Genomic DNA, 57,671 nt, shown 5'->3' on the forward strand with positions numbered 1-57,671 from the left:
ATGCCATGCAGGCGCTGGAACTCATAGTGTCGGTCGCCTGCCATATCAATAATGCTGGCAACACTTTGGGCATTGTGACTGGCAAACTGAGGGAAGATGGCACCTTTGGTGGCGTCGCTCAGCAAATAGCGGGCACAGGCCAGATAAGAGACATCGGTACCGGCTTTACGGGTGAACAATGGATAACCGCCTTCACCACCTACCTGCGACCATTTAATCTCGCTGTCCCAGTAAGCGCCTTTTACCAGACGAACCGGGATCTCATCGCCCTGCTCTTTGGCCAGTCGGGTCAGCCAGGTCAGTACCGGCAGGCAGCGCTTGGAGTATGCCTGTACGACAATACCCAGCAAGCTCCAACCTTTTGCTTCTTCAGAGTTGTACAGCTTCTGGAACAGTTTCAGAGACAGCTCAAGTCTGTCAGCCTCTTCCGCATCAATAGAGATTCCTATATCTACTGAGCGCGCCAGTTGGATCAGTTTGATGACAGTGTCATACAGCTCTGTCAGTACTCTGTCCTCATTGGCGACTTCATAGCGCGGATGCAGGGCAGAAAGCTTGATAGAGATGGTTGGGCGGGGAGCATAGTTAGTGTCGTAGCTATAGCTGCCCAGCTCTCTAATGGCATTGGCATAGTCATTGAAATACTTGTCGGCGTCAGCCTTGGTCAGGGCCGCTTCACCCAGCATATCGTAGCTATGGGTATACCCCAGCTCACGGTTGTCTTCGCTGTTTTTCAACGCTTCCTGAATATCCCGGCCCAGTACAAACTGTTTACCCATAATGGTCATGGCAGCGTACATGGCCTGGCGAATCACAGGCTCACCCATCTTGTTGACCAGACGGTTCAACATATTACTTGGTGTGCCGTCGACCTTTCTGTCCAGCTTAACCACTTTTCCTGTAAGCATCAGCCCCCAGGTCGAAGCATTAACCAGCATGGAATCGCTCTTTTTAAGGTGCTTATCCCACTGGGCGCCTGAGAGCTTATCTTCGATCAGCGCATCGGCGGTTGCAGAGTCGGGGATCCGCAACAAAGCCTCGGCCAGACACATAAGGATAATACCTTCCTGGGTCTCCAGACTATATTGCTGTAGGAAAGCATCAATCCCTACCATCAGGCCTTTCTTCTCAAACTGGCGAACCTTGGTCACCATTTGATGGGCATTGGCAGTGACTCGACGAATATCATCATCACTTGAAGGAACCATAGTCAGAAGCTCTTTCAGATAGGCTTCTTCGTCCACTATGTAGTTATTGGTTATTGCTGTGAACAGCTCATCCAGAGTGGCACCGTCATAACGACCACTCAATACCTCGCTTGCTTTAAACATAGGAAAGTATCCATCGCCAAAAAAAATCTATAAAAACAGCAATGTAGCCAATGTGTTTTATTTTTGTATACAATATTTAATCGTACGCAAAAAATTATACTATGAAAATGTGAGCTGTGGCACACCTTGTGTTTCGGATTTGAGGTTGGGCAGTGGAGGATTTGTAAATTTTTGGATACAGACAAGGATATGACTGCTATTGAAGTCTAATGCCGACAATCTGCCGTGTATTAAACAGAATTCACTGAAACTCAGGTTTGACGGGCGTAACATGAAGCTTCTTTAGTCGCAGAAAAGAGGTTTATATGCTGCGCTTTAAGCCCTTTATTCGTACCCCTTTAATGCTGATCTGGTTGATGTTTTGCTATGCGATGACGGCTGTCGGTCTGGTGCTTGCATTGCCAAAGACGCTGTCCAAAGGCATGACTCTGAAAAATTTGAGAGTGGCCATGACAGGCTGCTATCTGCAGTACCTGGATGCCAACGAGTTTGTCAGCACGGGAAAATATGGCAATCGCCTGATGACAGCATTTAAGGAATTCAAAAAATAAAAAAACCACCCGCGGGTGGTTTTTTTATTGAGTGACTGATCAATCAGTTCATCCAGCGGCTCTTGTTACGACGCTGAGGACGTGGCAGGTAGGCTATCAGCAGACCCAGCAACAGACCTACGCCGGCAATCATGCCGCCCTGACGCCACATTTCATAATCCTGATCTTCAAGCAGTGAGTTCAGTTCTGCCTTGGCGCTGTCTCGCTCTGCTGTGGCCTGTGCCAGCTGTGCTTTCAGCTCGCTGATTTCACGGGCGGCACTGCTCAGCTGGTTGCTTTGCTGCTTGTTGCCGGATTGAACCTGACTCAGCTGTTTTTGAGTATCAGCCAGTTTGGTTTCCAGCTGCGGAACGACAACACGGAAAGAAGGAGAAGATTGGATCTGGTCAGTACGTACCCAGCCTTCTCTGTCTTTATGGTCTTTGATTTTACTGTAATCGCCGTCGGTTTCACCCAGCAGAGTGACAGGTTGACCGGCTTCTACGCTGCCCAGAATGCGATACTGGGTACCCGGACCACCATGGATGAATATGTAAACATCTTCAGAAATATAGCCGGATTGAGTCGCAGCCAACAGATTTGGTGAGGCAATCAGCATGGTCACCAAAGCAAGGATTCGTAACACTAAAGTATTCTCTTTAAAGATGGAACTGCCCCACATGCTAGGGATTCAGGGGCACTAATGCAAGAGGGAAGTCATATGACTTCCCTCTGTATAACTGCGTAATAAACTTTAGTTTATTCGAATGCTGATTTGATCATGTAGAAGAAGATGATCGACAGGCCAGCACCGGCAGGCAGGGTAACTACCCAGGATACTACGATGTTACGAACTACACCGATGTTGATAGCGGCAATACCACGAGCCATACCTACACCCAGTACTGCACCAACCAGAGTCTGAGTGGTAGAGATTGGCAGACCGGTACCGGATGCAATTACTACGGTAGAGGCCGCTGCCAACTCAGCAGCGAAACCGCGGCTTGGAGTCAGGTGGGTAATGTTCTTACCAATGGTTTCCATTACGCGCTTACCGAAGATAGCCAGACCGAATACGATACCGAAGGCACCCAGAGGCAGAATCCACCAGGCCAGAGCAGCCTTGGAAGAGATTTCACCGCCAGCTTCAACTACAGATACTACTGCAGCCAGAGGGCCAATCGCGTTGGCTACGTCGTTAGAGCCGTGAGCAAATGCCATACAACACGCGGTTACAACCATCAGGATGGCGAACACTTTTTCAACATCGCCAAACTGAGTGTCGGTGCCAGTACCGGTAACGCCAGACATCTTCAGGCGGCCAATAGCCACTTTACCCAGGAAGCCAACAGCAACAGCGATAGCCAGCGACAGCAGGTAAGCTTCATTGGTGCTCAGGTGCAGACCAACGTGCTTCAGACCTTTGGTAATAGTTACCAGAGACATGATGAAGCCAGCCAGACCCATATAGAAAGGTACATAGCGCTTGGCGTTTGCCAGAGGGTCAGAGGTGTTGAAGATCAACTTCTGAACGCTCTGGAAGATGACAAAAGCGATGAAACCAGAGATTGCCGGGGTGACAACCCAGGAACCAACGATGCCACCTACTTTACCCCAGGCTACAGCGTCAGGACCCACACCTACAGCGGCGAAACCAATGATGGCGCCAATGATAGAGTGAGTGGTAGATACAGGCCAGCCCAGTGCTGAGGCGACAATCAACCAGATACCGGCTGCCAGCAGAGCAGAAATCATACCGTACACCAGCAGTTCTGGGTGTGGTACGAAGTAAGCTGAATCGATAATACCTTTACGGATAGTGGAGGTTACTTCACCACCAGCCAGATAGGCACCGGCAAATTCGAAGATCATCGCAATGATGATCGCTTGTTTGATGGTAATGGCGTTGGAACCTACAGAGGTACCCATGGCGTTAGCCACGTCGTTGGCACCGATACCCCAAGCCATCAAAAATCCAAACAGGGCCGCCATCCCAATTAACAGCGTGCCATGGGTTACTAATACATCAACCATGTTGTTACCTTGAAAACCTTGTTATTAGACGCGAGCCAGCATCAGCTCCAGGCGGGAACCTACACGCTCGGCCAAATCAGCCAGGTCGCCTACCCACTCAATAATCTTGTAAAGGAACATCACATCGACAGGGTTGAGTTCAGCTTCCATGGCAAACAGCTGACGACGTACCTGAATTTGCAGATCATCAGTATCTTCCTCGATAGCATCGAGTTGACTGATCATCTTTTCTACCAATTCAACTTCACGACCACGGAAACCTGTTTCCAACAGATCATCCAGTTCGTTGATGGCTTGTTTCGCCAGTTCAACGGCGTCAAGACAGCGGGTTAAATAGGCAATGAAGGGACCTTGGATGGCTACCGGAATAAGCAATTCACGACCGATAACGCGACCAGAGATATCTTTTGCTTTATTGGCGATTTTATCCTGTTGGGTCACCAGTTCCAGCAAGTCAGTGCGTTCAACAGGCATGAACAGACCGCCAGGCAGATTCAGACGAATCTCCCGCTTCAGCGCGTCGGCTTCACGTTCCAGTTGACTGATTTGTTTTCTCTGTGCGACGGCACTATCCCAGTCACCTGCGATAGTCGCTTCGAAAAATGGGACAAGTATAGATGCGCAATCGTATACTTTGTCGATGTGCTCTTGCAGAGGCTTGATTGGCGATTTTGCAAACACGCCCAAAATAGAGTTTACTGGCATAGCCGTGTACCTATTAAGGTTATTCCCTTAGTGGAAAAAGCGGGCGAATGTTACCCCATGCGTCCGCTTAATGAAACTGTGTTTTTTATATCGAAGCACAGTTTTAATACTATTGAGTCATAAATCTACTCTGGAAGCGAATCCTAAAGACCTTTTATGACAGCAATATTACATTATGAATAAATAATGACGTTTTGATGAATCTTTGATTACTAACTGACCCTTCTACTTCATGGCCGCAGAAATCGAACTCAAGCTCTTCCTTGACCTGGCAGACCTTCAAACTCTGACTAAAAATCTCTCCAATCTGGAGCATTCAGAGCTATTGCCGACCAAACAACTCACCAACCGCTACTTTGATACCCGGGATCTGCAGCTGCGTCGCTGGGATATGGGGCTCAGAGTGAGGGGCGAAGGTGACCACAGAGAACAAACCATAAAAACTGCTGGTCGTGTTGCCGGCGGCATTCACTCCCGTCCAGAGTACAACATAGATATAGAAGCGGATACTCCGACTTTGAGTCTGTTTCCCGATGAAATCTGGCCTGTGGATGCAGATATTGCCGCGGTGCAGGATGAGCTGTATTGCCTGTTTGACACAAACTTCACCCGTCAGCTCTGGCATGTCTATGTAGGCAACAGCATGGTGGAGATTGCGCTGGATACTGGCACCATAGTGGCCTCCGGCCAGCAGGAAGATATTTGCGAGCTGGAATTTGAGCTGCTGGCAGGTGAGGTGTCAGCCTTGATTGAGTTGGCAACGACAGTGTCTGGCTGGATACCGGTTCGCCTGGGAAAAGCCAGCAAGGCTCAACGGGGTTACCGACTGGCGTCCCAGTCCAGCCCTTTGTCTTTGGAAGCCCTTAAGTATGTTGAACTCACCAGAGACAGCGATATCAACATAGCCGTGCAAACTTTACTGGAAACCTGTGTGGAGCGGTGGCAATTGCTCGAGCAGATGATTGCCGAGAGTGCTCATGTGCCGCTGCAGTGCGTCGAGCTATGGCAGCGCCTGCGAAGCATTATCCGACTGCAACGTTTGACATTGCAGCAGTTTGGTTTGTGGGAAGAGGGCTATGATTCAGGTTTCGAGTTACTTGAAGCCAATCTGGGCTTTGTTGATAAGGCGCAGTACGCCGCCGGTATTATTGAAGAGTGCCTCGCCACAAAACACGAGCAATCCGAGGCTTTCGAAGCAAAAGCAGCAGCTGAGCTGAATGGTTTCGACTTTGCCGCTAAATTGCACGCGCTGCAGCAGATGCCACAGTATGGTCAACTGCAACTGGCCATGGTGCGCCTGCTGCTGGATTTGCAGAAAGGTTTGGTTGTACTGCCTCAGGTATCATTGAAGGCGATGGCGGATAAGATGCAGGAAGCCTCCTGGCAGAGCATTCTGGAACTGATGCCTCCTACCCACTCCCTGTCTGACACTGATTACCTGAGTGCGGTTGAGCAGCTGGATGAAGCTATTTTGGTTGGCTTTGCCTATGGTGAACTGTATGACGCCCAGAGCCGGGATAGTTTTCGGGCTCCCTGGAGTGATTTGGTTAATGGTATACGAACCCTCGGCAGTTATAACCTCTTGGGTGAATACAGTAATCAGCTGGAGCTGGATCTCAGCGATTGGCTGGCCAATAAAAAGGACAGCTTGCTGCTGGCACTGGACTTCTCCCGGAAGTCGGCACAGGCCATGACGCCCTACTGGCGATAAGCTTTCATTGAGTGATCAAAAAAGAGCCTGCGGGCTCTTTTTTGTTCTGACGTTGGATATTCGAATCCATTTTGCCCCTGTTTCGTCACTGGCAGAACCTTTTGCCTGAACTAAAGTTATAGGTACGGCAAAGGCCTGCCTGATAACTTTCACTCATGATAGGGATGTCTGGGATGGAGAGACTGAATGTCGCACCTCAGGCAGCTATTCTGCTTATTTATTCTCACGCTGTTGTTGAGCGCATGTGGGCACGGAAGTGACGTATATATCAACGTGCAAACTGAAGCGGCTCCTTCGGTAGTAGAGTCTGATCCCCCCCGTATTGAAGTATTAATCGCTCAGATGCAGCCTGGTCGCTCCCAAACCCTGGACCTTTCGCCCCAGATCACGACTGATTCGGACTGGCAAATAACAGAGCTCAGCACTGTAGATGGGCCTGTGAGTGCCAACTTGATTAGTCCAACTCAAGTCTCTGTATCTGCTGATGCCGTTGGTCTTGGTGAAGTGAGCTATAAGGTGGAGAGTGATGGCGAAACCTATCAAGGATACTTTGCGGTGATCGTCTCTACCTGGCAAAACAATCCTCCAACGGCGTTAAATATCGAACTCAGTTCTGACGGAACCCAGGTTGTTGAAGTCGATATCTCTGACTTCATAACAGACCCGGATGGCGATCCTCTAAGTGTTGCGTCTTTATTGCAAAGTGAGCAACGACTGTCATTGATTGATGGCGTATTGAGCTATGACCCGGGTGGCAGCGATTCCGATTATGTAGCTGTTTACATCCTTAGTGATGGTATGGGGGGATGGACTGCGGGTCTGATTCTGGTCAATCTTGATAAGAATGCAGCTCCTGGAGACAGTCTGAGTGCTCCTCCTTTGATAAAGGACATCTATGTTGGTCAAACTCTGATTGTTGATCTCAATGAACAGGTTTCCGCTGAAGAGTTATGGGAGTTGATACAGGCTGAATCACTCAGTGACTATATTCGCCTTGAAGTGCTTGAAGAGAACAAAATAAAAATTACTGCGCTGGAGGAGGGGATTGCACAGGTTGATTATTTGCTGCGCAGCACTGATTCAGGCTCTGACACATCATCTATTGTGGTGTTGGCCATCAGTGAAGTAGATAACCAACCTCCTTATGCCAATGGGGTTTCTGCGGAGACCGATAGTGAAACTTCAATCACTATGACGCTGGAAGGAGCTTATGGAGACCCGGACGGTGATCCTGTCTCCGTCACTTCGTTATTGCAGACCGATGACCGGTTTTCTCTTAACGGTGATCAGGTCGAATATTCGCCCAATGGCTTTGTTGGCGTTGATTCCGCAACCTATTTAGTCACCGATGAATGGGGCGCAATCGCAGCAGGACTAATCGTCGTTCAGGTCAGTGAGGCGGTAATCGAGCCCGATAACAATCCTCCCGTCGCCACAGATCTGAGTATCACTACTGACAGTGATACTTCACTGACTATTGATTTGGTCTCTCTCGGACTCATCAGCGACCCAGACGGTGATCCTATGACACTGGCTGTCTATGGTGGCGATGCCAGAGTCACAGTGAATGGCCTGATCCTGACCTATTCACCCAATGGCTATGTTGGTGCTGATGAGTTTGTTTATCAGGTCTCGGATGGTCGCGGAGGCAGTGCACTTGGGCATATAGGTGTGACCGTATCCGATGCGACTCCGGCCAATCAGGCTCCGGTCGCATCAGCCACATCAAAGAGTTTTACCCTTCAGCAAATAGCAGCTTCGCCCAACCAGACAATCGACCTTTCCTCAGTAGTGACAGATGCGGATGGTGATGGCCTTGCTATCACTCAGATTTATGGTGCATTGGCTAGCGTCAGCATCTCAGGTGCTTTGGAACTGACCTATACCGCTTCGGCCTCAATTCCTGAGGATAGCTTTAGCTATGTGGTGTCAGACGGCAAGGGAGGCTTTGCTCAGGGAACGGTCAATGTGTCCATTGATAATCAAGCGCCGGTCGCGCAGCCCATCACGCTGGCGATAGACCCTTATGCCGGTGGCAGCCTGAGTATTGACCTGAGCCTGTACACTTCAGACGCAGATGGGGATTCACTCATCCTGAGTGAGCTGGGCAGTGCGACTGCTCCGGCGACCATCAGCAGCACTGGTCTTCAATTGGAATACACGCCCAATGGCTTTACCGGCACTGATTCCATCAGCTACAGCGTGTCAGATGGACTGGCCACGACGTCCAGTGTTATTCAAATCACCTCCAGTTCACAGGCGGTGTTAACGGCAAATAATGTTTCACTGGGGTCTTTTCCATTAAGCCTTGGGTTGCTGGTGATTGATATGACGCCCTTTGTTTCCAACAGCTCTGGTCGAAGCATAATCTTTTCCAACGTTTACGGAGCCAACCTGGGGACAACATCATTCAATAACAGTGACCTTCTATTAAGGTATACACCGGATAACATCAGCTATGGGACTGACACTATCTTCTATGAAGTCACTGACGGCGAGGGAAATACCGCAACGGCAACTGTCACACTTACCCTCAGCGCACCTGCAGCGCCGGTTATTACTTCGTTGACACTGGACTACCAGGGGGATGTTACGGCTTCTCTTACCTGCAGCGGCTGTGATCATCCCGCCCGTACTGAGTTCCATTTTGAGGTAGCCGGAGTGCCGGTCAGTGGCAGTGGTGCAATCTATTCACCAACTGGAGATGACAAGGAGAAAACCATCTCTGTACGGGCAAGGGTGAAAAACCAATACTGCAATGCCGATGACTCAGGTGTAAATGGCAGTAATGCTTGTCTGATAACAGAAGGGCAGGTGGTGATACAGCCCAAATATGTTGCTGATGTGATAAGCGGTGAGTACAGTCACGCAGCTTTGATGACAGACGGTACAGTCGTGAGCTGGGGCGATGCAGCCAAGGGGGCGGATAGCAGTGCTGTACAGGCGCAGTTAACCGGTGTTGTGTCCATTGCCAACACCGACTGGGCTTATGCTGCGATTAAAGGTGATGGCACTGTGGTCGCCTGGGGTAATAGCTTATACGGTGGAGATGCCAGTGCAGTACAGGCGGATTTAACTGATGTCACCAGAGTATTTGCCAATACCGTGGCCTTTGCCGCGCTTAAGTCCGATGGCAGCCTGGTAACCTGGGGCTCTGGCGGTAGTGGTGGTAATAGCAGTGGGGTCCAGGCTCAACTGACTAATGTTGTTGAAGTTTTTGGAACAGACACCGCATTTGCCGCACTCAAGTCTGATGGCAGTGTGGTCACTTGGGGCGATAGCAGTAGTGGCGGTGACTCCAGCGCTGTGGCGGCTGACCTGATTAATGTGGAAACCATCTCCTCTACCCGATTTGCATTCGCTGCGTTAAAGGAGGATGGCAGTGTGGTCGCCTGGGGGGATTCAGTACAGGGAGGAGATGCCAGCTCTGTCCAGGCCAGTTTGGTCAATGTTGCCAGAGTCTATGGTAATTGGCGGGCATTCGCTGCAGTGAAGGATGATGGCAGTGTTGTTACCTGGGGGAACTCCAGTTTTGGTGGTGACAGCAGCAGTGTTCAGGCCGACCTTACGGGAGTTGAGAGTATCTCAAATACTACTCATACCTTTGCTGCGTTGAAGTCTGACAATACTGTTGTTACCTGGGGCTCAGCTTCTATAGGAGGGGACAGCAGCAGTGTGCAGGCGCAGCTTACTAATGTTGAGAGCTTGTCTGCGACCTTATTTGCGTACGCGGCGTTAAAAGGTGATGACACTGTAGTGACCTGGGGACTGGCGACATCCGGTGGAGACAGCAGTGGTGTGCAGTCAGATCTGACTGGTGTGGATCGAATAATAGGTACTGAAGAAGCCTTTCTGGCGCTCAAGTCTGATAACTCTGTGGTGACCTGGGGTAATTCCTCCTTTGGCGGAGATAGCAGTGGGGTCAGTGCCGACTTCGATACCGTGACTCAAATATGGAGTAACAGTTCCAGTTTTGTAGCACAGAATCAGGATGGCACTGTAGTCACCTGGGGGGACACGGTAGAAGGTGGTGACAGTAGCGCGGTACAAAGCGACTTTACCGGATACAGTCAGATCTTTATCGATTTGGATCTTTAGCGACTTGATTGCCGTTGCCCTTGGCTCTCTTCTGGGAGGAAGCTCTATACCGAGTTGGAGTTTGGTCTGAATAAAAGAGCCTGCGGGCTCTTTTCTCTTATGTGAAAACCAGTGTTTCTGGCAGCTGCTTCCCCCTGAACTAAAGTTAAAAGATAACAAACCCTATTGATACAAAGGACGCCAAACTGGGAGATACTGAATGATGCAGCTAAGACAAGTGCTCATTTTATCCTGCGCATTGGTGTTGAGCGCATGTGAACGCGAAAGTGCCGTATATATCAATGTGCAAACTGAAGCGGCTCCTTCGGCGATAGAGGCTGCTCCCCCCCGTATTGAAGTATTAATCGCTCAGATGCAGCCAGGTCGCTCCCAAACCCTGGACCTTTCCCCCCAGATCACGACTGACTCGGACTGGCAGATAACAGAACTCAGCACTGTAGAAGGGCCGGTGAGTGCCAGCTTGATTAGTGCAACTCAAATCTCTGTATCTGCTGATGCCATTGGTCTTGGCGAAGTGAGCTATAAGGTGGAGAGTAACGGCGAAACCTATCAAGGATACTTTGCGGTCATCGTCTCTACCTGGCAAAACAATCCTCCAACGGCGTTAAATATCGAACTCAGTTCTGAAGGAACTCAGGTTGTTGAAGTCGACATCTCTGACTACATATCAGACCCGGATGGCGATCCTTTGAGTGTTGTGTCTTTATTGCAAAGCGCGCAACGACTGTCATTGATTGATGGCGTATTGAGCTATGACCCGGGTGGCAGCGATTCCGATTATGTAGCTGTATACATCCTTGGTGATGGTATGGGGGGATGGAGCGTAGGTCTGATTCTGGTCAACCTTGATAAGAATGCAGCTCCTGGAGACAGTCTGAGTGCTCCTCCTTTGATAAAGGACATCTATGTTGGTCAAACTCTGATTGTCGATCTCAATGAACAGGTTTCCGCAGAAGAGTTATGGGTGTTGATGGAGGCTGACTCACTCAGTGGTGCTATTCACCTTGAAGTGCTTGAAGAGAACAAAATAAAAATTACTGCGCTGGAGGAGGGGATAGCAAAGGTTGATTATTTGCTGCGCAGCACTGATTCAGGCTCTGAGGCATCATCTATTGTGGTGTTGGCCATCAGTGAAGTAGATAACCAACCTCCTTATGCCAATGGGGTTTCTGCGGAGACCAATAGTGAAACTTCAATCACTATGACGCTGGAAGGTGCTTATGGAGACCCGGACGGAGATCCTGTCTCCGTCACTTCGTTGTTGCAGACCGGTGACCGGTTTTCTCTTAACGGTAATCAGGTTGAATATTCGCCCAATGGTTTTGTTGGCGTTGATTCCGCAACCTATTTAGTCACCGATGAATGGGGGGCAATCGCAGCAGGACTGATCGTCGTTCAGGTCAGTGAGGCGGTAATCGAGCCCGATAACAATCCTCCCGCCGCCACAGATCTGAGTATCACTACCGACAGTGACACGCCGTTGACAATTGATTTGCTCTCTCTTGGAATCATAAGCGACTCAGATGGTGACCCTATGACACTGGCAGTCTATGGTGGTGATGCAAGAGTCACAGTTAATGGTCTGATGCTGACCTATTCTCCCAATGGCTATGTTGGTGCTGATGAGTTTGTTTATCAGGTCTCGGATGGTCGCGGAGGCAGTGCTCTTGGGCATATAGGTGTGACCATATCCGATTCGACTCCGGTCAATCAGGCTCCGGTAGCATCAACCACATCAAAGAGTTTTACCCTTCAGCAAATAGCAGCTTCGCCCAACCAGACAATCGACTTTTCCTCAGTAGTGACAGATGCGGATGGTGATGGCCTTGCTATCACCCAGGTTTATGGTTCGTTGGCTAATGTCAGCATTTCAGGGGCTTTGGAACTGACCTATACCGCTTCGGCCACTGTCCCAGAGGATAGCTTCAGCTATGTGGTGTCAGACGGCAAGGGAGGCTTTGCTAAGGGGACGGTCAATGTGTCCATTGATAATCAAGCGCCTGTCGCGCAGCCCATCACCATGGCAATCGACCCTTATGCCGGTGGCAGTCTGAGTATTGACCTGAGCCTGTACACTTCAGACGCTGACGGGGATTCACTCACCCTGAGTGAGCTGGGAAGTGCGACGGCTCCCGCCACTATCAGCAGCACTGGTCTTCAATTGGAATACACCCCCAATGGCCTTACCGGCACTGACTCCATCAGCTACAGCGTCACAGATGGACTGGACACAGCGTCCAATGTTATTCAAATCACCTCCAGTTCACAGGCGGTGCTTACAGCCAACAATATTACTCTGGGAAGCTATGCCATGGATGCCGGCATGCAGTCGATTGATGTCTCGCCATTTGTGTCTAACTCTGCTGGCAGAAACATCAGCCTTTCGCGGGTTTACGGTGCTGGGCTGGGAACCTCTGTACTGAGTGCCAGCGACTTGGTATTTAACTATACCCCAGATGACATCAGCCATGGCAGCGATAGCTTCTTCTATGAGGTGACAGACGGCGAGGGCAATCTTGCCTCTGCAGCCGTGTCTCTGACCATCAGTGCTCCTGCAGAACCGGCAGTGACCTCTTTGTCACTGGATTACTCAGGGCCTGTTGCGTCAGGACTCAGTTGTACTGACTGTGATCATCCAGCAAGAACGGAATATCAATTTGAAGTGAACAGTGTTCCTGTTGCAGGCAGTGGCGCTGAATATGCTTTGGTGGGTGATGATAAGGACCATGGGGTTGGAGTTAGAGTGACAGTAAAAAACCGATACTGTAATGCCGACGGCACTGGTGTGAATGGAGGGAATGCTTGTAAAACTGCGTCTGCCCTGGCTGTTATTCAGCCTGTTTACATAGATGAGGTGATTGCCAATGATTATGCGATGACGGCACTGCGTACTGATGGATTTGCCAGAGCCTGGGGGCTGACTGATTATGGTGGTGACTCAAGTGCTGTTCAATCCGAGCTGATCAATGTTGGGGCTGTGACCACTTCCCATAAAGCGTTTGCTGCACTTAAATCCGATGACAGTCTGGTCGTTTGGGGCAATGCCGACTATGGGGGAGATGCGAGCAGTGTGCAGGCTCAACTGAACTCAGTGATCGCAGTTTATGCAACAGATTGGGCTTTTGCGGCGGTTAAAGCTGACGGTAGTGTGGTCACCTGGGGGGACACTGCTAAAGGTGGGGACTCCAGCGGTGTACAGGCCCAGTTAACCAATGTCAGCAGAGTTTTTTCGACTAATACAGCTTTTGCGGCATTAAAGCAGGATGGCACTGTGATTTGCTGGGGAGAAACCGGTAGTGGAGCAAGTTGTTCTGGCATTGCCGCTTCTTTGGTTAACGTTGCTGAAATCTATAATAATGATTCGGCGTTTGCAGCCCTGAAAACTGACGGCACCGTCGTGGCATGGGGCAATGCCACCAATGGCGGTGATGCCAGTGCTGTGCAGGCTGAATTAACCAATATCACCAGGATATTTCCCAATCGCAACGCCTTTGCTGCGCTGAAATCAGACGGCTCAGTGGTTACCTGGGGGGCTCTGGCGACGGGTGGCAGCAGTGCATCGGTTCAGGCTGAACTGACCAATGTCAAAACGATTGCCTCAAACTATTACTCTTATGCGGCCTTAAAACAGGATGGCAGTGTAGTGACCTGGGGCTCGTCCATCCTTGGCGGTGATAGTAGTAGTGTTCAGGCTGACCTCACCAATGTAGAACAGGTATTTGCCAGCTCTTTTGCTTATGCAGCGTTAAAAAGTGATAAAACGCTGGTGACCTGGGGAAATGCCAGTGGTGGTGGAGACAGTAGCGCAGTGCAGGCAGATCTGGTGGGTGTTAAATTTGTCAGCGGCGGCGAGATGGCATTCGCTGCGGTTCTTGAGTCAGGCGATGTTGTGACCTGGGGCGTTAGCCATATGGGGGGAGACTCAAGTGCTGTGCAGAGTCAATTCAATGGGGTTACCCACATATGGCACACCTATTTTGCTTACGTTGCCCGAAACCAGGATGGTAGCCTAGTTACCTGGGGGGCAGAAACTCATGGTGGAGACAGTAGTGCTTTACAGGATGACTTTACTCATCAAACTCAGCTGTTTCTGGACCTGGATTTATAACGGTCAACAGAGGTTCTTTTGGCTCAGAACAATGAAGGGGTTACTTATCTGGAAACTGTTCCCTGTGTTTCGCCAGTTCAGCTTTGACTTCATCCAATTCTGCCAGAATACGGTTTTGGTTTTCCTCCATGCGTTTAAGCACATTCTCTACTTCGTTGCGCATCTCCTTTTGCTGCTCCTTGGCGTTCTCCTGCTGCTCTGGCGCGACGAAAACTGATGCCATATAACCTGAGATCACACCGAAGAAGCTGACGCCGCAGACAATCACGATAGTACCCACTACATGGCCTGCAGTAGTCACAGGGTAGAAGTCGCCATAGCCAACGGTAGAGATGGTCACCAGCGTCCACCAGACCGCGTCCTGAGCGGTCTGAATATTGGCTCCCTCTACGCCGCTTTCCACAATCAGAATCAGCATGGAAGAGAGTGACAGAATAAGCACCAGTGCAAGCAGCAAGCTGGCTATTGTGGTCTGTTTGCGTTGACGAAGCAGGGGGATAATCAGCGAGCGGGTTACCCTGATAAGACGAACTACCCGCAGGATTTGGAACAGGCGCATCACCCGCAATGGTTCAATGGCTGGGATACTGGCGACAAAGTCGATCCAGTGGTGCTTAAAGTAGAACCATCTGTCTCTGGCCCGCACCATGCCAATAAAAAAGTTGCTGAGGAAAATAATGCAGATGCTGGTATCGATAAACAGCAGGAGTTCCCGGGTTTGCGGGTTGAGTCTTCCAAAAGCCAATACCAGTACCAGCACTACGGAAACCAGAGAGAGCACCATCATCGCCAGATCTATTGGCGTTGGCATCTCAAATTGCCTGACTCTCAACTCCTTTTGTTCACTCATTATTTCCCGGTTCCCTGATATTGATTATGGGGTCAGCATAAAAGAGCCGACCCCGACATTTCAATCTTCAGAGGCAAATTGCACCAGTTCATCCAGTACCCGACGCTTGATTTCAAGCTGTGAGTCTGCGGTCAGGCCATATTTTTCTGCCAGTGCGGCATAGTCGGCTTCACTCAGTGAAACCGTCAGGCGTGGACGCTTGGGGCGGGTAGCCACCGGCAGACCAAGAATGGTTCGGATTTGGTCAGAAGGGCTAACGCCGGCGTCCAATGCTGCTTTGCGAATTGAGTATTGAAATTTCTCATCCAGATCGAAGGCGACCTGAGTGGCTTTGGCAGCCTTCTGATTGACCTGCCAGGTTTCAGGTAGTTGCTGCGGTGATTTACTCATGGGAAATCTATGCTCCGGGCCAGAAGTCACGAATGTCCGACAGAGGGCGGTACAGAGTCAGCATGACATCTGTTTCACCACTTTCATACACTTCAATTTCCACAGCGCGGGATTCATCTGCACTGTCGAGACGATAGCTTTCAAAAGGTTCACCCCGGCCGGCGGGGGGGGACATCAGGCGATAATCATTTTGGTGGTAGTAGCCGTAGGCGGCAAAAGTGGACTGATGGTACTCATCGGCAAGCCAGTGGGCAAGTTCAGGAAGTTGGCTTCGAGCCTCAGGTTTGAGTTTTAATACTGCCTGGCCGGGTTCCTCGAAAATTTCTGCAAACTCATCCAGATCAAATAGCTGCTCTACTTTATCCCGGGTGACTTTAACACTGAAGCACAGCCACTCTTCATCGTCTGTCTCAACCGACATAAATACCGGCAGGTTATCGTTCCCCCTGAGCTGCCATTCGGCACTGCGGTTATGTTCATATTCGTAACAAGAGACGCGTTCGACTTTGAGTTGCTGCCCCTTAAGTTGGGGCGGCAGGGCAAAGCTGTCGTCCAGAGAGATCATATCTCCCGGGTTGAGTTTTTTAGGATGGTCCAACACCCGCTTTGGTGCCTGAGACTTTTTATTGCCAAACAGTTTGTCCAGAAATCCCATATCTCAACTCCTGTGGTTGATAAACGAAAAAGGCCGGCAGGGGAACTGCCGGCAGGTCGGGACTTAACACTTTACTTTTTACCGGCTTTAATCCGGTCCAGCACTGAGTTGGCTGTGGTTTTCTGCTCACCAATGCCAGCAGCGGCCAGCTTGTCCTGCAGTGACTTGTCACTGCCTTCAGCTTCAAGGTTTTCAGCTGCTTGCAGCCTGTCGTCAAACTGCTGCTGACGGGCTTTGATGCGCTCCAGCGAATCCTTGGCATTGAGCAACTTGGAGTTACTGCTGGTGAAGGAGTCTGTAATAGTGGCAGTAGCTTTCTGCACACTCTCAGTGGTTTTAACCATGGTCAGCTGACGCTTATAGTCGGCCAGTTGACGTTCGGTCTTTTTAACCAGGTCCTTAAGTCTGGCTGCATGGGCAGTAAAGCTGTCATTGGCAGACTGTTGCTCCGCCAGTTCCTGCTCCAAAGTCGCTATCTTTTCAGCCACTTCCATTGCCAGCGCTTCATTGCCCTGATCCAGAGCCTGAGAGGCGTAGCCTTCATGCTCAGCGACTGCGCGTTTGATGCGGTCTACTTCACGGGCGGCGTGCATCTCTTTGGCCATCACATCAGTCAAATCACGTTTGGCCTGAGTCAGGTGCTTTTCCGCGTCGCGGATCTCCTGCTCAAAAATTCGGGTGGAGTTGGCATCAACAATACTCTGGCCAACTTCATTGGCGCCACCACGGAATGCAGTCAGTATCTTATTTAAAATACCCATAATCTTGGCTCCTTAGTTGAGGTAGTCGGCCATCTCATCGATGACTTCCAAACAGTTGTCAGACAGCAGGGAGAGTTCATCTTCAATCTCTTCCATACTGGACTTGATCGACAGTGCGCCGTACACCACGTACTTATTGTCTATCTTGGCAAAGGCGGACAGGGGCATGGGAATATTGAGTTCCAACATGGTTTCAAACATCTCCATACGCTTTTCCTGCTTCACTTCATCCTCACCCCACAGATAACTGATGCAGAGGATCTGGTTGTCAGTAACGGAAACGAATATCGGCAGCTCTTCGCGTCCTTCGATATTGACCTGCAGTACGTCTACGTCGCCTGATATTGGGAAACAATCGAATTTCAAGCCAGTGCTTGAGTTGTCGCCCAACTTTCCTAGATGGTCTGCAATGCTGTGGATGTTCATGATTGTCCTCTCTGACATATTATGTCTGGGTTAAAGATTAACCGCTGGACATAATATGTCAAGCGGTAATGACAAATTGTTTAAAAAAGATTCATTCCCTGAGCTTCTCCCCAGGCTGCTCTGTGGTACATATAGATATGCTGAGTTCCTAAGGTATTGATTTTTATCTCTTCGCTGCCGTCGTAAAAGTTAGCGGGGAATTCGAATGAAGCCCGTACCAAACCTGTTGTCAGCCAGTGATCGTCAACCGGTAACTGCTCAAGCTGCGTTAATCTCTGCTGGCCATCCCGGCCTTTCAGGGTGCCCAGGGTCCATCCCCACTCACCAAAGCTTGGCACATTATGGTGATACTGATTGACATTGAATCCGGCGCTGCCCAGGGTTTTTCCTATGCTGATAAACGCCTTTTTGGCGTGGTAGGGGGAGGTAGACTGGATCCCAATCGCGCCGTCTGCACTGAGCAGATTGGCCAGCTTGCGATAGAAGAAGTCCGAGTACAGCTTATTCAGGTCTGGGTGGCTGGGGTCCGGCAGGTCGACTATGATGGCGTCGAACTTATCACCCCGCTTCAGCAGGTCATCCACGCCATTGAAGGCGTCATCGGTAATCAGCTCAAGTCTGGGGTCCTGCAGCGCATTGGCGTTCAGTTGAGTCAACCGCTGCTTCAGCTTTTCCGGCATAGCCGGGTTGTCACCCCGAAACAAAGTCACCATATCAGCATCCAGATCCATCAGGGTGACTTTGTCAGGCTGCCACTTGAGGACATCTCTCAGAGCCAGACCGTCACCGCCACCAATAATCAGCACCTTGTTTTGACGGGCCGATGCCGCCAATACCGGGTGTACCAGAAAGCTGTGGTAGATATGCTCATCATCGCTGGCGAACTGCAGGCGGCCATTGATATAGAGTGAGTAAACCGGTGCAAGCCCTTCACCTCGCAAACGCTCGGTAAAGGTGAGTTGTTGAAAACGGGTCGCCTGATGGTAAACCACCTTGTCTTTGTACAGCAGATTATTGAACCCCTGCTCCCAGGAGGGACCATGGATGGCGAGTACCATCAATACGCCGGAGGCCAGAATGTGTCCCGCCAGTAACAGTCTTACATGACGTATCTGGTGCCAGAACCTGAAGATAAACACAAAGCCTGCCAACAGATTAAAGCTGGCTGTCAGGGCTGCGGCCAGTTGAATATCCAGCGCCAGCATGGTCAACACCCAGATAGCAGCGCCTATACCAGCACCTATGTAGTCGGCACCATAAATGGTTCCGGCGTTATGGATAAGATGAGCTTCGCTGAGGGATTGTCTGACCCGGGCGATTAAGGGGATCTCCATCCCGATCATTAACCCAAGTATTACCCCCCAGACATAGGGCAGATAGCGGCTCAGTGTTTGGAAAGTGTCGATAAGCCCGCCTTCAGGCAGCATATCCGGTGGCAGGTTAAAAGTGTCTGCTATGGTTTGGGGCAACACATGACCAAAGCCGATAACCGCTGCTGTAATGATGATCGCGAGAGAACCACACAGGGCGACTGCCAGCTCAAGCACTGCAAAGCCGGTAAAGGCGCAGCGAATCTTGCGGGCAGCAAAGGCTCCCAGGCCCATTGAGACAATCATCAGGCCTATCATGGTATAGATGGCAGCCTCAAGGGCACCCAAAATGCGACCTGCATAATGAGACAGCAGGTATTCATATATCAGGCCGCAACCGGCCAACACCGCCATAATGCCTAACAGTAAGGCATCATCCAGCCAGCGGATCCCTGTTGGCTGACGTAAACTGGTATCCATTCCTGTTGCGACCTCAAGCCATCAGCGCGGCTAACAAGAGAGCAATCGCAATGCTGATGGCCATTTCCACCGCAGCCACACCAATATTGTGTTGCTGTTCGACCTCTTCAGCCATATTAATACGAGCCAGTACCAGGCGCTTAACCAGTGCCAGCAGCAGTGACAGCAATACCAGCATGATAATGGAGAACCACAGCCAGCTGAGCACGTTGCCAACATAAGCCGTCGGCAGGTAGATCATAAAGTGGCTGGCAGCATTGAAAGCGATACCCATAGCAATCAGGTAACCGGCATGACGTATAGCCAGTGCTGTGTGTCCCTGCTCCAGGGCTTTTTGCATTGGCATATCCTGATTACGGCTGGCGTAGCGGCTTTCGCGCCAGCGGGTCAGTAGCACCAGCATCAGTTGAGACACCATAAAGGCGCTGAAGATGGCAATAAAGGTATCCAGGGTCAGGTCTTCTGCCCAGATCAACACAGCGCGAATGATGGTAGCCGTTGCTATGGCAGCACCGGCATCGACAATGGCAACGGCGACGTTCCCTTTGATAATCTGCTCATTTTTATTGAGGTTGTGCAGCGCCAGTTTGTCGTGCAAAAAACGCCCGAGCTTAATCAGAATCAAGCCGAAAATACCGTAGGCACTCATGCCTATGGCTTCCATGGTGTAGGAGGACGCGGCTTCTCCTGTAATAGCCCCTGTCAGCACTATCCCTAATGCCAATACCGCTCCGGCAGTACTGATACCAAAGGCAAAGTTATCCCTTTGTGCCAGCTCTTCCCCTGAGTTGACTTTAACTGTCCAGCCCTGCAGATAACGCATGGCAGTGAGCAGGATAACGGCAATGGTCAGGTCGATGGCCAGTATGATTGCCAGCTCGGTTGAAATACCTATTTCCTGTAAAAATGTCATCTTACGTGTCCTTGTTATTTACCGCGGCTGACGCTGCGGGAAGTGCGACCTGAGGAGTTTCTGTGGCTGCTGCTCTTGGCATAGTTGGATCTGAACTTGCGCTGAGAGGCCTTGGGTGCCGATGAAGGAGAGGGAGCCTGAGCACTTTGACGTGACAAGCCGGAGGCACCACTTCTGGTTTTGGCATAGGGACTGGAGAACGGCTTGCCCTGATTTTTGTACCGCTTTTGTTGATCCCGAAATACAGATTCCTGGCGTTTAATCTGCTTGGGTGAGGAGTAGCGGTAACGACCGATATCGTTGTAGTAACTGTAGCCACGTTTGCGGGACCAGTCGCCGTAGTAAACTCTTCGATCAAACAGATCGGAAAACAGCGAGTACATGCCATACCAGGCCCAGAACGACATACCACTGCTGTTGGTCTGCCACTGACCATAGGCGGGGTTGCCAACCAACTGGCTACCGGCGCCAAAGTCCTCAGCGCCATTGGCCAGAGTCTGGGCTTCCCGGCTCATGGCATTGACCCGTGCCAGGGTTCCGCCGGACATATCAGCCAGCACATTAAGCGGGTCTGACAGCATGTCGTTAAAGAGTGCGGGGTCAGTTGCCTGATAAAGATTCTCTAGTTCAGCCAGTTGCTCATCCTGATTCAGATAATTGGCCGGATTCAGGCTGTCCTGATAGCGCCTCTTCAGGGATTGGTACATGGGGCCTTCGGTCGTAGCGTCTTTGGCTATCTCTTCGGCCAACATGGCATATTGAGGCTGCTCTTGCCCCAGAAGCTGTCCATACTGTTTCAGTAGGGATGCATTGCGAACCTGGCCGTCATTCATTTGCGTGCTCAGGGTTGCCAGTCTTTGTTTGACCAGCGACTGATAAGTATCTATGTCGTCTTCTATGCCACCGCCACAGGCTGTAAGCAGCATAAGTAACAACAGACTCACCAGTGTACGACTCAAGATACCTGCCATGGTCTCTCCATTGTCAGACGGTAACCCCATGTTATACAGAGCATAACCAGACAGAGTTTCCGTTTTGTTTCCACTTTGGTGTATCTTCACCAAATTCAGTTTTGGCGTGTCTCCGCTATGGTTGAGGAGTACAGTTAAGCCATGCTTGGTGAAGTATCCACCACCTATATCATTCTCGACATAATATGTCGATGGCTAATTTGTGTTCAGGGTAAAATATGGCAATTGAGCGACAGGGTGCAACCGAACTTCCACAGGTGCTGCAAATCGAAGCAGACAGATATTCAGGATTGCTGTCCCAGACCAGTGATGATCCCTGGCAGGGGCTGTCGCAGGTCCAGAGTCAGCAGGTCAAAAGCATACTTGGCCTGAGTGACTATGTTGCCGGGCAGATTTGCCGCCATCCACAATGGCTGACTCATATTACCGCTCCAGAAACGGCCGACGAGTCGAGCCACTATTTGAGTGAACTGGCGGCCTTGTTGGCACAGATCTCCGATGAGAATGCTGCCAAAAAGTGTGTGCGGGATTTTCGCAACCGCTGGCTGGTGACCCTGGCCTATAGGGATTTCTTGAGCCTGACTGCGCTGGAAACTTCGCTGCAGGACATTTCTGCACTGGCTGAGGCACTGATTATTGCGTCCCGTGACTGGGTTTTCCGTCAGTTGACAGCTCAGTACGGCACTCCCTGTGATACCGAAGGCAATCCACAACATCTGCTTATTCTGGGGATGGGTAAGCTGGGGGGCAGAGAGCTTAACTTCTCGTCGGATATTGACCTTATTTTTGTTTTCCCTGAACACGGTGAAACGCGACATCTGGAAGGGACTGGTGGCCGAAGGACGCTGGACAACCAGCAGTTTTTTACCCGAATGGGGCAAAAGCTGGTGAACCTGCTGGATCAGGTCACCATGGATGGCTTTGTATTTCGGGTGGATATGCGTCTTCGCCCCTATGGTGATAGTGGTCCGCTGGTGGTCAGCAGTCATGCCTTTGAAGATTATTATCAGGAACAGGGGCGCGACTGGGAACGATATGCCATGGTCAAGGCCCGTGTATTGGGCCCTTCAACGCCGGAAGCGGTTGCATTGCAGGAAATGTTGCGGCCGTTTGTGTACCGCAGGTATATCGACTTCTCGGCCATTGAGGCTTTGCGCAAAATGAAGCAGATGATCAGTCGCGAAGTGCGTCGCCGCCAGCTCAGTGACAATATCAAGTTGGGGCCGGGCGGTATTCGCGAAGTCGAATTTGTGGTGCAAAGTTTTCAGCTTATTCGTGGTGGCCGTGAACCCAGCCTTCGAACCCAAAGCATCTATGGAGCATTGGATACCTTAAAGGCATTGGGACAACTCGATGCCAAGGCTATTGATGAGTTGAAGTCAGGTTACTCACTGCTCCGTCGGGTGGAGAATCTCCTGCAGGCCATTGATGACAAGCAAACCCAGACCTTGCCGGGTGATGACGGTTGTGGCGTGAGGGACTGGCAACGCCTGTGTCTGGCCATGGGAGAGGAGAGTCCTGAGTCGCTGCGCAGCCGAATCGACAATGCGATGGCTGATATCCATCGTCACTTTAAGGACACCGTTGGCGGTGATGAAGAGGAGTCCGAAAAAGAGCACTGGACGGCGACACTCTGGCACGAGTATGAAGACGATGAAGCCAGGACTATGCTCAGCAGTCATGGCATCAATGATGAGAAGCTTTGGCCTGTATTGAGTCAGTGGCGGGAGAACACCAGTCGCAAATCCATAGGCCCAAGGGGCAGAGATACCCTGGACAGGCTTATGCCAAAGTTGCTGGAGGATCTGTTTGCCCATAAGGCGCCCTGCGAGGCATTTGCACCTGTGTCCCGGGTATTGGATCAAATCCTGACCCGAACTACTTATCTTGAGCTTTTGTGTGAGAACCCGGGTGCAAGACAGCAGCTTATCAGCCTGTGTTGCATCAGTCCCTGGATTGCCACTCAGTTGGCGCGCTTCCCCATGTTGCTCGATGAGCTTATCGATCCTGTTCAGCTGTATGACACTACTTCACTGGATGATTACCCTTCAGAACTCAGGCTGGCCCTGCTGCGGGTTCCCGAAGATGATATGGAGCAGCAGATGGAGGCGTTGCGGCAGTTCAAATTATCGCAACAGCTCAAAATCGCCGCCGCCGATGTCACAGGTATTTTGCCGATTATGCAGGTCAGTGATCATTTGACCTATTTGGCTCAAGCCATTATTGAGCAGGTGGTGCAGCAGGCCTGGCAACAGGTAGCTGCCCGTCACGGGGTACCCGCGCATCTGACCGAAGGCGAGATGGGTTTTGCTGTAGTGGGTTACGGCAAACTCGGCGGCATAGAGCTGGGATACGGCTCTGACCTTGATCTGGTGTTCCTGCACAATGCTCCTGCCGGCGTACAAACCAATGGTGATCGGCAGATCGATGCCAGCCATTTCTATCTGAAGCTGGCACAGCGTATATTGCACCTGTTCTCAACGCGGACGGTATCGGGTGAACTCTACGAAGTTGATATGCGCCTGCGACCTTCGGGCTCCTCCGGTCTGTTGGTGAGCGAGATTGAGAACTTTGGTGAGTATCAGGCCAACGAAGCCTGGACATGGGAACATCAGGCTCTGGTGCGCTCCCGTCTGGTTTATGGTGGTCAGCAATTGGCAGAGCGGTTCAGGGATATACGTCATGCCGTATTGTCTCAGGCCAGAGATGCTGACGAGCTGGCAAAAGCGGTTCGGGATATGCGCAGTAAGATGCGTGAGCATTTACTCAAGGTGAAGGAGGGTGAGTTTGACCTCAAGCAAAGCTCAGGAGGGATAGCCGACATCGAGTTTATTGCTCAGTATCTGGTGCTGGCAAACAGTCATGCCAACGGCGGGTTAACAGCATGGTCTGACAATGTGCGGATATTTGAGGATCTGGCAGAGTTGGAAATATTGCCTGCTGAGGAAGCTGAGGGGCTTATTCACGTCTATTGCCTGCTCAGGGATGAAAGCCACAGGCTGACCTTGCAGGGGCTGGCGGGAGAGTTGCCCAAAGCTCAGGTTGAGGAGCAGGCTGAGCTGGTGGAAAAGATCTATTCCAAAGTCCTTGGGCAGCCTTAGCCAACTTAATTCCAAACTTAATAGAAAACTGGCACCTCACTGAAATTCAGGGGTGCCACTTTTTTTTGGTTAGTAGCTAACTGGAGCGAGAGCTACTTCTTATCAGATCTCAATACCAGCTCTACTCTGCGATTTTGCTTCTTACCTTCATCAGTCATGTTGTTGGCGACAGGGGAATACTCACCTACGCCAGCAGCAGTAAGTTGCGATGCTGGAATGCCATGGTTTTTGGTGAGCTCAGTAATCACCGCCTGAGCGCGCTTTTCTGACAGCTGCTGGTTGTAGACCTGTTTTCCCTGATCATCTGTATGGCCAACCACGTAAAACTTTTGCTTTGGGTGCTGCTTAAGGTAAGTTGCCACAGTCGAGACCACTTCAGCGGCCTCCGGCAGCATCACATCTTTATCGAACTCAAACAGTAAGCCGTCCAACGCCACATGGCCCGTTTGCGCCATTTTGTCGGTCAGGCCTTCAAGATCTATCACCAGACGGTCATCTTTGAGAGTTGATTCTTCAATGATACGCAAGTTGGCCCACAAACCACCCGAGAATCCAAGGATGTAGGTCATGGCATACACATTTTCTTCCTGCCTGCTCAATTTGTACAAACCATAAAACTGATTATCGTCATTACCATAGGTGACAATTGGTTTGATTGCGTAGTTGATATCTGTGTCGCTGCCACAGCCTGTTTCCCCCTGGCATTCAAACAGTGGTAAAAAGCCCAGTTTCTTTAATGCGCTTTGGTAGTTGGCATTGACCTCGTATTCGGAGTAACTGCGGGGAAGTTCATAGCCGATATCAGTGATGCGACCTTCCAGGTTCCGGATTTGGATTTTTCCATCAGAGTAGTTGCTCATCACTTTAGTCTGGCCGAAATCAAACTGCTGATAATCCCTGATATAAGCGCCTGGCAGTCGGGCAATCATGGGATGATCCTGGCTACCATCCATATCTTTATGGCTTTTATCCTCGACTTCGATCGCCTGTATGCCCTTGTCAAAATAATCACTTTTGACAGCCAGTAAATCCAGTGGTTCTGGTATTACCTCAATAACATCCAGTTGTATCCCGACTCCAGCAGCCCATTTAGCCGTGTATATAGACGTATAGGTTTGCTTATTTTCGGTACTGAACTTAGCGGTCAGAATATGTGGACTTGATTGCGCTGAAGTGTAGGAGGGGGAAATAAACCGATGAACTTTGTACTCATCGCCACAAGCATCATTGCGGCATTCAAATAGAATCTCACCGCCCATCTCCTGCACACGTGCTTTGTAATTATCCAGTACATGGAAGGGTTCATAGTTGATGGGGAGTTCATATCCTGTTCTAAATAATCTTCCGCCTATTTGCTGGCTGATAAACTCATCATCTCCTTTCACCTCAGTCAATAGTGGGTAAAGTGCAAAATGTCTTTGGGTTGGGCGATAGACTTCGGCCTCGGGCAGAGCGGAAAAAGGCCCGGTGTTGGTGGCTTCGTCAGCTGCCATGAGCGGCTGACTTCCTGCAGATATCAAAGCAAACAGGTATAAGCTGGCACATCTATTCATGGTTAATCCTTTTGGGTGTATATCAATTGACACAGCTGGCGATAATGCCAATACGCTTCTCACCGGCATCCAGTTGCCTCAGGTATTCGTTCAGCTCCCCGGCACTTGGTCTACCCAATAAAAAAGCGACTTCAGGTGCCTTTGCCAGCTTGTCGAGGGAACTGCAGTCGGGAATTTTCTCCATCATAATGCTGTCTGTGCCAGCCGAAGCCAGGGCAATCCAGTCCTGGGAGTGTACTTTGGAAAACTGCATAACCGCCTTAATACCAGACAGGTCGCCAAAGCGCGGGATGTCGGCCTGAACCAACATCAGGTTAGAAAGTTCTGGCAGGTTAGCCAGTGGCGTTAATGGCCCAAGTGTGCCGCCGCTGAGGGCCACCATAGTCAGATTCGGCATCTCACTCAGCGCCTCAAGGGAGACAAACTCACCTGCCGGGAGCTCGCAGCTGATCACTTCCAGTTGATGGGTGAATTTGGCCATTTGCTGTTTGGCGGAAGCGTCTATGCAGGTCTTCAACGAGTCCGTCACGCCGGAAAAACCGGCAATGGGTTTGCTCGCAAGCCTTTCTATTTTGATATCCAGAGTGGCGATATAGTCCTGAGTTTCGACTGTGCCGGTTATGCTGGCGCTGTAGTAACCATTTGCCCCCACTGACGGCGGCAGAACCAGCATCAGGTCATCGTCTATAGAGAGCCCGTTGGAAAAACGCAATTGGGTAAGCTGGTCGCGGTTTTCAGCGTATACCATACTCAGGTCATTGAAAGAGGGGATCTGGTCGGGATAGAAGCTGACCTGTTCAACGATATGTTCATTGGGCTTTATCCAGTTATCGTCTTCCGGTTGCGGGTACTCTGGGGCTTGTTGTGGCAGAGTATTGGCATCCAGCTCACCGTTGGCCACGGCATTACCCAGCAATGCTTCCAGCTCCTGCATTCCCTCGACCAGAGCTGGCAAACCATCCTGCATCACACATAGCTGAGCAGCCTCAAACATATTGGGCACACTGGCCACTAACACCTGATACTTGTTCAGCTCCATAAAAGCGGCGTAGGCCTCCATTTCGTCTTGCGTTGCGGCGAGGGGAGCTATGTTATTGGCGGCAAGATCCAACTCCTCGACCTGCTCCAGCATTTTTCGGGTTTGGGGTTGTCGGGCGCAGCTGGAGTTTGGGTCGACATTGTTTAAAAATTTGCGGTACTCGACGATATACTTTTTCCCCAGTGACACATTGCTTCGGGCCAGAGATTCCAGCGTGCCTGTATTTCCAGATTTCAGGGCGACTCTGGCGCTCTCGCTGGCAGCCATAAGATCGGCCATTTCCTGAATCAACTCTGAATATTTTTGCCCATTTTCTCTGCCTTCTTCGAGAATATCGGCAGTGGCCTGCTGAAAAGCCTCCAGTGCCACATCTGTGTCAGTGGCGTGGGCAGGAGCACTATTGATAACCAATGCAACAAATAACAAAAGTGAGCAGGCGAATGGTATTTTCATCGTTGTGATTACTCCAGTATCTGTTTGTCTGGGGGCGTTTCAGTCAAATGGAAACTGACCATTTTGGTAAAGCTCATACACACCAGAGCCAATAATCCATGCCAGTACCGCCAGAAAAATCAGTGCGCCAATTTGAAATCCATGTCGCCAGGGATCCGGGACTTGTTTGAGATGGATTTGGTAGCCCTGTTTGAACAGCGACACCATTAAAGGAGCACAGTTTACTGTGCTATTGCTCAGGGTAATGTGTCGTCCGTCATTCAGCATGATGTTGAACGCACTGATAGAGGCGGTGCGTGTTGAGATTTTTGCGGTGTCATAAAAACGCCGGTACCAATGCCATATTAACTCTATATTGTTGATCTCTGATTTGTGCAGGACTTGTCTGCTACCTTGCCATGTGTGTGGCGGGAAATAGTGAACTGGCAAACTGATGGCCTCGGGAGTGACCTCGATATGCCCAGACGCGCCGGTGGGATTATAAAAGGTCTGATTGGACATCTTGCGAACCAACAGACTGGTGATCGTGCCAAGCCCAAACAGGATTGCTGCTGCCACCAGATTACTACCTGATACCAGAACTACAGTTCCGATGACAAGGCTGAGCAACAGAGGCGTCCAGACTTTAACTCTGTTGACTGGCGGGATGGGCTGCCACCAGGTAGAGGTTGGAAAGCTGGTCTTGAATTCAGGGGCAGAAAAGCGGCCGCTCAAGCGGTCGAGCAGTTCCTCTCTCAACAACTCCTTTCTGTTATGTTCGACTTGTGACTCTGTCTCAACATTAATGCCCATAATTGACCCTTTACCGCGGAACATCTCCTTTGCTCCAGTCTGACATTGCCATTGAAAGTGCCACCACTGAATAGGTCAAAGGTAGGTGTTGTGGGTAGGTGACGTAATCCTAAAGGAGTGTTTAGCTGTAACGGTTAGGTCTGCTCCTGCGGTAGCCCGGTCATTTCGATAACTGCTGTGCAATTTCCTCCATTTGCGCCGTAGAGCCAGAAGTTATATCCAGCTGCATTAGTTTGCTATGGACTTCCCGGTAACACTTTTTGTCGCCCAATGATGGTGGGGGCGTCGGGTTGGGGATGTCCTGCAAATCTACCTCAGTTCTCGCATATACCATTGATTGTTAATCAGCAAGAATTTACAAATGGTGGACTTACCTTTTCGGGGTGCTGAAAAATTGATGTCTAAAACTCTGGCATCCGTTGCCCCTAAAAATTCTGCTTCCCTGGGATGAGGAGATTCCTTATGGATAGCTTCCAATGTTACGGTTACATCCCCATCCTGATAAAGAGCCAGATAGTTGCTATGGCTTTTAGCCAGCACTTTCCTCAATGTACTTTCGCCATATAATTCAAGCCAGGGGTCAGGAAACTCTGCAATGTAGGCATCGAAGTCTTCACTCCTGTAGGTTTCAACCATCTTTATACAACGTTGAAACAGAACCTTGTCCTGTTCATTCTCGAATGCAAAATCCTGTTGCGCCACCGATGTAAGCGGAGCCATGCAAGTCAAAACCAGTCCAACCAATGCCGTGGGCTTCTTGTCTATCCGCAAGATTTTGGAAGTATCAGTTGAGGCGAATTTTCCAGTTACCATTTTCCATGCGGTCGAAAGTGCAGCCTGCATTTCCTCCTCCTTTCCCTTGTTTATATTTGTATTCATACCTTATGGTTACCCCTGCAACATCGGGGTTAGAAAGTTTATCGAGAGATTTGCTCACTTCACTGTATTGAGGTTTCTCGGTTTGTTTGTCAAAGCGGCGGATAAGACCTTGTAGCGCTTTATCAAACCCTGGCTTAGAGAAAAACTCGGGAGAGATAAAGGTCTTTATGGTTTCAATATCTTTTTGCTTCAATGCATCTCGATATATCTGACATTTCTCGATGAACAGAGGATCGCTGTTGTCCGTCGCACTGAAATCGAAATTGTTAAATTCTGACGCTACTGCCCCAAAGGAAATCGCCAGTAAGAGAATAAGATACTGCATCATATTTTTGTTCCTCGCTTTACCTATCAAGCAGTTAAGGAAGAGATGAAAGGAACCAGCCTTTATCTGTTTTAAGGAACTTACATGAAGTGTGTGAACGACGCTTTTCACTTTCAATCAGCAGTTTGACCCTGGCTTCATTGGTGGCGCCAAATTGCTCTTGCTTGGCTTTGCTGGGTGCTTTATAGCTTACCTGCTTAACCCCAATACTCTTTGGCGGATGGTTCCGTAACTTGTCGTGTGCCCTTTGCAACACTCTTGTGGCCTGTTTTTTTTGAGCCTTAGAAGGTGTTAATGGCATTTGCGCCAGAAACCAGTCGATATCATTTGCATTAATCTTATCGAAGGTATCCAGGCAGCGTTGGGTCAGTTGAGCGTCAGTTTGTGATTCTGCATGGCATGACACCATGAGTATCAGTACTAAACTCAGAAGCTTTGCGATGGAAGTCATTAGCTATAGTGTCTCCGGAGCAATCTGCAAACAATATTCATTGTAGGAGCATATTGCTTAACGCATACATTGTAGCCGATAGTCAGCCTATTCGGCCTCTTTGACGGCTGGCGTATCTGGCTGAGTGGCAATGAAATCCAATAGCATTCTGGGCTCGCTTTCAATATCGCTTATATGGACTAAAACGTAGTTAGCATTGGAATTGTCGAAGAGCCTGCTGGCAACTATAACTCGCTGGCTTTCTTCTGTGCCCGCAATATGGGGGGCGACCCATTTCTTCCAACCCGCGATGTCGCCACACTGGAGCGCCTTGCACTCAAACTGAATACTATAGCTATGACGAGCAAGCTGCGTCTTAATCATTTTTTCGACGTGATTGGGAGAGTCTTGCTTGGGGAAGTCGAAAACCTTTCTGTTCAATGCTCCTTCTAACCATAGTGAATCCACTGGATGGTATCCCGCGGTTCGGAGCTCACTATCCTCCTCTTGCAATACAATTTTACCGATTGGGAGAGAGTATTCAGCACTACGTTCACTATGGTTAAAAAAGACAGACGAGTCAGGCCATCTAATATCTTTTATCTCATGGGATTCAACTTGGGTTGAAAAAAAAGCTAGAGTGAATACTAGTATCGGCTTCATTATTTACATTCCTTATTTTAGATTGCCATCTGACACTATGTGAGATTGCATTCGAATTGTTGCTTGGGATACGATTGCTAATCTCGGATCTCCCAACCTTGCCATCTGGTTGCAAGCTAACTGCTCCGGTGATGTTTGGCCAAGAAAACCACTTGATAATGAGTCAACCAGTAATTCACGTAAGATAGGAACCTTTAGTTGATAACACCACAAGGTTTTTATCTTCAATATATTTGCGTCTTGAATGTTTAACTTTTTACCGTCGATAGTCTCTTGGTGGTTTGACCGCAAAAGTAGGTTGTCGTTTGGGATTACCCATCTCTGAATATCTCTTGAGTCATTCACTAAAGTCGTCTTTCTTTGCACTTTAAATTTATTGAAAATAGCTTTTGTGGGGCTGACGATAGTGACTGTTTTTGAAATTTTGTTCAGAGCGAACTCTTCAGCTTTGGTTAAGCCATAGGATTTCAGCATCTGAATACTATTAGCCTCACCCTGCATTCTTAGCGGAATCATGCCTTTAATTAATGCTTCGCGCATGGGTATTAGTTGAGCATTGTTTAGTGCTCCTGCCCTTGCTGTTTCAAATGTTGCTGTATTGAGAGTGGTTTTGGCTCTATAAATATACGCAAACTCAAAAATTCCAAAAAGCAATGCAAAAAAAATAGGCATTACAATAAGATATTCTGTTAACGACTGCCCTGATTGGAAGCCTTTTTGATTAAATACCTTTTGATACATCATTGAGTTTTTTCCTCAGCTTTTGGATCTTGGGTATTTGTTGTGAATCAGCCGCTAATGTTTGTTCTGCTTGACGAAGAATTTGGCGGCTTTGGTTAAGCTTGACTAATGCAAGGTTGTGCCATGCTCGACCATCCTGTTGATCGAGTGAGAGCACTGTCTGATAGCAATTGATAGCGGCAAGCAAACGTCCCTGGCGAGCGTATATGTTTCCGAGCTTAAACCAAGCTTCCTTAAAATCAGGGTTGCTTTCAGTTATTGAGAGATATAGGGTTTCTGCGTCGCTTAACCGTGCCTCACTATACGCAGCATTAGCTTCACTGAGTTTGTCAACTAATGGCCGAGAATCTGATGATGTGCTGGAGCAGGCCGTGATGGACATTGTCAGCAGGAGGCCAATCAAAAACTGTGTTAATGATAGGATGTTAGTCATATGCCTTCCTTGATGGTGAATTGTTGGCCAGGGGCGAGTTTTAACTTATTGGCTGCGCCACTTTTTAGTTCAAGTGTATGTTGGCTTTTGCCACAAAATGCGAAGCGGCCAGGCGGTAGCTGATTCACAATATGTAAAATTTTGAACTGAGCGTCGAGAAAGACGATATCCAGTGGTCGGCGCATCCCAAACATGTGAATGGCTTTACAATTAGGTAGCAAAAATCCTTCTTCTAAAGTCAACTCCTCATGCCCAATGAGTCCCCGAAGTCGCTGCCAGAACCCGCAGGGATAATAAAGGCGTGGAATGAACAATTTTGTCCCGGACATCAGCTGCATACTCTTCATTCATTACCCTTGAGAAAATAGCGCATATATCTGTGTCGCAATAGGAAAGAACAACACGATAAAAGTCGTAGGAAAGATAAACATAACTAAAGGCCCAACAAGCTTAACCGGCGCCTGCATGGCTAGCTTTTCAGCCCGCTGGAAGCGTTCGGTACGTCTTTGCTCCGACTGAATACGTAATGTCTCACCGACACTGGAACCAGACTTTTCTGCATGAGACAGAGAGGTAACCAAGCTTTTTATTTCTTTAATATTGAGCCTTTCGCTCATATTTCTAAGCGCATCGATTTTACCCACGCCAGCTTTTATATCCCGCAGTACTTTTTGGAACTCGATATTGAGGGGGCCTGGTGGCCCTTTCTCCACTGCTTGCATTAAAGCGCTGTTGAGGTTCATGCCTGCTTCTACTGCCATAGTAATGAAGTCCAAATAGACAGGGAGCATTTTTACGATCTGCTTCTCAATGTTTTTTTGCCTATCATTGAGGTTTACCTCTGGAAAAATGAAACCAAATAGTGCAAATGCTAACGGAACTATACCTGCTGGTTTATCTAACATTGCGAAGCACAGCCAAGAGGCAAGACCGAAACTGGCGGCTGAAATTAGCTTTAGTGCAAAAAATTGCTGTGGAGTAACTAGATATGTCAACCCAGCTCTACGTAGTTTGATTTTACTTTTTTCTATGTGCTCTACACTAAGGAGTTCGCCAAAATAATAGGCGAGAAACGTCACGAATGGCCAAACCAGCTTTAACAAGCGAGGTAGTGGATCCATATATTGGCGATCTGTATTTTTTACGTAGCTACGTATTTTTGCCAATGCCATGATGCTGATAAATATTGCTAACCCAATGGCAATAGAAATTATTAAAGTCATATCAGTCACACATCTATATTCACGATTTTTCGAATGAAAATGAATCCCACCAGCTCTAAGGTGACAACGATTGCGATAACCGCCCAGCCATACCATTCGGTCCATAGTAGAGACATCTGCTCAGGTTCCATTTGGTATAGGACCAATCCGAGTAATATGGGTAAGGCCGTCATAACGTAACCTTGAGCACGTCCTTGAGCTGTAAGCGCGTCAATCTTGCCTTCCATTTCAAGCTTACGTCTGAGGGTATCAGCCATTCTCTCCAAGGTTTCAGCCAGATTGCCGCCGATCTCCTTGGATATTTTCATTCCTGATATCACCAAGTTGAGATCCATAAGCGGAACTCGAGAGTACAAGTTGTCCAGAGCCTCCTCGAAGCTGATTCCCACTCTCACCTCACGTAAGAATAGATCGAACTCCTGCTTTATTGCCCCCGTTTGCTCTGTAATAACTGATTCCAACGCTTGATTGAGGCTGGCTCCCGAACGCATCGCCGTTGATGTACCCTGTAGCATGTCAGGAAGCTGTGATAGAAACTCCCGTTGGCGTCGGTTGCGCAGAATTTTAAAAATGATGGGAGGGGACATGGCGGAGGCGAAACCCGCAATTGTGGCAACAATGACATTGCCAACCACAATGAAAACAAATACAAAGGTCAAAACCATCAAGGCTATATTTAGCATGAAAAGTTTTTCTGGTTCGATAGTGAGGAATAGGTCTGAGAGCTTGATTTTGGCTTGCGCAGTAAATGTCTGGCGGTATGTAATTGCTGCCGACGCCAGAATTTTGGTCAGAAACCAAGCGAAGACGGCTGCTGCGATGGCGAAGCTTGCGGCAACCACTAACAGACTGGTGTTCATGAGTTGAAGTCCATAGTTTTGCCAGGAGTAAAAATCTCCATGTTGACAGAGATCCCCCTTTTAGAGAGGCTTTCGTAGAATTGAGGGACTATTCCTGTCGCAACAAATTGACCTTTTATTTTACCGTTTTCGGTATACCCGGTTTGTTGGAATTTAAATATCTCACCTAACTGAATTCTGTTTCCTTCAACTCCGGAAACCTCGCAAATACTGACTATTTTTCGAGTACCGCAGGCAAATCGAGTTTGTTGCACGATAAGATTAACTGCTGAGGATATTTGCTCCCGGATAGCAATAACAGGTAATTCCACTCCGGCCATCATGACCATTACCTCTAGCCTGGATATACAGTCTCTTGGGCTGTTAGCGTGAGCTGTACTCAGAGAACCATCATGACCGGTATTCATTGCCTGAAGCATATCCAGGGTTTCTCCTCCCCGGCATTCGCCGACGACAATTCTGTCAGGACGCATTCGAAGGCAATTTTTGACCAGTTCACGAATAGGGACTTCTCCTTTTCCTTCTTGATTGGGCGGGCGAGCTTCCAGTGAAATCAAGTTGGTTTGGTTAAGTTTGAGTTCGGCAGCATCCTCAACGGTAATCACTCGCTCATGGACAGGGATAAAGTTTGATAATACATTCAGCAGGGTGGTTTTTCCTGAACCTGTACCACCGGAAATAATGATATTTTGTTTGTGCTTAACCGCCATCTCCAGGAAATTGACCATATCATTATTAAGAGTGTCAAAATTGACGAGGTGCTTGGCTGTAAGCCTTTCTTTCATAAATTTACGAATTGTAATGCAGGGGCCTTTCAAAGCGATTGGGGGGATAACGGCATTGACTCGAGAGCCATCTTTGAGTCGGGCATCCACCGCAGGAGAACTTTCATCTATGCGTCTTCCCAGTGGCGTAACAATTCGTTCTATTGCGGCCAGTACTGATCTATCATCGGTAAAGGTCACATCAGATTTGGTAATTTGCCCGGCTTTTTCAAAAAAGATTTCATCTGCAGCATTTACCATAATCTCGCTGACATCCTCCATTGCCAACAATGACTCCAACGGCCCCAGTCCAACAGCCTCATTAAGTACCTGATCCGCCAACTCCTTTCGGTCAAGATCATCAGGAAAGCCTTCCATATCAGCGACAATGCCGTTAATCATCTGGTCGGTAAAGGTCCTGAGTTCTTCATCTGACATGGAGTTAACATTGATTCGCCTTAAATCCATCTGTTTCAGTAGTTCCTGATGGATTTTACCTCGCCATACCCGTACATGATCCTGGTCATGCTGGCTATCATCAACTTGCTTTACATCATGCTGGGTGTCAGATTCTTGTGGGGTGGGGGGATGTTGTGACGTCGCCGGCGCCTTGTTTGATTCAACTCTTGAATGATTCTTCACCAAGATCTGATAGGAGTGAACCTCAATCAGATCTTCATCAGATAATGGGCCATATTCTTTAATTGCATTCCCATTGACGCGAGTTCCGCTGCTGGTATTCAGGTCCTCAATGAAAATGCCGGGTTCGCGCATTTCAATTTTCAAGTGTTGCTTGTTTATTCTCCAGCCATGCAGTTGAATGAAGCAATGCTCATCCTTGCCAATAATGCATTCTTTCTGCTGGCAAAATTGTTCGGCTACCCTTGTACCTTTGTTGGTTTTAACGCTGATTTGAAACATAGTTACCTCAATCAATTAGTTGCTGATTAAGCGAGGTTTCGGCGCCGATATCTGACATATCATCCAGCGTCCTTTGTATCTCTTCAGGTAACTCGGTCAGAGGTTGTTGAATACTGGGGGTAACCAGGATTATCAATTCGCTACGGCCTTCCTGAAAGTTACGGGAGGTAAACAGCTCTCCTAAAACCGGAATATCTCCCAAGTAGGGGATCTTCTCATATGACTTACTGTCCTCTACCTTGACCAAGCCTGAGATTACAAGGGTTTCGCCTGACTTCATGTTGACAACTGATTCAGTATTTCTGGTCAATAAACCAGGGACCCCCTGAACGATGGTTGAGAAGTCGATAGAGCTCATTTCAGCTCTGACTGCAGAAATAATGTTGCCGTGTTCATCTATGTTGGGCTCAATATCAAGCTGAATACCGTATTCCTGCATTTGCACAACGGGTTGTCCAAATTCATTCAGTACTGCCAGAGGGTACGCACCACCAGAATGAAAGCTGGCGGGCTGTCCTGTTCTGGTGCTGAGTGAAGGCTCTGCAAGTATTCGCGCAGTACCGTCTTCCTTGAGCAAATTGATTATTGAGTTAATGCCAGTAGCAATGCCTGCGTAGCTGTATGACTTTGATGAGTTGACGGGTATAGACGTCCCAAACACTTCTAAAAGAGGGTTATCTTCGCTTCCGTAAACGAAATTAGTTGGTTTGAAGTTGTTTACCAAGGCTAATGATGGACCACTGATGGCATTGTCCCAGTTGATACCCAGTTGCATACCGTCGCTGCGATTAATCTCAAGCACTTTGACATCCATTTTAACCATGTCTTTCAATTCGAGTTGTTCTGCCCGGACAAAAGACATAATAGAAGGGAATTTCTGCAGGTTTTGTTGAAACATTTCTGCGTCTTCTGGTCGGATCTTTCCTTCCGCTAATACGATCCCTGCTTCATGACGAAATGTCACCTGGTCAAAACTGCGAAACACTGAACGTATTTGTCGCAGGACTCTACTGGCTTCAGCTGGCAAAATTGTAATGTTAAATGTGACTTTCTTTTCGCCTGTTTTCCACAAATGCAACTGCGTTTCCCCGGGAGCTTTGGGGATAAGTAATAATTCGCCATTGTCCAGTATGTTGGCTCCAAGTAATTGGTCTAAGCCAACAGCTAAACGTGTTACTTCTCCTACATGAATAGACTTAACTTCGCCAAGATACAGATTAATCTGCCTGTTTGCTGAAGCACTGGTGCTAAAAAGCAGCACAAGCAACAGGCTACACCCGAAAATAATTGGTTTTATGCAGTGCATATTTACTACCTATTTTGTCGCCGCCGAAGCTGTAACATTGTTGTACTTGATAACACTGACCCCGTGAGCTTCTTGTTGTTGGCCTAGGATAGTCACTGATAGTGGTTTAATTTCGCCATTTTCAATTCTTGAAGACGTATACAAACGATATCTCCCTGCGCTACTGGCTTGCTGGGTAAGAAGTTTATTATCAAGTACCGCATTGGTTACTCTTTTAGTATCCTCCCGATTGCGTAGCATAAAGGCGATATCACCAACATCTTTCGCCAACAGGAGTTTGGCCGCGTCTTTATATTTCACACCAACAGTGATATTAGCGTAGTCAAGAGAATTTCCTTCAATTCCCGGGGCTATAAATTCTTGTGTCGGAGACACTAATGACAAGTTGTCTACCGCCAAAATGCGTACATTTTGCAGCAAAGGTTGGATCTGAGTAATATCCTCCAAACTATCGCCGAGAGCTCCAGACTCATTTTTGACTTCAGTGACCAGCATAAGGTCAACGATATCCCCGGGAAGAGTCATTCCAGAGACTGAATTGATTTCATCTATCTCTATGGTTACAGCTCGTTCGCCTTCTTTGAGGAGATCTGAAAAGGTTTCTATACCCAGTCCGGATACATAATGAGAAAGCAGGGGCTCACCTGGAGACATATGGTGTTTGACTACTTGTCCTTCATAATAGCCAAACTCGTCAGGCAGAACGGCATAGGCTGAGGTGTGGGCGCTGGGAACCTCTGCCACCGCCATATTGTGACCGCCAAGTGTATCTCCCATAGCTACCGGTACCGCAGCAACCACAACACTTGTGGTTGCTACCCCATCATCATTTAATTGCTGTTTCAACTTAGCTTCTTGATTCTCCAAGTAGTTATTGGCCAGCCAAAACGCAAGTACTGCAATAACAATTGCGATGAGCAGCATAATCCAACTGCCTTTGGACTTTTCAAAAGACACTGGTATTGCCTCCTTTAATTATTGTTGGTTTGGGTAACAGAAACATAAGTCTGCAATTGCCCCGATTCGGAGGCATTTTGCCTGGTTGGAGATGAAACTTTCTGCTTATTTTTAGATACGGATATTTGGAAATGGCTCAGGGATTGAGCATACATGTAACCTGCATGTTCTTGCTTGACCGCATTAATTAATGTGCTGGCAACAGAAGGGTTGCCACCAATTGGCACAAAGAAAATAGTCGTTAGGACCACTATTCCTAAAATGTATTCAGTGATTCCAAATCCTCGTTGTTTACCTTTCAATTATCTATCCTCACTACTTGAATTCTGGTTTCTCCATCTTGGGATGCGATCATAATGTTCAGGGTGCTATTTTCTTTATTTAGCAATAGTCCTGCTATGGTGCCTGACTCCGTAGCAGGGGGTTGGATGACCCATCCATCACTAACAAGTTTTTTCTTATAAAACTTTAGGTTGCTACTAACGGAGTTGTTGTTGATTAACAGTAAAGATCTCGTTGACCTGCCACCATCGTCAGCTTTTATGTCGTTTGCCACTTTGGTGTTTTTAGGCATTGGAAAACCTTTACCAAGATTGGCAAGGTCTTGCTGTTTGAGTCCAGGTAAATTTGACAGAGCCAGCATCCCGGAAATTTGAAGTGGACTATCTTTCTTAAATTGTACTGTCAGCAGTAGTCCTTCATTAAGATGCGAATAAATTGTCCACTCTCCGAAATGAGAGGTTTTGATTTTGCCTTGCCATTTTCGGTGGTAAAATTCGTAAATTTCCTCTGAGGAACGATTGGTTTCAAACCCGGTTATTGACATATCAACACTATTAAACTGCATAGTGTCGGATATAACGTGTAACTTAAAAAATTTTGGTACTGGGAACGTAATTCTGTCAGTTGCATAAGCTGGCCATATTGATAGGCTGAGTGCGAATGCAATAATTATTGATTTCATTATCTGTGCCCCAGTTCTTTGAGCTTAGTTTTAAGCCTGCTGTTACAGTGTTGTGGAGTGCTGACCTTGCCATTACGACCAAATTTCCCTAGTCGCACACAGGGAACTGCATCTGGCTCCAATTTAGCTAAGTCTATCCAACCCAATTCTTTTGCCAGAGGCAATATGGATAAAATTCTCAAAAACTTTTCTAAACCTATTTGATCCATAGCAGCTGTGATCGGGACAAGGTATTTTAGTTCTTTTTTTACTCGGTCTGGTCCACCAATCATCCAGCCTTCGGCAAGTAGAGCATTAGTACGACTTGTAGTTATTGCGTTTTTTCCAAGCTCTGGAAACCAATCGTACATTCGCAGTTGCGTAGAGACTGTCGATTGATACAAGCCCTTTTGATTAAGTTCAAATCCGGGGGCCAGACTAAGTACTTTTCCTAATGCTGAGGATACCTTACCGAATCCGGATAAACCGTGTTCTTGAGTTTTGCTGCTATGAAAAAAATCGGAATCATTTTTAGCTTTTTTATAGATTTCAACACCACGACTGTCAGCAACATGATTGATTTGTAGAACTGGGTTAAGCTTCTCTTTAGTTGTTTTTTTGTTTTGTGCTAAGTATATTTTGGTATCGCGATGAGAAAATATTCTATTCCTCAACTCATACTTTATCTGAGTATCAGTTTTAACCGGGGTGCTTCTATCACGATTCTTGGGCTTTGTTTGATAGTAAGCCACTCTCTCCCAAGCTGCGTAACGTGCTGCTTGTTCTAATAATTGCTTACTTTCAATAAACTTGAATAGTAACGGCATCAACATCGCAAGTGGTATTAGTACGAAGCCGCAGATCACACTGAACTCTGCTAACACTCCACCGCGCTGGTATGTACTGTTATATGCAGGATTCATTTTATTACCCCCGCAGCAACTAATACCTGGACAATGTTGGTATCATTTTTTTTAAGACGAGTCTGCCAGAAAGGATTATAAAGATTAGCATACTCCTTTAACTTATCTCTTCTTCCCCACTTTATCATCCAAGGTTTAGAGCCCCGTCCCTTCAACTCATCAGGTCTTGAGAAGTAACTTTGTGCAGAAGCCACTGAATATAATTTGTCATCCGGGACTCCACCTTCTTCTTCAATTGTCAGTCTTGACGAACGCCTAATGGCATTATTTCTCGTATCTATTGTTTTTTGGGTGCTGAATTTTGACTCTCTTTTTGTTAGTAAAATTGAAAATTCAGGGCCATAATTCGTCTTTTCATTTTTACGAAGGTCTATGAAGTTCTGTAATCCAGAAACTCGACGTAGATTATTATAGATGTCACCACGAGACTCCCCTTGATGCCAAGTGGGGTACTTTACCCGTGGCGTTGACCTGTTGTTTTTCCAAGCATGTCCCCAACTTCCCAAATTTTGATTTTGGTTATAGTTAAGGAGATTCCATTGCCCATTAGCAAATACTTTTTGCTCTTTGCTTCTATTTGGGTGGTGTTCATAATCAAAGCGGTCTCTATTTAATTTTTTGTCCAGGGCATGAGCGGCTCCCCACCCTAAAGGCAAAAATTCGTTCTGTCGTTTTTTTCTACATCCACTCAATGATAATTTTTTATACCTCCACCAAAAACCATAAGAATCCAGAGACGTCCAACTCCATTGAAAGCCTCTTTTTTCTTTTGTTAGTGTAAAGTCAGTTCCGCCATGTTTTTGATCCCATATTCTGCTCCAGGTAATGTCGCAGCCACGTGGTATCCAAAAGCGACCGAATACCTTATAGCTTCTGTTTGCCGTCATTCTATCTCTGGAGTCATTGACCATATTGCTGAATTCGACATGTCTTTGAGCGGTATTTTTATCTCTTTTAATATGGCTTCTTTTATAGGTTTTACTACTATCATCGTAGGCAGAAATAAAGCGACTTATATTGTAAGCGGAAACTAGTGCACTCACTTCTGTATCAGAATCATTTTTCTTTTGGACATCGGTAAAAACAGATGCAGCCGCTCCAATAGTTACTCGATGATTTATCCTTTGTAAGGCTGATAACGCTTTAATAAGTTTGTCTTCAGCGAAGATGAAGCCGCTGCCAAGTGTCTTGATTGCATTTCGCAACTGAGTCGTTGCCCGGTGCACAATTTCGGTAAACTGTTCAATCAGTTTACCGATATAAGGAATCCACTGCACCCAATCCCCCAAGGTTTCCAGGTTTCCTGAAAACTCATGGAGCATATTACTCCAGGAAGACAGGGCAACGACCTGTCCTACTGCAACCTGATTAGCAATCATCCCGCGATTGGTTATTGCAATGACGTTCATATCGCGGGTAACCATGTTGGTGGTGCTGTACACCACATTATCAGCAGTGTTTTGTAAACGAATTCGTTCGGATGAGACCACTCCACCGTCATAGAGTGAGAACAGCGCCAATGCTACGCTGGCAAACAGTGCTAGAAACAACACACTGGTGTAGCCTTTCTGGTTAATCCCTATGATGCCTTTCGCTCGATGGCCTGAGCACATAGGTTTCCCATGGGTTAAACGTTGGCTAGATATCATAAAACAGCTCAGCAGGTTGTTTGATACACCAATCCCAGGCGGCATGCTCTATGATGGCTCCTTTCGATATAGGCCCTTCTTGGTAGGCACTCCAATGGGTAAATGCGATTTCTATTGTTTTTTTGTTTATTTCATCGTTAATGTTGTCTTCGTCTTGGGGGTACATGGATTGCAGTCGCTCAAGTATCTCTGCATCGGACAGCTTTACACCTTCGGGAGGATTATTGCGTTGGAAGTGAACGACCCCAGAAGCAACACCAGCATCCCAGGTCATCACTTGGCATCTGTCCCAACGAGTATCTTTGGCTATTCCTAAATATGTTTGATCTTGCGAGTAAGGGCTAAATGTGCCAGTCCAGGGATAAGTACTGTTGTCCCCAGTAGAGGTCGTCTCAGTAAGGCCTTGGATCGGTAGCAGCAAAGAGAATAGGATGGCTGCTGCAGTTGTCATCTTCATAGTCATTAATTGCGTACTGCTTAATTTATATTTATTCAGGTAAGAAGGGCGAATCTGGTTACTGACAAGCACAGTGAGTACTTTTACTGCCATGCTTGCCAGTCCCAACTGTTCTTAACGAGTCGTCTCAGAAGATGCTGTGGTGTTGTACTCTTTAAGACCACCTTTCTTCTTTGCAACCTGTTCCGCCTTGGCGCCAGCTTTTACTGCTTCCGCATTGGCGCTTTTCCCTTTTGCTCCATCACCGGACAGTTCAGCTGCCATGGAAGCGGTTTGATTACGGACAACGTCACCAAACATGGTGAACGCCCCGATCGCAGCAATCGCGATCAGTGCAACGATGATGATGTATTCGGTCATGCCCTGACCTTTCTGCTTACGCTTTAACATAAAAACCTCCAAGGTTTGTCGAACGTGACATTTGTAACTGGGTGTAACGAGTTCGTTAATGGATTCTGCTAAAGAGGCGAGGGGGGATCAATTGCCCGTAAGGATGTGAATCGAAACGCAATACCCCACTGTTGGGGGTAAACTTTTGGGTAATGCTTTGTGAGACATTGGCTCAGGCAAGCTTAACTTCCGAAGGTAAGCAGCAGCTGCGAGCGGCTCTTGAGATTAGTTTTCTTATAGATATTCTGCAGATGCATTTTGACGGTATTTATCGAAATATTCATGGACTTGGCTATTTCTTCGTTGGTCATGCCTTCGCACACAAGAATAATGACCTGCTTCTCTTTTGGCGTGACACTGTCAAGCAGTTGGTAGCCAGTTACCTTGCCGGGTTTGCATGATGAGAGTATGTACTCGGACATGGCGGTATTACTGAATGCCAGTTCACCCTTGGTGACTTTCTCCAGCACTACCGCCTGCAAATCGCGGCTGGCTGTCGCCGACAGTACGCCGCGAAAGCCATAGTTCATGAGCGCCATCTCCAAAGATGATGAGGGTTTGGGGATAACCGCCAGATGGCGGGCCTGTGAAAGGTTTTCGTGCTCAGGGCACATCTTCAATGATTGCAGGCAGGCTGAGCCGGGGAAGTGTATAAACAGTGTCTGGGCCAGCTGGCTTTTACCGCTGAAGCTCAGTTCCTCCAACTGCATAAGGGTATGGACTCTTTGGTATCCAAACAGGGGCGCCCAGCTTTCAAAGCGTTTCTTCTCAGTGGCAGTAGGGGCCACCAGTATGAGCTCTTTCATCATGTCTCCGACTGCTTTATCAAGTTCAATCTAGCGGATCTGATGAGATACCCAATTGCATTTTAGTCTGTTTTTGGCTCTCGTCTGCTATCTCGGGTTCTCACCCCGTCAAAGGCGATATCGATTGAGTAAATATATGAATATACTGAATATAGATGTGCCTTTTAGATGGAGCTTTCGAATGTTTCAGCGTATTTAGACATATTCCTCATGCATATTCAGTTACCCAAAAGGCTAGTGTTACTTTTCAAAATCCGGGATTTAATGGGTAGCTTTGAGCAGAATTTGGAGTAAAAAACCTAGGGGCACTAACGTGCTTGAAGCAAATATTCAACAAATTGTCATAAACAGGTATGAAAAACGCGCCTTATTTGGCGCGTTTGTCCTTACTTAATTAATGGGTATTAGTGTATTAGAGCATCATTTCAATAAACTGAGCGTACAGAGGCAGACCAATCAACACGTTTATCGGGAAAGTAATGCCCAATGATGCCAGCATTGCCAGGCCGATGTTGGCGTCGGGAACTGCAGCTCTGATGGCCGCAGGAGCCGCAATATAGGAAGCACTGGCTGCCAGCCCCGCCAGCACTAGAATACTGCCCTTTGGCAGGCCCAGTGCCAGCCCCAGTAATATGCCGCTCCAGGCCAATACAAAGGGGATGATTGCAGCAAACAGCATCAGTCGCCATTGACGCATTGGCAGTGGGCGGCACACTTTGGCGGTGCACAGGCCCATTTCTAGCAAAAACAGCGCCAGCAGAGTTTTAAAGCCCCCCATCAATACCGGCGCCAGACTCGCCAGGCCGGATTCACCGTAGGCCCAGCCAATTGCCACACCACCGGTAAGCAAGACCACACCTCTACTGGTGAGAGCTTCATGCAGGATATTGCCACTGCTGACTTTGGCTATGCCCAGGCCTTCACGTTTGATGGGCTTGCGGGCATTGAGAAAGCGGTACAGCCAGAGCATTACGATAATGGCCGGCAGCTCCAGCAGCACCAGATAGAGGGTGGTTTCCGGCTTCAGTGGCCAGCCAAGGTGTTCAGCAAGGGCGATAACCACAGCAAAGGTACCGGCGCTCACGCTGCCGTAGTGAGCCGCAATACTGATCGCATTTTCCCGGGAGAGGCGGATAAGTCGTCTGAGTACCGGGTAAAGACTGAGAGGGATGATTAACCCCAGTGCGGCAATCAGCACCAGCTCGCTGATCACCAATTGCTCTCCCTGGCCATGAAGGGCCATGCCACCTTTGAGGCCAAGGGTCAGCATCAGCAGAATCGACAGAGTTTCGTAGATGGACTCAGGGACTTTCAAATCTGATTTAACCAAACCGGCCAGCAGGCCAAGGGCAAAAAACGCAATTACGATGTCAGGCATGGCAGTTTCCTGTAACTGTCTGATTCTTGGTAGATGTGTAGCGGCGTGAATTTTGACAGTATTGCAATGTATTTGAAAATAAATTGTGTTTTAAATTTGCATAGATGATTATCTATGTATTACGAAATTTTGTATTTATGCCATGAATTTACGACATTTAAGCTTTCGGCTGCTACAGGTTTTTCAAGAGGTGGTCAGACAAGGCAGTATCACGGCAGCGGCCAAAGCCCTGCATCTGACCCAGCCAACGGTTTCAATGCAGCTTAAAAAACTGACTGAGCTGGTGGGCGAGCCATTACTGGAAAGTCGGGGAGGGCAACTTAAACCTACTGAGATTGGCCGTGAACTCTACCAGGCGGTGGCTGATGTATTTACCCGGTTTGATGACTTCAATGCCTTATTGGCCCAAAGCCGTGAAGGCAGGGCGGGACATATCAATATCGGCTTGGTCACCACGGCAAAGTATGTGATGCCACGCATATTGGGAGCCTTCTACCGCCATTTCCCCAAGGTTGAAGTGACCCTGAACATAGGTAACCGGGCCCATGTTATGTCGCGGTTCGAGCAGCAATTGGATGACCTATACCTGTTCAGTCATCCTCCCACGGGTGAGCAGGTGAGATCAGCGCGTATTATCCAAAATCCATTACAGTTAATTGCTCCCAGAGATCACTGGGCTGCCGAAGAAACTCATCTGAACTTCAGCGAGTTAACCCGGGAGAGGTTTCTGATCCGGGAGCCCGGCAGTGCTACCCGGATGATGTTTGAGTCCTGGCTGAGTCGGCAGGGGCACGAACTCAGGCATACAATGCAGATTGAAAGTAATGAAGCGATAAGATTGAGTGTGGTTTCGGGCCTGGGGTTATCAGTGATTTCCGGTCATACCCTGCAGGAAGGTCGTGAGCGACCTGCGGTACTAAATGTCGAAGGCTTCCCGCTCAAAAGTCACTGGTATCTGGTCAGTCGGCGGGACCGAAGGCTTTCCTACGCGGCGGATCAGTTGGTTAAGTTTATGGCGTCTCATTTGTGGGATTGTATCGAGCCCAGCTGGGTGGCCGAAGACCTGAGTACTTTGCTTGAATGGTCAGGTGAGACAGCTTGAACCTCCCTGTATTGATTTCCGTATAAGGCTCTGAACGAAAGGAAAAGATATGAAAAACGAAATAGATATCCAGTGGGTTTTGAGAGTCGTTAACAAAATTAATGCCGAAGGAGAGAAACTGGATGGCGGATACAAGCTCAATGGTTTAACGGTAACCAGTGATCTGGAAGGTTATAACATCAGTATTGAAGATGGCCGCTGCAGCCTGCATATCGGTTTTCATAATGTTTATGATTTTGACTACCCGGACGCATCAGCGATCGAGAACTTTATGGCCAGAATGCGGCAGGTGGCGAGCTCCACTGCAGACTGAGTAAGTCGTAACCGATTGAGTCATATCGGATCTGTTGTTTCCATGCAGGCTTGGTATGATACCCACATACACTGACCCTTTGGACGTATTCATGCGCTCCCCTTTCCAATCATTCCTTTGGCAATCCGGTCTGTTTGCCTGCGACAGTAACGACCTGGAGCACTTTTCAGCTCTGCTCTGCGAAGAGACCCTGCGACTGGGTATGAAGCAAACCTTATTGGGTGAAGCTGGCCGATTCCCACTGCTGATGTTCAAGAGTCCGGCGCCCAATGCCGATCTCCCCTCAATACTGGTTTGCGCTGGCTTTCACGGTGATGCTGCAGCTGGACCATGGGGAGTTTTGCATTGGCTCGCCAGTCAGTCAGAGGATATTTTCACTCAGGTAAATCTGAGTATCCTGCCTTTGGTGAGTGCAAGTGGTTTTAGAAAGGGACAGAAATACAATCGTCAGGGACAGGATCCACTGATGGGGTATCTGTGGGAGCAGGGCAAGGCCAAAACCAATGAAGACACCTCCGAAGAGGGGGAAATACTGCTTCGTCACGGTCAATTGCTTCAGGCTGCAGGGCGTGATGGTGTGCTGACATTCGGAGAGGATGTTCACAGCGAGCAGGCTTATCTATGCAGCTTTGAACCCCGGCAGGCTCCCGGCGCATTTACCGGGCAGTTACTGGAGTCACTTGGAGAACATTTTCCGCTGAAGGCTCAGGCGACCAGTCAGGCCTGTGATGTTGGTCAAGGCAATCTGTTTAACTGCTTTGATACCAGTTTTACGGCATTTTTAGTCAAAGCCGGAGCCAGATGTGGAGCTACCATTTATACCCCTGCCGACGGTAATTTCGATGACAGAGTCAAAGCCACCGCGCATATTCTCGATGGCTTTGTGGGGCGTTACCTGCAGCTCCCGGAGACTGCCGACGTATACTGACAGCAGCGTCGCCAATCAGGTGACCGGAGTGCTGGACAAGGTACTCAGCAAAGGTTGGCTGTAGGTCACTTTGGCGATGCGTGGAAATATATAAGTAAAGCTGGTGTAGTGCTGCTGAGTGTCGGCGGCACTGCACAGATCTTCCGGAATAATCAGCTGATAACCATGTTCCCAGGCGCAACGCGCCGTGGACTCGACCCCGATATTGGTGCAAACGCCGCCCAGCACCAGAGTATCTATTCCCCGTCTGCGTAACTGTAAATCCAAGTCTGTGCCATAAAACGCGCCCCACTGATGTTTGACTATCTGAATATCCTCAGCCTGCACATTGAGTTGTTGCGGGAAGTGCCACCAATTGTCCGGTAGCGCTTCAATGACGGAAGGTTTATCCACCTGCTGACTGAGGGCGTCACCAAAGTCCGGTGACCAACCTACGCGAACCCAGACAACGGGCATATTACGATTGCGGAAAGCTTCTGCCAGTTTTGCGGCCCTTTGCACAATATCAGGGGCCACGTAGGGACCACCCACAACAGGCAAAATGCCCTGCTGTAGATCAATAAGTACCAGCGCGGTTGAGGCGGGAGAGAATGCTGCCATGATGATAATCCTGTAGCTGATAATCTGATGTCTGTGCCAACAGGTATTCACCACACAAACGCTGAACCTGAGCACCGTACCTAAAACTACTCTCCACCATTCAAGGTCACAACACTTACTGCCTTAAGATTTATTCACCTGTTTGACGGGCTGAAATCGAAATCTTTGACATATTATGTCGTGATGTGCCATTGTGTTGCATCTGTTAACAGAATGAAATCAGCCTTGGGGGCTGTCGCCACGGGAGTGGTGCCTTGAAGATCAGGAGGATTGAATGAATAAACAGATTAGTAGCAAATTGGCGTCGGGCGGCGTAGGCAAAAAGGTCGCAGCAGGCGCTATGGTAGCCGTGATTGCATTGGGCGCGATGCAGGTGTTTTATACCATTGATGAAGGTCATGTGGGTATCGTGAAGCGCTTCGGTGAGGCCACGGATCAGGTTAATCCTGGCCTGCACTTTAAAGTACCTTTTGCTGATGGCGTGGAAGAGCTTGAAATCCGTACCCGTAAGAATCAAGAGCAGTTGAAGGCATCCACCCATGAGCAGATGCCGGTTCAGGCCGAAGTGAGTGTTAACTGGACTGTGGTGCGCTCAGAGGCTTTCGAGCTTTATAAAAACTATGGTGGTCTGGATCAGTTTGAAAACCGTATTCTGGATCCGCGCCTGCGCAGTGCCACCAAGGATGCCATGGCTCGCTTTAAAGCTGAGCAGATAGTGCAGAACCGTGGCCAGGTTATTCAGAAGATTGAAGAAACCCTGATGGATACCATGAAGGAGTTTCCGGTGAAACTGGACAGCGTTCAGATTGAGAACCTGGTGCTGCCGCCCAAGTATCTGCAGAGTATTGAAACCAAACAAACAGAGAAAAACCTCGCTGCTGCTGAAATGCACAGGCTTGAACGCCAAAAGTTGGAAGCACAGCGTGAGGTTAATACCGCAGAAGCCAAGCGGGATGCAGAGCGTGCCAGAGCAGATGGTCGTGCTTATGCCATTACCACAGAAGCGAAAGCAGAAGCTGAAGCGATTCGTTTGAAGGGTCTGGCTGAAGCCGATGCCATCAACAGGAAGGCTGAAGCCATTAAACAAAGCCGGGTGCTGGTGGACTATGTTAAAGCTCAGCAGTGGGACGGCAAGTTACCTACTACGGTTATGGGTGGCGATCAGGACATCCTGTGGAATATGAAGGGGCAATAATTATTGCTGACCAAAAAGAGGAGGCATTGGCCTCCTCTTTTTTTGACTGTATTAACCGCGAAGTGCCCGGCTGATCTCAGACAGCGAGGGTTCACCGGCATAGGGCTGCCAGTGACGTACCGGCAAATTATCACCTGACAGGGTTCTCACCCTGTATTCGCCATTGTGATATTCCAGCACCCTGATGCTGCCTTTCGGAGTCAGGAAATAGTTTGGGGCGTTACCCATATCCAGAAAAGCATGGTCGCCAGGCCCTGGCAGCTCACGGCCTTTGTTGATTAACCGGGCAACACCATGGTTGTCATCATTGCTTTTGACATGGGTATGCACCACAAATCTCACCTTGCTGGTGTCAATTTTGAAGCTGCAGCTGTGGTTGGTGCAACGGGTTGGCATAATCAGGCTGCCATCCTTCATTACCGCGCGAGCCTGCTCAATGCGTCTGTTGTCCGGCAGGCTGCACAGTATCGCGATGGCCTGCTTATCCATTGCCGATGTTGCGACCACATTGGGTTTGTTGGGTTGAGCGATGGAATTAACCTGAGAGCCAGAAGCCATGGCATTAAAACTGGAAAGAACTATCCCTGTCACCAGCATAAGAACAGGGAGTCTCATGTGTTATCGGTGAACGCAAATGTGAGTCAAAAGGGCGCGGATTGTAGAGGTGAAATATCAGCCTGTCTTTGATATTGATCAGCTTTTGCTAATATCGGTTTTTAGGTTTGTGCTTAACCAGGGTGGTGGTTGCGAGGTGAGTGTGTGCTGACTTTTTTATCTTGTTGATATTTCAGACTTCAGGCGCAAATTAAAAAACGGCACTCAAGGTGCCGTTTTTTATGTTTGTACATTTCAGTCTATGGATTGATTCTTGTTGGCATGCCGCTTCTGTCTTCCAGTAGGCGTTTTATCACAAAGGAGTCGGTATCTCTGTGGGCCACAAATCGGGCAATGGCAAGTGACAGTTCCAGCGGGACCGGTGCATTGGACTCAAACTCTGCCTCAGTGCGGGACAGTGGCTGGTGCACCTCCAGATAGCGGGCTCCGTCCGGTTCTTCAGTGGCTTTTATCGGCTGATTGACAAACTGTACCCGGGTACCGACCGGCACTTCGTGGAACAGCTCTTCGATATCTTCATTGCGCAGGCGAACACAGCCCTGACTTACCCTCAGGCCAATACCAAAATCAGCATTGGTACCATGGATGGCGTACAGGTTACCGATATAGATGGCGAACAGGCCCATAGGGTTGTCCGGTCCTGCCGGCCATACTTTAGGCAGGGTTTCACCTCTGGCTTCCGCTTCTTTATGCATACGCGCAGTGGGTGTCCAGGTGGGGTTGGCCTTCTTACGGTAAACCTGAGTTACCCACTTCTCGGGCGTATCACGACCCACCTGACCAATGCCTATGGGCAGCACTCGTACAAAGTCTTCGCCTTTGGGGTAGTAGTAGAGTCTCATCTCAGCGATATTGACCACTATGCCTTTGCGCGGCGCGTCGGGCAGGATCAGTTGATGAGGAATAATGATTCGGGTGCCGGGCTTGGGCAGATACGGGTCAACCCCAGGATTGGCTTCCATCATATTGGTCAGGCCCAATTGGAAACGGGCGGCAATGGATTCCAGGCTCTCACCGTTATCCTGAACAATATAGTACTGGTTCTCTCCAACCAGACGGCTGTCTTTGGGTGGCAGCAGATAGTCCGTTGCCAGTGCGGGCAGAGATACCAGTCCGACCAACACTGTCAGCATCAAACGAATCGACTTCATAATTGGGTATTCATTCCTGATTTTACGCTAGCGGCAAAGTGCCGATAGCGCCGCATCCTCAACCATTTGGCACGGAAAATCAATATAAGGAGGCATCTTCCTCATTGGGACGGGTCTTGAAGCGGCGATGCAGCCACATATATTGTGCCGGGCTGCGGGCGATAATCTCCTCGATAATGCCGTTACCTCTAATGGCATCCTCCAGTTCACTTTCGCCGGGGAAGTTATCCAGTGGTGGCATCACCTCAATGGTATATCCCCTGTCATCCTCGTTGCGCTGTACAAAGAAGGGCAACACTTTGGCTTTACCCAGTTTGGCTAAAGTGGTCCCGCCGGTAATTGTGGCGGCTTCTTTAACGCCGAAGAAGGGAATAAATACGGCGCTGGAGCGGCCAAAATCCTGATCTGCGGTATACCAGATAACATCTTTACTGCGCAGGCAACGCACCATCTGACGCAGATCCCGCTTGGGCACCAACGCCTTGTTGGAGCGCAGGCGACCTTTGACCTGCAGATACTCAAGCACAGGGTTATTGTGGGGGCGATAAACCCCAACACCGGGTTGAAATTGACCGAAAATGCGGGCGCCCATCTCCAGCGGCAGGCAGTGCACAGCAAACAGGATAACGCCCTGACCGGCTTCTATGGTTTGCTCAACATGTTCCTGACCTTTGATGGTCATATGTTTGTGGATTCGGGAGTCAGACCACCACCAGGCGTTGAGGGTATCGAAAATCGCCTTGCCGGTTTCCTCAAAGTTACTTACCAGCAGCTGCTCACGCTCATCTTGCGGCATCTCAGGAAAACAGAGCTCAAGATTGCGTTTGGCCGTTTTCACCCGGCTTTTCACCAGCTTCATTGCCAAACGGCCTATGCCAGCCCCCAGTTTCATCTGCAGTCGCATTGGCAGCAGCATGGTGAGTTTCATCAAGCCAATACCCAGCCACAGAAGCCAGTATCTGGGATGACAAAGTTGAAGAGAGAATTGTGCGGCTGTTACCACTGTGTCCTCGAGATCCCTGAGAAAAAGAAGAGGTTATTCTAACGCCTGTTTGGAATCTGACCAATCGTAATCTGGACTCAGCCCGACAGAGCAGACCATAGCGGTTTTTTGACCGGTTTCGTTCGGTTTGTCCTCTTGAGGTTATTGATTGGCATCGGCGTGTTGAATTGGTCAATGTTCATTTGGTTGGGTATCGCATTTGTCCCACGAGACTCGCTGCGGGTAGGCGCTGACTAAGCTGTCGCTTAGCAAACCTCGTGGAGCTTCGCCGCCACAGTTGCTGAGAGCAAAGGACTGACCAAGCTACGCTTGGTAGAACTGCTTGGCGCTAAGCCACTACAGTTGCCTTCTACATGGATTAGCCAAGCGAAGCTTGGCAGAACATCGAAGCCTTCCAGGCTTCACCCGGGCAAGAGGGGGTCAACAGCGGCTAACAACATCCTTGTTTAACAGCCAGCTCAACATCCCTGTTCGACGGCAGCAGCCTCGACGAAGCTCATCCATGTCCTTCATTCCCCGCTCGGCTATCCTGCCTCGCGCTCGTGAGCTTATCGCTGCGCGATACTCGCCCTTGTCTCGCTCACGTCATTTCATCCAACACCTTTTGGCGTCTCTGATAGGGATTAGGTGTACTCAAGCCCAACCGAGTAACTAACTCTGGATAGGAGTTGCTTTAGGTGCTGATGATATAACGCGGTTGTGTTCATAAATCTGTGAAATTTGAATAAGATACTCAAAAAAGATATTCAAATGACCAAACCTACTTTCGACATGGAAGCTGCCATTGAAGAGCTCAGAGCCGGTAAAGATCTGACTGGCAAAGATGGCATTTTCACCCCGCTCATCAAGCAGCTTTCCGAGGCGGCACTCAATGTTGAGCTCGACCAGCATCTTGAAGCTAAGCAGCCTGGTAATCGCAGAAATGGCAAAACCAGCATGACACTTGAAACCGCCACTGGAAGCTTTGAACTGCTAACTCCACGTGAGCGAGACGGCAGTTTCGAGCCGCAACTTGTCAAAAAGAACCAGACCTATCTTACCGATGAGATGGAGCGAAAAATTATCGCGCTGTTTTCATTGGGGACAAGTTACCAGGATATCCGTGTCCACATTGCCGATTTGTATGGCATTGAGGTTCCCAACGGCACTATCAGCGCGATTACCGACAAACTGCTACCTGAGCTTCAGGCTTGGCGTGAACGTCATTTAGAAGCCCTTTACCCCATCCTCTGGCTTGATGCTATTCAATATAAAATTAAAGAAAATGACCGCTTTGTCAGCAAAGCGGTGTACACCACACTGGCGCTCAATGTTGAGGGGAAAAAGGAGCTGCTGGGGCTATATGTTTCTGAGAGCGAAGGCGCACATAAGTGGCTGAGTATACTGACCGATTTTCATAATCGCGGCATCAAAGACCTCCTGATTGCCTGTGTAGATGGGCTTAACGGCTTCCCTGAAGCCATTGAAACTATTTACCCGCACACAGAAGTGCAGTCCTGCATCATCCACCAAATCCGCAACTCGATGAAGTATGTGGCATCCAAGAATCAGAAGGCGTTTAAGTGTGTCTACAAGGCGGCCACGCTGAACGCCGCAGAAATGGCGCTGGACGAGCTGGAGGCCAAGTGGGGCGACAAATATCCCATGGTGATTAAATCCTGGCGGAATAAGTAGGCACTGCTATCAACCTATTTTAAATACCCGGAATACCTACGAAAGGCTATCTACACCACCAATGCCGTTGAAGCCGTGCACCGCCAGTTTCGTAAACTGACCAAAACCAAGCGCGCTTTGCCAACGAGAACAGTTTACTCAAACTGCTCTACGCCGGTATATTGAAGGCGCAACAGCGATGGTCACACCCGATTCAAAACTGGAATTTGACATTGTCCCAACTGTCCATCAATTTTGAAGGGCGACTGGATGCCCACATCGATCTGTGAGTTTTAACGTAACACAGAATTATGAACACCCTCTGGACTCCTGCAATGTGTAGCACAATTAGGAACACTTATTGAGCTCACTAAAATCTATCAAGTCGATGACTATTCAATTAAACGTTTCTCCAGTAAAATATTAGATGAAACCACTAAAAAGCACCTTGAAATTAAATTGATGCGACACTCTCTATTCGAACCATAATCATTGGAGAACATTTGGTTATGCGAACAAAGAAATCCACAAATTTATTTAATGTGTTCAAGGCATTTACAGGTGTCGGTATACTCTTTAGCTTACTTACCATGTATACCTTAGCAAAAAACGCTATTGAAATGGGTTGCACTCTTAAGGGAGCATTAGTGTACACGCTACAATCGATTTTTTTCAGGCATCAAGACTCAATTGAGTTTTCCTGGATGTTAGGAGGTAGTAATTTCGATGTCATAGTAATCATGTATGCAATTGCTTTCATTGTTGTAACTTCCTTTCTAGCCGATATAATATTCAAGTTCTTGGTGACGGATAGAATACTACGTATTAAGACACCGTCTGCTGATGCTCTTTCGATGATATGGGTGATGCTTTTTGCTTTTGTTGCGATGATGCAATGGATTGCTGTTTTTATCGCTGATTATAACGGTATGTCGGCTGCAGAAGTATTCGAACTTTTTCTACCTGCATTTATCTGCTCCTTTGTTGTGTTAGGAATACTTGCTCAAGTTTACAGCGCTCCTTACAAAGAACGGCTCATTTCGAAAAAACGCTTCTACCTATTGTTTCTAATTCAATTTTTCATTTTAGGGCTTTATATTACCTACATCTACCTGTTTGAACTTCCCGATATCCTTGAAATGCAAGGTAATCCAATGAGTTCGCTGGGTAAAGTTCCGTGCGTGGAACTCAAAATTATTGTTCCATGGTAGTCCTCCCTTGTCCTGATTCAATAGGTCAAAGCGCAGTCGCATGCCATGGGGCGCCGGGCATCTCCAGCGTCTGGCGGGTACGATTGAGGGGATTGGTGAGCATGTTCCACTTCATTTTGACGAAAGTGGAGTAAAGAGCGAGAAATGAGCGCTTTACTGACTTCGGGCAAGAGTTACTTCGGATTACGGCAATCATACAGCGGCGCGTGCCGCTGCATAGCATTGTTAAGCTATTCACTTCGTCCGAAGAGAACTACGTTTTTTGCTAGTTCAAGTATTCGGAGTATCCGGGGTGTCAGGGGTGTCAGGAGTGTCAGGAGTGTCAGGAGTGTCAGGAGTGTCAGGAGTGTCAGGAGTGTCAGGAGTGTCAGGAGTGTCAGGAGTGTCAGGAGTGTCAACCAACCCTCTTTCATAAGCGATTAGCGATTTCCACCGTTCAAATCCTTTTACTATTGCCTCAGCTAGTTCCTGTTTGTATTCGACTGCCGCCCTTGCCTCCTCTTTATTGTCGCCAAAAAATGGCTCAATCAATATGGATGGAATCCCAAATAATTGATTGACGTTCCAATAGCCCCGTTCACCCCGACTCAACGGACGATTCTTCAAGCCTCGATTTTCCCTTCCTTGACGACCAAAAACTCTACACATTTCTTCTTGTACAAAGTTAGCAAATTCTTTTTCTAGTACACGTTTAGTATCATCTTTGTCAGAGTATAAAGTTTCAGTACCTTTGACATTTCCATTAAAGGCATTGAAATGAAGTTCGCAAACAGCATCAGCCTCCCATTCTGCAACTCCTTTGTAAGCACCATCAATGCTAACTCCATCTCTGTGAAATATTTCGACGTGATGACCTCGCATATTCGCGTATGTTTGTATCATATCCGCCAAGCCATTGTTGTATTCATACTCGCTGCTTGATATTGGGTAAACACCTGCTGCACCAGGTCGGTTCCGTGTATGGCCTACTACCAGTGCCAGATAGCCCGCAAATGGATTCATAATTCACTACCTCATTGTTATCTATAAAAAAACGCATGCAAAAAACAATGCGTACCTACTCTTCGTTGCCAGTAGTTGATGGTTGAGGCTGTTGAGTTTTTTTTGGAAGTCCCATCTTATGTGCGAAGCCGTCTGCCAATTTTTTTGCGGCAAGACCAGTTGCAAAAAATTTCCCCAACCCGACCTCTGCCTGTTTTGCATCCGTGTTTAATTCGAACTGGCCAAGTACAGAAAGTGCATCCTGATGATTTTCAGCTGTCGATTTAATCAATGTGGAGTCTCCATTCGCTTGCTTGACAGTAACTGGAACAATCGCAATATCCTTATCTTTGTAACCCACTGTAAGATCGACCCCTTGATCTGCTGTAGTGCCGCTCATCGAAACACCTACGGTGTGTGACTGACCAAACACAAGCGGCATATTTACTCCATTTGTTGCACAACCACATGTCAAGCCTAAAATAGCTATAGATGCGAAAGCTAATGTAATCTTCATATTAATTTTCCTCATGATGGTCGGGTTCAAACACGCAAATTGACTCATTATATTTGAGCAATTCTTTAACTATTGATGGGTTAACAGTATTATCTACCCATAGCACCAGTTTGCATTTTTCGGACATAACTGCGATTGATTGCTTTGAATAACCCACCACTTGGCCTAATGGTGTTGTAGCGTAACCAAGAACTGATATGTCTGTGTATACAGCGCCTTCTTCTGGGTTAGCGGATATCTGAATAAAACCAAATTCTCTTGTTACAGAGACAGAGCCATCTGTATCTGTGATTTTGACGGTTGTGCAGCCCACTAAAAAAAGTAATAACAACAATACCTTAAACATGCCGTTGTTTTCCTTTTAATATTCTAATAACGAGATCGCGTATTTATCTGAGTAAGCGGACGGCCTGTTTATCCGTTTTTGCGCGGCCACGCTATCAATCTAATTCAGTCATGAAATTTGCTACTTAAAGTCTCTACGGATTGATAACTTTACGGGCAAATTGAGACGTCTCGTTGTCTGGTGACTATTAGTCACGTCTATTGAATAAACGCTACCAGCAATAAACTAAAAAATCGACACCCGTAATTGTTTGGCAAATAACCGAAAAGACACTATGTGTGAAATTAATAAACGTTACTTTTATCATCGACATATCGAGATATAATCCATGAATAGTGAATTTTGTACACATATAGCTTAAGCGACATGGCTATTTGTTGACGTGCTATCAACTCAACCTTTATATTAACAACTTAAAGATAGCTTAAGTCGAAGCGCGAATTCAACCCCGAAGTACACTACTCGCTTCATTAAGCTGCTCTTCTGCAAAACCTATATCCTTTTGAAGCTTGCTTCGCCCACTTTAGATATCACGAAAAGTGGATTTAAGCTCATTTAATCTCATTTAAACTCTGTGACGATAGTTTCCCTACGTCTCTACTTTTGAAGTAAACCTTATCTATATTATTTATACCCACTCCTTTGGGAGTTACCGTAATAATGATACTAACATTTGTATAGTGTGCATGCTCGTTTGCCACCTCAGAACAATGAAGGTTATACCGCTGTTTTGATAAATTATTCAAAAAATTAGCACTAAAAATCCAGGTGAAGCTTCGAGCAAAAGCGTGCTGGCACATTATCTGTCTGCCTTTCGCCTGTTATCCACATTTCAAGACGCCCCAAGACACAGAGTTTATGGACTATTAAATATTTCCACTCAAAGAAACGTGCTGTGTTTGAAGGCAAACCGTACCATGCATAGTGAAACTAACTTTGGGACATTTGCGAGTAGGAGGAATACACCAATTCCCCGTCCGAAGTTGCCGGAGGGAAATGATTGCAATAGCAAGCTCTGTCATGGATGACAGAGCAGACGCCGCTGAGCCTGGGATGGCGAATCGGCGGTGTTTGCGTCATTGAAGTCATTTTACGATGGATAACAACTTCGGTTGGGGCGGCAGGGGAGATGCAAGAGGGGATTGCTGTTGATCCCTTCTTGCCCGGGGGTGGGTTGGAAACCCACGACTTTCTATCGCCTGCAAGGCGATACCTTTGCCATGCCGCAGGCAACTTTGGGGCAATTCTGAGTTTGAGGGATACACCAGTCCCTGTCCGACGCTGCCGAAGGGGAATGAGAAAATGGTGTAGCGAGGCATGGATGCCGATGCAGCGACATCGAATCATGGACGAGCGTTTGTCGCGTTAGCCAATTTTCGAAATGAGCCTGAGGAGTTTTCAGCGTAGGTTGGGGCGTCCTTGGGGTTGGTAGGGCGAATGCTTGCCTGCGGCAAGCACGCTTATGAGCGAGAGGCATGGATGCCGATCTGGCCTTTGTACATGGAGGTATTTATTGGACGAGCAATACCCCTGACCCGGGTGAAGCCTGGAAGGCTTCGATGTTCTGGCAAGCGTAGCTTGCCTAATCACCGCCGAAGGTAATTGAAGCGCAGCTTCAATATTGACAACTCGCCGCCAGGCGACCCACTTTGATAGCGCAAACTATCGCAGTTGAGTACAATCAGCCCCAATTTACACAAAAATTGATTGAGCGCTATGAAGGTTACTCTGCCAGCATTTGAAAAAGCCCGGGTATTGGTTGTGGGCGACGTAATGTTAGACCGTTATTGGGTCGGT

The 57,671-nt window shown here is 48.2% G+C and carries 53 protein-coding genes and 1 pseudogene (2 of these 54 cut by a window edge); 12 read left to right on the plus strand and 42 right to left on the minus strand.

The window, feature by feature from the left end:
* On the minus strand, nt 1-1,331 hold the beginning of the coding sequence (putA, locus tag ACFOE0_RS03260) for a bifunctional proline dehydrogenase/L-glutamate gamma-semialdehyde dehydrogenase PutA (RefSeq protein WP_248935476.1). 1,846 nt of this gene lie to the left of the window's left edge; the window shows 1,331 of its 3,177 coding nt (coding positions 1-1,331); its start codon is at nt 1,329-1,331; the stop codon falls past the left edge of the window.
* Between the two features lie 305 nt (nt 1,332-1,636).
* On the opposite strand from putA, the gene ACFOE0_RS03265 reads away from it, so the two are divergent.
* Entirely contained in the window at nt 1,637-1,882 is a 246-nt protein-coding gene (locus tag ACFOE0_RS03265) for a hypothetical protein (protein WP_248935475.1), read from the plus strand.
* Nucleotides 1,883-1,925: 43 nt separating this feature from the next.
* Here the strand turns inward: ACFOE0_RS03265 and ACFOE0_RS03270 are convergent, their stop codons facing one another.
* The 3 genes from ACFOE0_RS03270 to ACFOE0_RS03280 form a co-directional block, all read right to left on the minus strand.
* Nucleotides 1,926-2,507 (minus strand): TIGR04211 family SH3 domain-containing protein, encoded by a 582-nt coding sequence (locus ACFOE0_RS03270; protein WP_240317011.1) that lies wholly within the window; start codon nt 2,505-2,507, stop codon nt 1,926-1,928.
* A gap of 113 nt (nt 2,508-2,620) precedes the next feature.
* Nucleotides 2,621-3,895: an inorganic phosphate transporter gene (locus tag ACFOE0_RS03275; RefSeq protein WP_248935474.1), complete on the minus strand. Its 1,275-nt coding sequence runs from the start codon at nt 3,893-3,895 to the stop codon at nt 2,621-2,623.
* Nucleotides 3,896-3,919: 24 nt separating this feature from the next.
* Nucleotides 3,920-4,600 (minus strand): TIGR00153 family protein, encoded by a 681-nt coding sequence (locus tag ACFOE0_RS03280; protein WP_115136261.1) that lies wholly within the window; start codon nt 4,598-4,600, stop codon nt 3,920-3,922.
* Nucleotides 4,601-4,832: 232 nt separating this feature from the next.
* Here ACFOE0_RS03280 and ACFOE0_RS03285 point away from each other — a divergent pair, with 232 nt between their 5' ends.
* The 3 genes from ACFOE0_RS03285 to ACFOE0_RS03295 all read left to right on the plus strand — a co-directional run bounded on the left by ACFOE0_RS03285 (nt 4,833) and on the right by ACFOE0_RS03295 (nt 14,517).
* A complete protein-coding gene (locus ACFOE0_RS03285) occupies nt 4,833-6,311 on the plus strand; it encodes a CYTH domain-containing protein (RefSeq protein ID WP_248935473.1) in 1,479 nt (492 codons plus the stop codon).
* Nucleotides 6,312-6,497: 186 nt separating this feature from the next.
* On the plus strand, nt 6,498-10,409 hold the full coding sequence (locus ACFOE0_RS03290; protein WP_248935472.1) for an Ig-like domain-containing protein: 3,912 nt from the start codon (nt 6,498-6,500) through the stop codon (nt 10,407-10,409).
* A gap of 199 nt (nt 10,410-10,608) precedes the next feature.
* Entirely contained in the window at nt 10,609-14,517 is a 3,909-nt protein-coding gene (locus tag ACFOE0_RS03295; protein ID WP_248935471.1) for an Ig-like domain-containing protein, read from the plus strand.
* Between the two features lie 40 nt (nt 14,518-14,557).
* Here the strand turns inward: ACFOE0_RS03295 and ACFOE0_RS03300 are convergent, their stop codons facing one another.
* The 8 genes from ACFOE0_RS03300 to ACFOE0_RS03335 form a co-directional block, all read right to left on the minus strand.
* A complete protein-coding gene (locus ACFOE0_RS03300) occupies nt 14,558-15,367 on the minus strand; it encodes a potassium channel family protein (protein WP_248935470.1) in 810 nt (269 codons plus the stop codon).
* A 60-nt stretch (nt 15,368-15,427) separates the two neighbouring features.
* Nucleotides 15,428-15,757 carry a hypothetical protein gene (locus ACFOE0_RS03305; protein WP_248935469.1) on the minus strand — a complete coding sequence of 110 codons (330 nt, stop codon included), beginning with the start codon at nt 15,755-15,757 and terminating at the stop codon, nt 15,428-15,430.
* 7 nt (nt 15,758-15,764) lie between these two features.
* A complete protein-coding gene (locus ACFOE0_RS03310) occupies nt 15,765-16,412 on the minus strand; it encodes a hypothetical protein (RefSeq protein WP_248935468.1) in 648 nt (215 codons plus the stop codon).
* A gap of 71 nt (nt 16,413-16,483) precedes the next feature.
* A complete protein-coding gene (locus tag ACFOE0_RS03315; protein ID WP_248935467.1) occupies nt 16,484-17,173 on the minus strand; it encodes a PspA/IM30 family protein in 690 nt (229 codons plus the stop codon).
* 12 nt (nt 17,174-17,185) lie between these two features.
* Nucleotides 17,186-17,599 (minus strand): YjfI family protein, encoded by a 414-nt coding sequence (locus ACFOE0_RS03320; RefSeq protein WP_115136254.1) that lies wholly within the window; start codon nt 17,597-17,599, stop codon nt 17,186-17,188.
* Between the two features lie 80 nt (nt 17,600-17,679).
* A complete protein-coding gene (locus ACFOE0_RS03325) occupies nt 17,680-19,389 on the minus strand; it encodes a polyamine aminopropyltransferase (RefSeq protein ID WP_248935466.1) in 1,710 nt (569 codons plus the stop codon).
* Nucleotides 19,390-19,402: 13 nt separating this feature from the next.
* Complete coding sequence (locus tag ACFOE0_RS03330; RefSeq protein WP_248935465.1) at nt 19,403-20,302, minus strand: DUF350 domain-containing protein; 900 nt, start codon at nt 20,300-20,302, stop codon at nt 19,403-19,405.
* 14 nt (nt 20,303-20,316) lie between these two features.
* Entirely contained in the window at nt 20,317-21,273 is a 957-nt protein-coding gene (locus tag ACFOE0_RS03335) for a hypothetical protein (RefSeq protein ID WP_248935464.1), read from the minus strand.
* A gap of 218 nt (nt 21,274-21,491) precedes the next feature.
* Between ACFOE0_RS03335 and glnE the strand changes: the two genes are divergently transcribed.
* A complete protein-coding gene (gene glnE / locus ACFOE0_RS03340; RefSeq protein WP_248935463.1) occupies nt 21,492-24,374 on the plus strand; it encodes a bifunctional [glutamate--ammonia ligase]-adenylyl-L-tyrosine phosphorylase/[glutamate--ammonia-ligase] adenylyltransferase in 2,883 nt (960 codons plus the stop codon).
* Nucleotides 24,375-24,466: 92 nt separating this feature from the next.
* Here glnE and ACFOE0_RS03345 read toward each other — a convergent pair whose 3' ends face one another.
* The 23 genes from ACFOE0_RS03345 to ACFOE0_RS03455 all read right to left on the minus strand — a co-directional run bounded on the left by ACFOE0_RS03345 (nt 24,467) and on the right by ACFOE0_RS03455 (nt 44,259).
* The gene (locus ACFOE0_RS03345; protein ID WP_248935462.1) at nt 24,467-25,867 is read right to left on the minus strand and encodes an OmpA family protein; all 1,401 of its coding nucleotides are present in this window, start codon (nt 25,865-25,867) and stop codon (nt 24,467-24,469) included.
* A gap of 82 nt (nt 25,868-25,949) precedes the next feature.
* The gene (locus ACFOE0_RS03350; RefSeq protein ID WP_248935461.1) at nt 25,950-27,419 is read right to left on the minus strand and encodes a hypothetical protein; all 1,470 of its coding nucleotides are present in this window, start codon (nt 27,417-27,419) and stop codon (nt 25,950-25,952) included.
* Between the two features lie 39 nt (nt 27,420-27,458).
* Nucleotides 27,459-28,235, minus strand: coding sequence for a hypothetical protein (locus tag ACFOE0_RS03355; protein WP_248935460.1), 777 nt, complete (start codon nt 28,233-28,235; stop codon nt 27,459-27,461).
* A gap of 285 nt (nt 28,236-28,520) precedes the next feature.
* Complete coding sequence (locus tag ACFOE0_RS03360) at nt 28,521-29,054, minus strand: hypothetical protein (protein WP_248935459.1); 534 nt, start codon at nt 29,052-29,054, stop codon at nt 28,521-28,523.
* A complete protein-coding gene (locus ACFOE0_RS03365; protein WP_248935458.1) occupies nt 28,996-29,418 on the minus strand; it encodes a hypothetical protein in 423 nt (140 codons plus the stop codon). Before ACFOE0_RS03365 ends, ACFOE0_RS03360 begins: the two co-directional genes overlap by 59 nt.
* 31 nt (nt 29,419-29,449) lie before the next feature.
* Nucleotides 29,450-29,866 (minus strand): hypothetical protein, encoded by a 417-nt coding sequence (locus ACFOE0_RS03370; protein ID WP_248935457.1) that lies wholly within the window; start codon nt 29,864-29,866, stop codon nt 29,450-29,452.
* An 87-nt stretch (nt 29,867-29,953) separates the two neighbouring features.
* Nucleotides 29,954-30,508 carry a hypothetical protein gene (locus ACFOE0_RS03375; protein WP_248935456.1) on the minus strand — a complete coding sequence of 185 codons (555 nt, stop codon included), beginning with the start codon at nt 30,506-30,508 and terminating at the stop codon, nt 29,954-29,956.
* Nucleotides 30,509-30,520: 12 nt separating this feature from the next.
* Entirely contained in the window at nt 30,521-31,252 is a 732-nt protein-coding gene (locus ACFOE0_RS03380; RefSeq protein ID WP_248935455.1) for a TadE/TadG family type IV pilus assembly protein, read from the minus strand.
* A complete protein-coding gene (locus ACFOE0_RS03385; RefSeq protein WP_248935454.1) occupies nt 31,230-31,682 on the minus strand; it encodes a tetratricopeptide repeat protein in 453 nt (150 codons plus the stop codon). The genes ACFOE0_RS03380 and ACFOE0_RS03385 overlap by 23 nt, the downstream gene beginning before the upstream one ends.
* Complete coding sequence (locus ACFOE0_RS03390; protein ID WP_248935453.1) at nt 31,679-32,029, minus strand: DUF192 domain-containing protein; 351 nt, start codon at nt 32,027-32,029, stop codon at nt 31,679-31,681. Before ACFOE0_RS03390 ends, ACFOE0_RS03385 begins: the two co-directional genes overlap by 4 nt.
* 3 nt (nt 32,030-32,032) lie before the next feature.
* On the minus strand, nt 32,033-32,905 hold the full coding sequence (locus ACFOE0_RS03395; RefSeq protein WP_248935452.1) for a type II secretion system F family protein: 873 nt from the start codon (nt 32,903-32,905) through the stop codon (nt 32,033-32,035).
* 5 nt (nt 32,906-32,910) lie between these two features.
* A complete protein-coding gene (locus tag ACFOE0_RS03400) occupies nt 32,911-33,765 on the minus strand; it encodes a type II secretion system F family protein (protein WP_248935451.1) in 855 nt (284 codons plus the stop codon).
* A complete protein-coding gene (locus ACFOE0_RS03405) occupies nt 33,762-35,450 on the minus strand; it encodes an ATPase, T2SS/T4P/T4SS family (RefSeq protein ID WP_248935450.1) in 1,689 nt (562 codons plus the stop codon). Before ACFOE0_RS03405 ends, ACFOE0_RS03400 begins: the two co-directional genes overlap by 4 nt.
* Nucleotides 35,451-35,457: 7 nt before the next feature.
* Nucleotides 35,458-36,756 (minus strand): type II and III secretion system protein family protein, encoded by a 1,299-nt coding sequence (locus tag ACFOE0_RS03410; protein WP_248935449.1) that lies wholly within the window; start codon nt 36,754-36,756, stop codon nt 35,458-35,460.
* Between the two features lie 9 nt (nt 36,757-36,765).
* Nucleotides 36,766-37,713, minus strand: a complete 948-nt coding sequence (cpaB, locus tag ACFOE0_RS03415; RefSeq protein ID WP_248935448.1) for a Flp pilus assembly protein CpaB — start codon at nt 37,711-37,713, stop codon at nt 36,766-36,768.
* 14 nt (nt 37,714-37,727) lie between these two features.
* On the minus strand, nt 37,728-38,015 hold the full coding sequence (locus tag ACFOE0_RS03420) for a hypothetical protein (protein ID WP_248935447.1): 288 nt from the start codon (nt 38,013-38,015) through the stop codon (nt 37,728-37,730).
* On the minus strand, nt 38,012-38,677 hold the full coding sequence (locus ACFOE0_RS03425; RefSeq protein WP_248935446.1) for a hypothetical protein: 666 nt from the start codon (nt 38,675-38,677) through the stop codon (nt 38,012-38,014). The genes ACFOE0_RS03420 and ACFOE0_RS03425 overlap by 4 nt, the downstream gene beginning before the upstream one ends.
* Nucleotides 38,677-39,579, minus strand: coding sequence for a hypothetical protein (locus tag ACFOE0_RS03430; protein WP_248935445.1), 903 nt, complete (start codon nt 39,577-39,579; stop codon nt 38,677-38,679). The genes ACFOE0_RS03425 and ACFOE0_RS03430 overlap by 1 nt, the downstream gene beginning before the upstream one ends.
* Nucleotides 39,576-41,273, minus strand: coding sequence for a Tad domain-containing protein (locus ACFOE0_RS03435; RefSeq protein WP_248935444.1), 1,698 nt, complete (start codon nt 41,271-41,273; stop codon nt 39,576-39,578). The genes ACFOE0_RS03430 and ACFOE0_RS03435 overlap by 4 nt, the downstream gene beginning before the upstream one ends.
* Nucleotides 41,218-41,778: a hypothetical protein gene (locus ACFOE0_RS03440; protein WP_248935443.1), complete on the minus strand. Its 561-nt coding sequence runs from the start codon at nt 41,776-41,778 to the stop codon at nt 41,218-41,220. The genes ACFOE0_RS03435 and ACFOE0_RS03440 overlap by 56 nt, the downstream gene beginning before the upstream one ends.
* Nucleotides 41,779-41,799: 21 nt before the next feature.
* Complete coding sequence (locus tag ACFOE0_RS03445; RefSeq protein WP_248935442.1) at nt 41,800-42,075, minus strand: pilus assembly protein; 276 nt, start codon at nt 42,073-42,075, stop codon at nt 41,800-41,802.
* 182 nt (nt 42,076-42,257) lie between these two features.
* Nucleotides 42,258-42,881, minus strand: coding sequence for a response regulator transcription factor (locus ACFOE0_RS03450; RefSeq protein WP_248935441.1), 624 nt, complete (start codon nt 42,879-42,881; stop codon nt 42,258-42,260).
* A 412-nt stretch (nt 42,882-43,293) separates the two neighbouring features.
* Entirely contained in the window at nt 43,294-44,259 is a 966-nt protein-coding gene (locus tag ACFOE0_RS03455; RefSeq protein ID WP_248935440.1) for a sodium-dependent bicarbonate transport family permease, read from the minus strand.
* A gap of 142 nt (nt 44,260-44,401) precedes the next feature.
* Here ACFOE0_RS03455 and ACFOE0_RS03460 point away from each other — a divergent pair, with 142 nt between their 5' ends.
* The 3 genes from ACFOE0_RS03460 (at nt 44,402) to ACFOE0_RS03470 (ending at nt 46,602) form a co-directional block, all read left to right on the plus strand.
* Nucleotides 44,402-45,361, plus strand: a complete 960-nt coding sequence (locus tag ACFOE0_RS03460) for a LysR family transcriptional regulator (RefSeq protein ID WP_248935439.1) — start codon at nt 44,402-44,404, stop codon at nt 45,359-45,361.
* Nucleotides 45,362-45,410: 49 nt separating this feature from the next.
* Nucleotides 45,411-45,674 carry a DUF3081 family protein gene (locus tag ACFOE0_RS03465; protein WP_248935438.1) on the plus strand — a complete coding sequence of 88 codons (264 nt, stop codon included), beginning with the start codon at nt 45,411-45,413 and terminating at the stop codon, nt 45,672-45,674.
* A 91-nt stretch (nt 45,675-45,765) separates the two neighbouring features.
* Entirely contained in the window at nt 45,766-46,602 is an 837-nt protein-coding gene (locus ACFOE0_RS03470; protein ID WP_248935437.1) for an N-acetyl-ornithine deacetylase, read from the plus strand.
* Between the two features lie 15 nt (nt 46,603-46,617).
* On the opposite strand, the gene ACFOE0_RS03475 is transcribed toward ACFOE0_RS03470, so the two are convergent.
* Complete coding sequence (locus ACFOE0_RS03475; RefSeq protein ID WP_248935436.1) at nt 46,618-47,202, minus strand: hydrolase; 585 nt, start codon at nt 47,200-47,202, stop codon at nt 46,618-46,620.
* A gap of 274 nt (nt 47,203-47,476) precedes the next feature.
* Between ACFOE0_RS03475 and ACFOE0_RS03480 the strand changes: the two genes are divergently transcribed.
* Nucleotides 47,477-48,397 (plus strand): prohibitin family protein, encoded by a 921-nt coding sequence (locus tag ACFOE0_RS03480; RefSeq protein WP_380711403.1) that lies wholly within the window; start codon nt 47,477-47,479, stop codon nt 48,395-48,397.
* A gap of 51 nt (nt 48,398-48,448) precedes the next feature.
* On the opposite strand, the gene ACFOE0_RS03485 is transcribed toward ACFOE0_RS03480, so the two are convergent.
* The 3 genes from ACFOE0_RS03485 to ACFOE0_RS03495 all read right to left on the minus strand — a co-directional run bounded on the left by ACFOE0_RS03485 (nt 48,449) and on the right by ACFOE0_RS03495 (nt 51,166).
* Entirely contained in the window at nt 48,449-49,012 is a 564-nt protein-coding gene (locus ACFOE0_RS03485; RefSeq protein WP_248935435.1) for a hypothetical protein, read from the minus strand.
* Between the two features lie 239 nt (nt 49,013-49,251).
* Nucleotides 49,252-50,163, minus strand: a complete 912-nt coding sequence (locus tag ACFOE0_RS03490; RefSeq protein ID WP_248935434.1) for a L,D-transpeptidase family protein — start codon at nt 50,161-50,163, stop codon at nt 49,252-49,254.
* Nucleotides 50,164-50,242: 79 nt separating this feature from the next.
* On the minus strand, nt 50,243-51,166 hold the full coding sequence (locus ACFOE0_RS03495) for an LpxL/LpxP family Kdo(2)-lipid IV(A) lauroyl/palmitoleoyl acyltransferase (protein WP_248935433.1): 924 nt from the start codon (nt 51,164-51,166) through the stop codon (nt 50,243-50,245).
* Between the two features lie 750 nt (nt 51,167-51,916).
* Between ACFOE0_RS03495 and ACFOE0_RS03500 the strand changes: the two are divergent.
* Together ACFOE0_RS03500 and ACFOE0_RS03505 are read left to right on the plus strand one after the other, a co-directional pair.
* A pseudogene (locus tag ACFOE0_RS03500) lies at nt 51,917-53,109 on the plus strand (IS256 family transposase).
* A gap of 219 nt (nt 53,110-53,328) precedes the next feature.
* Entirely contained in the window at nt 53,329-54,030 is a 702-nt protein-coding gene (locus tag ACFOE0_RS03505) for a hypothetical protein (RefSeq protein WP_248935432.1), read from the plus strand.
* A 270-nt stretch (nt 54,031-54,300) separates the two neighbouring features.
* On the opposite strand, the gene ACFOE0_RS03510 is transcribed toward ACFOE0_RS03505, so the two are convergent.
* The 3 genes from ACFOE0_RS03510 to ACFOE0_RS03520 are packed head-to-tail and all read right to left on the minus strand — an operon-like array spanning nt 54,301 to nt 55,874.
* Nucleotides 54,301-55,032, minus strand: a complete 732-nt coding sequence (locus ACFOE0_RS03510; RefSeq protein WP_248935431.1) for an N-acetylmuramoyl-L-alanine amidase — start codon at nt 55,030-55,032, stop codon at nt 54,301-54,303.
* 55 nt (nt 55,033-55,087) lie between these two features.
* Nucleotides 55,088-55,528, minus strand: a complete 441-nt coding sequence (locus ACFOE0_RS03515) for a hypothetical protein (protein WP_248935430.1) — start codon at nt 55,526-55,528, stop codon at nt 55,088-55,090.
* Between the two features lies 1 nt (nt 55,529).
* A complete protein-coding gene (locus tag ACFOE0_RS03520) occupies nt 55,530-55,874 on the minus strand; it encodes a hypothetical protein (protein ID WP_248935429.1) in 345 nt (114 codons plus the stop codon).
* A gap of 1,716 nt (nt 55,875-57,590) precedes the next feature.
* Here ACFOE0_RS03520 and hldE point away from each other — a divergent pair.
* A protein-coding gene (gene hldE, locus ACFOE0_RS03525; protein WP_248935428.1) for a bifunctional D-glycero-beta-D-manno-heptose-7-phosphate kinase/D-glycero-beta-D-manno-heptose 1-phosphate adenylyltransferase HldE crosses the window boundary here: on the plus strand, nt 57,591-57,671 show its 5' portion. It continues 1,350 nt past the right edge of the window; the window shows 81 of its 1,431 coding nt (coding positions 1-81); the start codon lies at nt 57,591-57,593; its stop codon lies off the right edge, out of view.

Source organism: Shewanella submarina (assembly GCF_042646185.1).
In the GTDB taxonomy this organism is placed as follows: domain Bacteria; phylum Pseudomonadota; class Gammaproteobacteria; order Enterobacterales; family Shewanellaceae; genus Shewanella; species Shewanella corallii.

Coding starts and splice junctions, on each gene's coding strand:
- ACFOE0_RS03265 (WP_248935475.1), top strand. CDS start 1,637: ATGCTGCGCTTTAAGCCCTTTATTCGTACCCCTTTAATGCTGATCTGG.
- ACFOE0_RS03275 (WP_248935474.1), bottom strand. CDS start 3,895: ATGGTTGATGTATTAGTAACCCATGGCACGCTGTTAATTGGGATGGCG.
- ACFOE0_RS03280 (WP_115136261.1), bottom strand. CDS start 4,600: ATGCCAGTAAACTCTATTTTGGGCGTGTTTGCAAAATCGCCAATCAAG.
- ACFOE0_RS03285 (WP_248935473.1), top strand. CDS start 4,833: ATGGCCGCAGAAATCGAACTCAAGCTCTTCCTTGACCTGGCAGACCTT.
- ACFOE0_RS03290 (WP_248935472.1), top strand. CDS start 6,498: ATGTCGCACCTCAGGCAGCTATTCTGCTTATTTATTCTCACGCTGTTG.
- ACFOE0_RS03295 (WP_248935471.1), top strand. CDS start 10,609: ATGATGCAGCTAAGACAAGTGCTCATTTTATCCTGCGCATTGGTGTTG.
- ACFOE0_RS03300 (WP_248935470.1), bottom strand. CDS start 15,367: ATGAGTGAACAAAAGGAGTTGAGAGTCAGGCAATTTGAGATGCCAACG.
- ACFOE0_RS03305 (WP_248935469.1), bottom strand. CDS start 15,757: ATGAGTAAATCACCGCAGCAACTACCTGAAACCTGGCAGGTCAATCAG.
- ACFOE0_RS03310 (WP_248935468.1), bottom strand. CDS start 16,412: ATGGGATTTCTGGACAAACTGTTTGGCAATAAAAAGTCTCAGGCACCA.
- ACFOE0_RS03315 (WP_248935467.1), bottom strand. CDS start 17,173: ATGGGTATTTTAAATAAGATACTGACTGCATTCCGTGGTGGCGCCAAT.
- ACFOE0_RS03320 (WP_115136254.1), bottom strand. CDS start 17,599: ATGAACATCCACAGCATTGCAGACCATCTAGGAAAGTTGGGCGACAAC.
- ACFOE0_RS03325 (WP_248935466.1), bottom strand. CDS start 19,389: ATGGATACCAGTTTACGTCAGCCAACAGGGATCCGCTGGCTGGATGAT.
- ACFOE0_RS03330 (WP_248935465.1), bottom strand. CDS start 20,302: ATGACATTTTTACAGGAAATAGGTATTTCAACCGAGCTGGCAATCATA.
- ACFOE0_RS03335 (WP_248935464.1), bottom strand. CDS start 21,273: ATGGCAGGTATCTTGAGTCGTACACTGGTGAGTCTGTTGTTACTTATG.
- glnE (WP_248935463.1), top strand. CDS start 21,492: ATGGCAATTGAGCGACAGGGTGCAACCGAACTTCCACAGGTGCTGCAA.
- ACFOE0_RS03345 (WP_248935462.1), bottom strand. CDS start 25,867: ATGGCAGCTGACGAAGCCACCAACACCGGGCCTTTTTCCGCTCTGCCC.
- ACFOE0_RS03350 (WP_248935461.1), bottom strand. CDS start 27,419: ATGAAAATACCATTCGCCTGCTCACTTTTGTTATTTGTTGCATTGGTT.
- ACFOE0_RS03355 (WP_248935460.1), bottom strand. CDS start 28,235: ATGTTCCGCGGTAAAGGGTCAATTATGGGCATTAATGTTGAGACAGAG.
- ACFOE0_RS03360 (WP_248935459.1), bottom strand. CDS start 29,054: ATGCAGGCTGCACTTTCGACCGCATGGAAAATGGTAACTGGAAAATTC.
- ACFOE0_RS03365 (WP_248935458.1), bottom strand. CDS start 29,418: ATGATGCAGTATCTTATTCTCTTACTGGCGATTTCCTTTGGGGCAGTA.
- ACFOE0_RS03370 (WP_248935457.1), bottom strand. CDS start 29,866: ATGACTTCCATCGCAAAGCTTCTGAGTTTAGTACTGATACTCATGGTG.
- ACFOE0_RS03375 (WP_248935456.1), bottom strand. CDS start 30,508: ATGAAGCCGATACTAGTATTCACTCTAGCTTTTTTTTCAACCCAAGTT.
- ACFOE0_RS03380 (WP_248935455.1), bottom strand. CDS start 31,252: ATGATGTATCAAAAGGTATTTAATCAAAAAGGCTTCCAATCAGGGCAG.
- ACFOE0_RS03385 (WP_248935454.1), bottom strand. CDS start 31,682: ATGACTAACATCCTATCATTAACACAGTTTTTGATTGGCCTCCTGCTG.
- ACFOE0_RS03390 (WP_248935453.1), bottom strand. CDS start 32,029: ATGAAGAGTATGCAGCTGATGTCCGGGACAAAATTGTTCATTCCACGC.
- ACFOE0_RS03395 (WP_248935452.1), bottom strand. CDS start 32,905: ATGACTTTAATAATTTCTATTGCCATTGGGTTAGCAATATTTATCAGC.
- ACFOE0_RS03400 (WP_248935451.1), bottom strand. CDS start 33,765: ATGAACACCAGTCTGTTAGTGGTTGCCGCAAGCTTCGCCATCGCAGCA.
- ACFOE0_RS03405 (WP_248935450.1), bottom strand. CDS start 35,450: ATGTTTCAAATCAGCGTTAAAACCAACAAAGGTACAAGGGTAGCCGAA.
- ACFOE0_RS03410 (WP_248935449.1), bottom strand. CDS start 36,756: ATGCACTGCATAAAACCAATTATTTTCGGGTGTAGCCTGTTGCTTGTG.
- ACFOE0_RS03425 (WP_248935446.1), bottom strand. CDS start 38,677: ATGAAATCAATAATTATTGCATTCGCACTCAGCCTATCAATATGGCCA.
- ACFOE0_RS03430 (WP_248935445.1), bottom strand. CDS start 39,579: ATGAATCCTGCATATAACAGTACATACCAGCGCGGTGGAGTGTTAGCA.
- ACFOE0_RS03435 (WP_248935444.1), bottom strand. CDS start 41,273: ATGCCGCCTGGGATTGGTGTATCAAACAACCTGCTGAGCTGTTTTATG.
- ACFOE0_RS03440 (WP_248935443.1), bottom strand. CDS start 41,778: ATGGCAGTAAAAGTACTCACTGTGCTTGTCAGTAACCAGATTCGCCCT.
- ACFOE0_RS03445 (WP_248935442.1), bottom strand. CDS start 42,075: ATGTTAAAGCGTAAGCAGAAAGGTCAGGGCATGACCGAATACATCATC.
- ACFOE0_RS03450 (WP_248935441.1), bottom strand. CDS start 42,881: ATGAAAGAGCTCATACTGGTGGCCCCTACTGCCACTGAGAAGAAACGC.
- ACFOE0_RS03455 (WP_248935440.1), bottom strand. CDS start 44,259: ATGCCTGACATCGTAATTGCGTTTTTTGCCCTTGGCCTGCTGGCCGGT.
- ACFOE0_RS03460 (WP_248935439.1), top strand. CDS start 44,402: ATGAATTTACGACATTTAAGCTTTCGGCTGCTACAGGTTTTTCAAGAG.
- ACFOE0_RS03465 (WP_248935438.1), top strand. CDS start 45,411: ATGAAAAACGAAATAGATATCCAGTGGGTTTTGAGAGTCGTTAACAAA.
- ACFOE0_RS03470 (WP_248935437.1), top strand. CDS start 45,766: ATGCGCTCCCCTTTCCAATCATTCCTTTGGCAATCCGGTCTGTTTGCC.
- ACFOE0_RS03475 (WP_248935436.1), bottom strand. CDS start 47,202: ATGGCAGCATTCTCTCCCGCCTCAACCGCGCTGGTACTTATTGATCTA.
- ACFOE0_RS03480 (WP_380711403.1), top strand. CDS start 47,477: ATGAATAAACAGATTAGTAGCAAATTGGCGTCGGGCGGCGTAGGCAAA.
- ACFOE0_RS03485 (WP_248935435.1), bottom strand. CDS start 49,012: ATGAGACTCCCTGTTCTTATGCTGGTGACAGGGATAGTTCTTTCCAGT.
- ACFOE0_RS03490 (WP_248935434.1), bottom strand. CDS start 50,163: ATGAAGTCGATTCGTTTGATGCTGACAGTGTTGGTCGGACTGGTATCT.
- ACFOE0_RS03505 (WP_248935432.1), top strand. CDS start 53,329: ATGCGAACAAAGAAATCCACAAATTTATTTAATGTGTTCAAGGCATTT.
- ACFOE0_RS03510 (WP_248935431.1), bottom strand. CDS start 55,032: ATGAATCCATTTGCGGGCTATCTGGCACTGGTAGTAGGCCATACACGG.
- ACFOE0_RS03515 (WP_248935430.1), bottom strand. CDS start 55,528: ATGAAGATTACATTAGCTTTCGCATCTATAGCTATTTTAGGCTTGACA.
- ACFOE0_RS03520 (WP_248935429.1), bottom strand. CDS start 55,874: ATGTTTAAGGTATTGTTGTTATTACTTTTTTTAGTGGGCTGCACAACC.